45 protein-coding genes and 1 pseudogene (2 of these 46 running past the window's edge) are annotated in these 57,671 nt (G+C 72.0%); 19 read left to right on the top strand and 27 right to left on the bottom strand.

Annotated elements, in window-relative coordinates; genetic code table 11:
• Positions 1 to 470, bottom strand: the 5' end (the start) of a protein-coding gene (locus tag ACH4F6_RS25950; RefSeq protein WP_397962883.1) for a heme o synthase. Its footprint begins 484 nt before the window's first position; 470 of the gene's 954 nt are visible here — the first part of the coding sequence; the start codon lies at positions 468 to 470; its stop codon lies beyond the left edge, outside the window.
• Positions 471 to 881: 411 nt separating this feature from the next.
• On the opposite strand from ACH4F6_RS25950, the gene tkt reads away from it, so the two are divergent.
• From tkt to pgl, 5 genes are read left to right on the top strand one after another with little or no spacing between them, the layout of a single operon-like run.
• On the top strand, positions 882 to 2,969 hold the full coding sequence (tkt, locus tag ACH4F6_RS25945; RefSeq protein ID WP_397962731.1) for a transketolase: 2,088 nt from the start codon (positions 882 to 884) through the stop codon (positions 2,967 to 2,969).
• Positions 2,970 to 3,001: 32 nt separating this feature from the next.
• Positions 3,002 to 4,120 (top strand): transaldolase, encoded by a 1,119-nt coding sequence (tal, locus tag ACH4F6_RS25940; protein WP_397962730.1) that lies wholly within the window; start codon positions 3,002 to 3,004, stop codon positions 4,118 to 4,120.
• 4 nt (positions 4,121 to 4,124) lie between these two features.
• Positions 4,125 to 5,663 carry a glucose-6-phosphate dehydrogenase gene (gene zwf / locus ACH4F6_RS25935; RefSeq protein WP_397962729.1) on the top strand — a complete coding sequence of 513 codons (1,539 nt, stop codon included), beginning with the start codon at positions 4,125 to 4,127 and terminating at the stop codon, positions 5,661 to 5,663.
• On the top strand, positions 5,660 to 6,826 hold the full coding sequence (gene opcA / locus ACH4F6_RS25930) for a glucose-6-phosphate dehydrogenase assembly protein OpcA (RefSeq protein WP_397962728.1): 1,167 nt from the start codon (positions 5,660 to 5,662) through the stop codon (positions 6,824 to 6,826). Before zwf ends, opcA begins: the two co-directional genes overlap by 4 nt.
• The gene (pgl, locus tag ACH4F6_RS25925) at positions 6,823 to 7,629 is read left to right on the top strand and encodes a 6-phosphogluconolactonase (RefSeq protein ID WP_397962727.1); all 807 of its coding nucleotides are present in this window, start codon (positions 6,823 to 6,825) and stop codon (positions 7,627 to 7,629) included. Before opcA ends, pgl begins: the two co-directional genes overlap by 4 nt.
• A gap of 75 nt (positions 7,630 to 7,704) precedes the next feature.
• On the opposite strand, the gene ACH4F6_RS25920 is transcribed toward pgl, so the two are convergent.
• From ACH4F6_RS25920 to ACH4F6_RS25900, 5 genes are all read right to left on the bottom strand, one after another.
• Complete coding sequence (locus tag ACH4F6_RS25920) at positions 7,705 to 8,544, bottom strand: carbohydrate ABC transporter permease (RefSeq protein ID WP_397962726.1); 840 nt, start codon at positions 8,542 to 8,544, stop codon at positions 7,705 to 7,707.
• Positions 8,541 to 9,899: an ABC transporter permease subunit gene (locus tag ACH4F6_RS25915; protein WP_397962725.1), complete on the bottom strand. Its 1,359-nt coding sequence runs from the start codon at positions 9,897 to 9,899 to the stop codon at positions 8,541 to 8,543. Before ACH4F6_RS25915 ends, ACH4F6_RS25920 begins: the two co-directional genes overlap by 4 nt.
• A gap of 6 nt (positions 9,900 to 9,905) precedes the next feature.
• Positions 9,906 to 11,231, bottom strand: coding sequence for an ABC transporter substrate-binding protein (locus ACH4F6_RS25910; protein ID WP_397962724.1), 1,326 nt, complete (start codon positions 11,229 to 11,231; stop codon positions 9,906 to 9,908).
• 37 nt (positions 11,232 to 11,268) lie between these two features.
• Positions 11,269 to 12,930: a glycoside hydrolase family 13 protein gene (locus ACH4F6_RS25905; protein WP_397962723.1), complete on the bottom strand. Its 1,662-nt coding sequence runs from the start codon at positions 12,928 to 12,930 to the stop codon at positions 11,269 to 11,271.
• Between the two features lie 138 nt (positions 12,931 to 13,068).
• Positions 13,069 to 14,340, bottom strand: coding sequence for an ABC transporter substrate-binding protein (locus ACH4F6_RS25900; protein WP_397962722.1), 1,272 nt, complete (start codon positions 14,338 to 14,340; stop codon positions 13,069 to 13,071).
• A gap of 121 nt (positions 14,341 to 14,461) precedes the next feature.
• Between ACH4F6_RS25900 and ACH4F6_RS25895 the strand changes: the two genes are divergently transcribed.
• The 3 genes from ACH4F6_RS25895 (at position 14,462) to ACH4F6_RS25885 (ending at position 18,107) form a co-directional block, all read left to right on the top strand.
• Positions 14,462 to 14,977, top strand: a complete 516-nt coding sequence (locus ACH4F6_RS25895; protein ID WP_397962721.1) for a PadR family transcriptional regulator — start codon at positions 14,462 to 14,464, stop codon at positions 14,975 to 14,977.
• Positions 14,974 to 15,723: an ABC transporter ATP-binding protein gene (locus ACH4F6_RS25890; RefSeq protein WP_397962720.1), complete on the top strand. Its 750-nt coding sequence runs from the start codon at positions 14,974 to 14,976 to the stop codon at positions 15,721 to 15,723. Before ACH4F6_RS25895 ends, ACH4F6_RS25890 begins: the two co-directional genes overlap by 4 nt.
• Positions 15,724 to 15,800: 77 nt before the next feature.
• Positions 15,801 to 18,107 (top strand): ABC transporter permease, encoded by a 2,307-nt coding sequence (locus ACH4F6_RS25885; RefSeq protein WP_397962719.1) that lies wholly within the window; start codon positions 15,801 to 15,803, stop codon positions 18,105 to 18,107.
• Positions 18,108 to 18,186: 79 nt separating this feature from the next.
• On the opposite strand, the gene pgi is transcribed toward ACH4F6_RS25885, so the two are convergent.
• The 12 genes from pgi to uvrC form a co-directional block, all read right to left on the bottom strand.
• The gene (gene pgi / locus ACH4F6_RS25880) at positions 18,187 to 19,839 is read right to left on the bottom strand and encodes a glucose-6-phosphate isomerase (RefSeq protein WP_397962718.1); all 1,653 of its coding nucleotides are present in this window, start codon (positions 19,837 to 19,839) and stop codon (positions 18,187 to 18,189) included.
• Between the two features lie 73 nt (positions 19,840 to 19,912).
• The gene (locus ACH4F6_RS25875) at positions 19,913 to 21,181 is read right to left on the bottom strand and encodes an MFS transporter (protein ID WP_397962717.1); all 1,269 of its coding nucleotides are present in this window, start codon (positions 21,179 to 21,181) and stop codon (positions 19,913 to 19,915) included.
• A 193-nt stretch (positions 21,182 to 21,374) separates the two neighbouring features.
• A complete protein-coding gene (locus ACH4F6_RS25870) occupies positions 21,375 to 21,710 on the bottom strand; it encodes an RNA polymerase-binding protein RbpA (RefSeq protein WP_003976875.1) in 336 nt (111 codons plus the stop codon).
• Positions 21,711 to 21,927: 217 nt separating this feature from the next.
• Positions 21,928 to 22,164, bottom strand: a complete 237-nt coding sequence (gene secG / locus ACH4F6_RS25865) for a preprotein translocase subunit SecG (protein ID WP_384659224.1) — start codon at positions 22,162 to 22,164, stop codon at positions 21,928 to 21,930.
• Between the two features lie 107 nt (positions 22,165 to 22,271).
• Entirely contained in the window at positions 22,272 to 23,048 is a 777-nt protein-coding gene (gene tpiA / locus ACH4F6_RS25860) for a triose-phosphate isomerase (RefSeq protein ID WP_397962716.1), read from the bottom strand.
• 5 nt (positions 23,049 to 23,053) lie between these two features.
• Positions 23,054 to 24,265, bottom strand: a complete 1,212-nt coding sequence (locus ACH4F6_RS25855; RefSeq protein ID WP_397962715.1) for a phosphoglycerate kinase — start codon at positions 24,263 to 24,265, stop codon at positions 23,054 to 23,056.
• 135 nt (positions 24,266 to 24,400) lie between these two features.
• Positions 24,401 to 25,408, bottom strand: coding sequence for a type I glyceraldehyde-3-phosphate dehydrogenase (gene gap, locus ACH4F6_RS25850; protein ID WP_397962714.1), 1,008 nt, complete (start codon positions 25,406 to 25,408; stop codon positions 24,401 to 24,403).
• A gap of 227 nt (positions 25,409 to 25,635) precedes the next feature.
• The gene (locus ACH4F6_RS25845) at positions 25,636 to 28,593 is read right to left on the bottom strand and encodes a M14 family zinc carboxypeptidase (RefSeq protein ID WP_397962713.1); all 2,958 of its coding nucleotides are present in this window, start codon (positions 28,591 to 28,593) and stop codon (positions 25,636 to 25,638) included.
• Positions 28,594 to 28,778: 185 nt separating this feature from the next.
• Entirely contained in the window at positions 28,779 to 29,768 is a 990-nt protein-coding gene (gene whiA / locus ACH4F6_RS25840; RefSeq protein WP_030642347.1) for a DNA-binding protein WhiA, read from the bottom strand.
• Positions 29,759 to 30,826 (bottom strand): uridine diphosphate-N-acetylglucosamine-binding protein YvcK, encoded by a 1,068-nt coding sequence (yvcK, locus tag ACH4F6_RS25835; protein WP_397962712.1) that lies wholly within the window; start codon positions 30,824 to 30,826, stop codon positions 29,759 to 29,761. Before yvcK ends, whiA begins: the two co-directional genes overlap by 10 nt.
• Positions 30,823 to 31,905, bottom strand: a complete 1,083-nt coding sequence (gene rapZ, locus ACH4F6_RS25830; RefSeq protein ID WP_397962711.1) for an RNase adapter RapZ — start codon at positions 31,903 to 31,905, stop codon at positions 30,823 to 30,825. The genes yvcK and rapZ overlap by 4 nt, the downstream gene beginning before the upstream one ends.
• The gene (gene uvrC, locus ACH4F6_RS25825) at positions 31,902 to 34,043 is read right to left on the bottom strand and encodes an excinuclease ABC subunit UvrC (RefSeq protein WP_397962710.1); all 2,142 of its coding nucleotides are present in this window, start codon (positions 34,041 to 34,043) and stop codon (positions 31,902 to 31,904) included. Before uvrC ends, rapZ begins: the two co-directional genes overlap by 4 nt.
• Positions 34,044 to 34,530: 487 nt before the next feature.
• On the opposite strand from uvrC, the gene ACH4F6_RS25820 reads away from it, so the two are divergent.
• On the top strand, positions 34,531 to 35,490 hold the full coding sequence (locus ACH4F6_RS25820; protein WP_397962709.1) for a hypothetical protein: 960 nt from the start codon (positions 34,531 to 34,533) through the stop codon (positions 35,488 to 35,490).
• 58 nt (positions 35,491 to 35,548) lie between these two features.
• Here the strand turns inward: ACH4F6_RS25820 and ACH4F6_RS25815 are convergent, their stop codons facing one another.
• Positions 35,549 to 35,992, bottom strand: a complete 444-nt coding sequence (locus tag ACH4F6_RS25815) for a Rieske (2Fe-2S) protein (RefSeq protein ID WP_397962708.1) — start codon at positions 35,990 to 35,992, stop codon at positions 35,549 to 35,551.
• Positions 35,993 to 36,246: 254 nt separating this feature from the next.
• Here ACH4F6_RS25815 and ACH4F6_RS25810 point away from each other — a divergent pair, with 254 nt between their 5' ends.
• On the top strand, positions 36,247 to 37,440 hold the full coding sequence (locus tag ACH4F6_RS25810) for a LacI family DNA-binding transcriptional regulator (protein ID WP_397962707.1): 1,194 nt from the start codon (positions 36,247 to 36,249) through the stop codon (positions 37,438 to 37,440).
• Positions 37,437 to 38,348 carry a carbohydrate kinase gene (locus tag ACH4F6_RS25805; protein WP_397962706.1) on the top strand — a complete coding sequence of 304 codons (912 nt, stop codon included), beginning with the start codon at positions 37,437 to 37,439 and terminating at the stop codon, positions 38,346 to 38,348. The genes ACH4F6_RS25810 and ACH4F6_RS25805 overlap by 4 nt, the downstream gene beginning before the upstream one ends.
• Positions 38,349 to 38,473: 125 nt before the next feature.
• On the opposite strand, the gene uvrA is transcribed toward ACH4F6_RS25805, so the two are convergent.
• Positions 38,474 to 41,488, bottom strand: a complete 3,015-nt coding sequence (uvrA, locus tag ACH4F6_RS25800; RefSeq protein WP_397962705.1) for an excinuclease ABC subunit UvrA — start codon at positions 41,486 to 41,488, stop codon at positions 38,474 to 38,476.
• 223 nt (positions 41,489 to 41,711) lie between these two features.
• Between uvrA and ACH4F6_RS25795 the strand changes: the two genes are divergently transcribed.
• Positions 41,712 to 42,398 (top strand): maleylpyruvate isomerase family mycothiol-dependent enzyme, encoded by a 687-nt coding sequence (locus ACH4F6_RS25795; RefSeq protein ID WP_397962704.1) that lies wholly within the window; start codon positions 41,712 to 41,714, stop codon positions 42,396 to 42,398.
• Between the two features lie 10 nt (positions 42,399 to 42,408).
• Positions 42,409 to 43,065: an MBL fold metallo-hydrolase gene (locus ACH4F6_RS25790; RefSeq protein WP_397962703.1), complete on the top strand. Its 657-nt coding sequence runs from the start codon at positions 42,409 to 42,411 to the stop codon at positions 43,063 to 43,065.
• Between the two features lie 420 nt (positions 43,066 to 43,485).
• On the opposite strand, the gene aroQ is transcribed toward ACH4F6_RS25790, so the two are convergent.
• Positions 43,486 to 43,959, bottom strand: coding sequence for a type II 3-dehydroquinate dehydratase (aroQ, locus tag ACH4F6_RS25785; RefSeq protein WP_397962702.1), 474 nt, complete (start codon positions 43,957 to 43,959; stop codon positions 43,486 to 43,488).
• A gap of 101 nt (positions 43,960 to 44,060) precedes the next feature.
• Here aroQ and ACH4F6_RS25780 point away from each other — a divergent pair, with 101 nt between their 5' ends.
• Together ACH4F6_RS25780 and ACH4F6_RS25775 are read left to right on the top strand one after the other, a co-directional pair.
• Positions 44,061 to 45,107 (top strand): S66 peptidase family protein, encoded by a 1,047-nt coding sequence (locus tag ACH4F6_RS25780; protein WP_397962701.1) that lies wholly within the window; start codon positions 44,061 to 44,063, stop codon positions 45,105 to 45,107.
• 103 nt (positions 45,108 to 45,210) lie between these two features.
• Positions 45,211 to 45,428: pseudogene (locus ACH4F6_RS25775) on the top strand (MFS transporter); the annotation flags it as partial.
• Between the two features lie 108 nt (positions 45,429 to 45,536).
• Here ACH4F6_RS25775 and ACH4F6_RS25770 read toward each other — a convergent pair.
• From ACH4F6_RS25770 to ACH4F6_RS25745, 6 genes are all read right to left on the bottom strand, one after another.
• Positions 45,537 to 46,637 carry a calcium:proton antiporter gene (locus ACH4F6_RS25770; protein WP_397962700.1) on the bottom strand — a complete coding sequence of 367 codons (1,101 nt, stop codon included), beginning with the start codon at positions 46,635 to 46,637 and terminating at the stop codon, positions 45,537 to 45,539.
• Positions 46,638 to 46,815: 178 nt separating this feature from the next.
• Positions 46,816 to 47,817 carry a TerC/Alx family metal homeostasis membrane protein gene (locus ACH4F6_RS25765; RefSeq protein WP_397962699.1) on the bottom strand — a complete coding sequence of 334 codons (1,002 nt, stop codon included), beginning with the start codon at positions 47,815 to 47,817 and terminating at the stop codon, positions 46,816 to 46,818.
• Between the two features lie 288 nt (positions 47,818 to 48,105).
• Positions 48,106 to 50,154 (bottom strand): TerD family protein, encoded by a 2,049-nt coding sequence (locus tag ACH4F6_RS25760; protein WP_397962698.1) that lies wholly within the window; start codon positions 50,152 to 50,154, stop codon positions 48,106 to 48,108.
• Between the two features lie 55 nt (positions 50,155 to 50,209).
• Positions 50,210 to 50,788: a TerD family protein gene (locus ACH4F6_RS25755; RefSeq protein ID WP_397962697.1), complete on the bottom strand. Its 579-nt coding sequence runs from the start codon at positions 50,786 to 50,788 to the stop codon at positions 50,210 to 50,212.
• Positions 50,789 to 50,941: 153 nt separating this feature from the next.
• Positions 50,942 to 53,089, bottom strand: a complete 2,148-nt coding sequence (gene uvrB, locus ACH4F6_RS25750) for an excinuclease ABC subunit UvrB (RefSeq protein ID WP_397962696.1) — start codon at positions 53,087 to 53,089, stop codon at positions 50,942 to 50,944.
• A gap of 40 nt (positions 53,090 to 53,129) precedes the next feature.
• Entirely contained in the window at positions 53,130 to 53,996 is an 867-nt protein-coding gene (locus ACH4F6_RS25745; RefSeq protein WP_397962695.1) for an MHYT domain-containing protein, read from the bottom strand.
• Between the two features lie 275 nt (positions 53,997 to 54,271).
• On the opposite strand from ACH4F6_RS25745, the gene ACH4F6_RS25740 reads away from it, so the two are divergent.
• From ACH4F6_RS25740 to ACH4F6_RS25725, 4 genes are all read left to right on the top strand, one after another.
• Positions 54,272 to 55,141, top strand: coding sequence for a glycerophosphodiester phosphodiesterase (locus tag ACH4F6_RS25740; RefSeq protein ID WP_397962694.1), 870 nt, complete (start codon positions 54,272 to 54,274; stop codon positions 55,139 to 55,141).
• Positions 55,142 to 55,211: 70 nt separating this feature from the next.
• Positions 55,212 to 55,766 carry a methylated-DNA--[protein]-cysteine S-methyltransferase gene (locus ACH4F6_RS25735; protein WP_397962693.1) on the top strand — a complete coding sequence of 185 codons (555 nt, stop codon included), beginning with the start codon at positions 55,212 to 55,214 and terminating at the stop codon, positions 55,764 to 55,766.
• 265 nt (positions 55,767 to 56,031) lie between these two features.
• On the top strand, positions 56,032 to 56,940 hold the full coding sequence (locus ACH4F6_RS25730; protein ID WP_397962692.1) for a pseudouridine-5'-phosphate glycosidase: 909 nt from the start codon (positions 56,032 to 56,034) through the stop codon (positions 56,938 to 56,940).
• Between the two features lie 98 nt (positions 56,941 to 57,038).
• Positions 57,039 to 57,671 carry the 5' portion of a carbohydrate kinase family protein gene (locus tag ACH4F6_RS25725; protein ID WP_397962691.1) on the top strand. The gene runs 477 nt beyond the window's last position, so 633 of the gene's 1,110 nt are visible here — the first part of the coding sequence; its start codon is at positions 57,039 to 57,041; its stop codon lies off the right edge, out of view.

Genomic DNA, 57,671 nt, shown 5'->3' with positions numbered 1-57,671 from the left:
CGCCGCTTGAGGATCATCGTGTAGACGACGACGTAGAACAGGAGCGCGCCGAGGGCGAGCCAGGCGGACAGCCAGTTGACGGTCAGGCCGAACAGGAGCGTCGAGACGACCGCGAGGGTGATGCCGAAGGCGAGGCACTCGCGCGGGCTGACCATGCCGGTGACCAGGGGGCGCTGCGAGGTCCGGTCCATCAGGGCGTCGATGTCGCGGTCGATGTACATGTTCAGCGCGTTGGCGCCGCCCGCGGAGAGGTAACCGCCCAGGCAGGTGAGCAGCACCAGGCCGAGGTCCGGCACCCCTTGCTGCGCCAGGAACATCACCGGAACGGTGGTGATGAGCAGCAGCTCGATGATCCGTGGCTTGGTCAGCGCCACGAACGCCATGCCCCGGGCCCCGGCCGGCCGCCGACTCGGGCTCTGGCTCGTCCCGATAACCCCCGCTGGACGGGATTCAACGGCCGTCACGCACACCCCTGACAGAGACATCCCAGCGAGCCCCCCGGTGTGAGGTCCCGGTAAGGGCTCGCGCGTACCACGCCACTCTAGACGTTGCCCACACCTCGCTCTTCGCGGGGGTGGGGTCGTGTTGACGGAGGCCACCCGGGGGTGTGGGCGGGGTCTCCCACGGGTCCGCTCATCGGTCGTACGGAAGCTCGATTGAGCAGTCGGATGAGCGGCTCCGTATTCATCTGCCGACCGGGTCACGGGCCGGTCGGCAGGCGGATCCCGGGAAGGCCCGGCAGTCTGTAATGACTCGAAAAACGCACGTCCTGACGGGGGTAGGCTCGACAGCGGCCGGTGGGCACCCAGTGCACCGGCAGCCGGTGGGCGCGCGCCCGAAGCAGCCGGTATTCGACATGTGGAGAGGAGCCCTGACCCAGGGTGAGCACCAAGCCGACCACCACAGACCTCGAGTGGACCGAGTTGGACCAGCGGGCCGTGGACACGGCCCGTGTCCTGGCCGCCGACGCCGTACAGAAGGTCGGCAACGGCCATCCCGGTACGGCGATGAGCCTGGCGCCCGTCGCCTACACGCTCTTCCAGAAGGTGATGCGGCACGACCCGGCGGACCCCGCCTGGGTGGGCCGCGACCGTTTCGTGCTGTCCGCGGGACACTCGTCCCTGACCCTCTACACCCAGCTGTACCTGGCCGGCTTCGGCCTGGAGCTGGACGACCTGAAGGCCTTCCGGACGTGGGGTTCGAAGACCCCCGGTCACCCCGAGTACGGCCACACCGCGGGCGTGGAGACGACCACGGGCCCGCTGGGGCAGGGTGTCGCCAACGCCGTCGGCATGGCGATGGCCGCCCGCTACGAGCGCGGGCTGTTCGACCCCGAGGCCCCGGCCGGCGAGTCGCCCTTCGACCACTTCGTGTACTGCATCGCCGGTGACGGCTGCCTCCAGGAGGGCATCTCCGCCGAGGCGTCCTCGCTGGCCGGCCACCAGAAGCTCGGCAACCTCGTCCTGCTGTGGGACGACAACCACATCTCCATCGAGGGCGACACGGAGACGGCCGTCTCCGAGGACACCGTCAAGCGCTACGAGGCCTACGGCTGGCACGTGCAGCGCGTGGAGCCGCAGGAGAACGGCGACCTCGACCCGGTCGCGATCCACGCCGCGATCGAGGAAGCGAAGAAGGTGACGGACAGGCCGTCCTTCATCGCGATGCGCTCGATCATCGCCTGGCCGGCCCCGAACGCGCAGAACACCGAGGCCGCGCACGGCTCGGCGCTCGGCGACGACGAGGTCGCGGCCACCAAGCGCGTCCTCGGCTTCGACCCCGAGCAGACCTTCGAGGTCGCCGACGAGGTCATCGCCCACACCCGCAAGGCCCTGGAGCGCGGCGCCGAGGCGAAGGCCGGGTGGGAGAAGTCCTTCCAGCGGTGGCGGGACGACAACCCCGAGCGCGCCGCCGAGTTCGACCGCATCGCCGCGGGCGAGCTGCCGGCCGGCTGGGAGGAGAAGCTCCCGGTCTTCGAGCCCGGCAAGGGCGTCGCCACCCGCGCCGCGTCCGGCAAGGTGCTCCAGGCGCTCGGCGCGGTCATCCCCGAGCTGTGGGGCGGCTCCGCCGACCTGGCCGGCTCCAACAACACGACGATCGACAAGACCTCGTCGTTCCTGCCCGCCGGCAACCCGCTGCCGGAGGCGAACCCCTACGGCCGCACGGTCCACTTCGGCATCCGCGAGCACTCCATGGCCGCGGAGATGAACGGCATCGCGCTGCACGGCAACACCCGGATCTACGGCGGCACCTTCCTCGTCTTCTCCGACTACATGCGCAACGCGGTGCGCCTGTCGGCCCTGATGCACCTGCCGGTGACGTACGTGTGGACGCACGACTCCATCGGCCTCGGCGAGGACGGCCCCACCCACCAGCCGGTCGAGCACCTCGCGTCGCTGCGCGCGATCCCCGGCCTGAACGTGGTGCGGCCCGCCGACGCCAACGAGACGGCGATCGCCTGGCGCGAGATCCTCAAGCGCCACACCAAGGAGTTCGGCAAGGGGCAGCCGCACGGTCTGGCCCTCACCCGCCAGGGCGTGCCGACGTACGAGCCCGACGAGAACGCGGCGAAGGGCGGCTACGTCCTGTTCGAGGCCGACGGCGGCGAGGCGCAGGTCATCCTGATCGCCACCGGTTCCGAGGTGCACGTGGCCGTCGAGGCGCGCGAGCGGCTCCAGGCCGACGGCGTGCCGACGCGGGTCGTCTCCATGCCGTCCGTGGAGTGGTTCGAGGAGCAGGACCAGGGGTACCGGGACTCCGTGCTGCCGCCGTCGGTGAAGGCGCGGGTCGCGGTCGAGGCCGGGATCGGTCTCACCTGGCACAAGTACGTCGGGGACGCCGGCCGCATCGTCTCCCTGGAGCACTTCGGCGCTTCGGCCGACGGCAAGGTCCTCTTCCGCGAGTACGGCTTCACCGCCGAGAACGTGGCCGCCCAGGCCCGGGAATCCCTCGCGGCCGCCCAGCGCTGACGCCCATACACGACACGTAGGAGATGTATTCCATGACAGACGCACTCAAGCGCCTCTCCGAGGAAGGCGTCGCGATCTGGCTGGACGACCTGTCGCGCAAGCGGATCACGTCCGGCAACCTCGCCGAGCTGATCGACCAGCAGCACGTCGTGGGCGTCACCACCAACCCGTCGATCTTCCAGAAGGCGATCTCGCAGGGCGACGGCTACGACCAGCAGCTGTCGGACCTCGCCGCCCGCAAGGTCACCGTCGAAGAGGCCATCCGCATGATCACCACGGCGGACGTCCGGGACGCCGCCGACATCCTGCGCCCGGTCTTCGACGCCACCGGCGGTCAGGACGGCCGTGTGTCGATCGAGGTCGACCCGCGTCTGGCCCACCACACCAAGGCGACCGTCGCCGAGGCCAAGCAGCTGGCCTGGCTGGTCGACCGCCCCAACACGCTGATCAAGATCCCGGCGACGAGGGCGGGCCTGCCCGCGATCACCGAGGTCATCGGTCTCGGCATCAGCGTCAACGTCACCCTGATCTTCTCGCTGGAGCGCTACCGCGAGGTCATGGACGCCTACCTCGCGGGCCTGGAGAAGGCGAAGGAGAGGGGACTCGACCTCTCCCTGATCCACTCCGTGGCCTCCTTCTTCGTGTCCCGCGTGGACACCGAGATCGACAAGCGGCTCGACGCCCTCGGCACCGACGAGGCCAAGGCCGCCCGCGGCAAGGCCGGCGTGGCCAACGCGCGCCTGGCCTACCAGGCGTACGAGGAGGTCTTCTCCTCCGACCGCTGGAGCGCGCTGGAGAAGGCGGGCGCCAACAAGCAGCGTCCGCTGTGGGCCTCCACGGGCGTGAAGGACCCGGCGTACAAGGACACCCTGTACGTGGACGAGCTGGTGGCGCCGAACACGGTGAACACCATGCCGGAGGCGACCCTGTTCGCCACCGAGGCCCGCGGCGAGATCCGCGGCGACGCCGTCACCGGCACGTACGAGCAGGCCCGCGCCGACCTCGACGCGGTCGAGAAGCTGGGCATCGCGTACGACGACGTCGTGCAGCTGCTGGAGGACGAGGGCGTCGACAAGTTCGAGGCCTCCTGGAACGACCTGCTCAAGTCGACCGAGGCGGAGCTGGAGCGCCTCGCTCCTTCGGAGGGCTGAGACCTTGTCCCCCCTTTCCGGTTCCGGGGCGAACCCGCTCCGTGACCCCGCCGACCGACGGCTCCCGCGTATCGCGGGGCCGTCGGGCCTGGTCATCTTCGGCGTCACGGGCGACCTGTCGCGGAAGAAGCTGATGCCCGCGGTGTACGACCTCGCCAACCGGGGTCTGCTGCCGCCGGGCTTCTCGCTGGTCGGCTTCGCCCGCCGCGAGTGGGCCAACGAGGACTTCGCCCAGGAAGTCCACGACGCCGTGAAGGAGCACGCCCGCACCCCCTTCCGCGAGGAGGTCTGGCAGCAGCTCATCCAGGGCATGCGCTTCGTGCAGGGCACCTTCGACGACGACGACGCGTTCGAGCGGCTGCGCTCGACCATCGAGGAACTGGACAAGGCACAGGGCACGGGCGGCAACTTCGCCTTCTACCTCTCGGTGCCGCCGTCGGCGTTCCCGGTGGTCATCCAGCAGCTGAAGAAGCACGGCCTGGCCGACCAGACGGGCGGCTCCTGGCGGCGCGCGGTCATCGAGAAGCCGTTCGGCCACGACCTGAGGTCGGCCGAGGAGCTCAACGCGATCGTCCATGAGGTCTTCGCCCCGGACCAGGTCTTCCGCATCGACCACTACCTGGGCAAGGAGACCGTCCAGAACATCCTGGCGCTGCGCTTCGCCAACACGATGTTCGAGCCGATCTGGAACCGGTCGTTCGTGGACCACGTGCAGATCACGATGGCCGAGGACATCGGCATCGGCGGCCGGGCGGGCTACTACGACGGCATCGGCGCGGCCCGCGACGTCATCCAGAACCACCTGCTGCAGCTCCTCGCCCTGACCGCGATGGAGGAGCCGGCCTCCTTCGACGCCGACGCGCTCGCCGCGGAGAAGACCAAGGTCCTGGGCGCGGTCCGGCTGCCGAAGGACCTGGGCCGCGACACCGTGCGCGCCCAGTACGCGGCCGGCTGGCAGGGTGGTGCGAAGGTCATCGGCTACCTCGAGGAAGAGGGCATCGACGCCAAGTCGAAGACCGACACCTACGCCGCCATCAAGGTCGGCATCGACAACCGCCGCTGGGCGGGCGTCCCCTTCTACCTGCGCACCGGCAAGCGGCTCGGCCGCCGGGTCACGGAGATCGCGGTCGTCTTCCAGCGCGCCCCGCACTCCCCCTTCGACACGACCGCCACCGAGGAACTGGGCTCCAACGCGATCGTCATCCGGGTCCAGCCCGACGAGGGCGTCACCGTCCGCTTCGGCTCCAAGGTGCCGGGCACCTCGATGGAGATCCGGGACGTGTCGATGGACTTCGCCTACGGCGAGTCCTTCACCGAGTCCTCGCCGGAGGCGTACGAGCGGCTCATCCTGGACGTGCTGCTCGGCGACTCGAACCTCTTCCCGCGCACCGAGGAGGTCGAGCTGTCCTGGAAGATCCTCGACCCGATCGAGGAGTACTGGGACGCGCACGGCAAGCCCGCGCGGTACCCGGCCGGCACCTGGGGGCCCGTCGAGGCGGACGAGATGCTCGAACGAGACGGACGGAGCTGGCGCCGGCCATGAAGATAGACCTCACGGACACCACGGCCAGCAAGATCAACAAGGCACTGGTGCAGGGCCGGCGCGCGATCGGCACGCCGGCCGTGGGCATGGTGCTCACGCTGGTCATCGTCACGGACGAGGAGAACGCGTACGACGCGCTGAAGGCCGCCGACGACGCCTCGCACGAGCACCCCTCGCGCACGCTCGTGGTCGTCAAGCGCGTCTCCCGCTCCTCTCGCGACCGCACCCGGTCCCGCCTGGACGCCGAGGTGCGGGTGGGCGCGGACGCGGGCACCGGCGAGACGGTCGTGCTGCGGCTGTACGGCGAGGTGGCCGACCACGCGCAGTCGGTGGTGCTGCCGCTGCTGCTGCCGGACGCGCCGGTCGTCGTCTGGTGGCCGGTGAACGCGCCGCTCGACCCGGCCGCCGACCCGCTCGGCGCGCTGGCCCAGCGCCGTGTCACCGACACCTACGCCGCCGAGCAGCCGGTACGGGACCTGGCGGCCCGCTCCGAGACCTACACCCCCGGCGACACCGACCTGTCGTGGACCCGCATCACGCCCTGGCGCTCGATGCTGGCCGCGGCCCTGGACCAGGTCGCCTGCCGGGTGGAGTCGGTCGAGGTGGAGGGCGAGGAGTTCAACCCGAGCTGCGAGCTGCTGGCGATGTGGCTCGGCGAGCGGCTGGACGTGCCCGTCAAGCGCTCGCTGTCCGCCGGGCCGGGGCTCACGGCGGTGCGCCTGGCCACCGACTGCGGCCCGATCGCGCTGGACCGGGCCGACGGCTCGCTGGCCACGCTGTCCATCCAGGGCCAGCCCGACCGTGCGGTGGCGCTCAAGCGCCGGGACACGGCCGAGCTGATCGCGGAGGAGCTGCGCCGGCTGGACCCGGACGACACGTACGCCTCGGCCCTGCGGTTCGGGGTGGAGCGGCTGAACGCCTCGGCGGCGTCCGGGGCGGCCGCGTCCGACGAGGCGGCGGCGGCCGACGAGGCGGCGGCGGCCGACGAGGCGGCGGCGGCCGACGAGGCCGGGGAGTCCGGACGGCCGGCGGCTTCCGCCGAGGCGTCCGAGGCTCCCGCGGCGGTCGACACGCCCGTCGAGGAGGCCGCGAAGGCGCCCGCGAAGCAGGCGGCGAAGAAGACCGCCCGGAAGGTCCCCGCGAAGAAGGCCGCGGCGAAATGAGCGCGCCGCAGCTCGTCGTGCACCGCGACAAGGACCTGATGGCGCAGGCCGCCGCGGCCCGCCTGATCACGAAGATCGTGGACGCGCAGGCCTCCCGGGGCCACGCGTCCGTCGTCCTCACCGGTGGCCGCAACGGCAACGGGTTGCTGGCCGCGCTGGCGGCCGCGCCCGCGCGGGACGCCGTCGACTGGGGCCGGCTCGACCTGTGGTGGGGCGACGAACGCTTCCTGCCGGAGGGCGACCCGGAGCGGAACGTCACGCAGGCCCGCGAGGCCCTGCTGGACTCCGTCCCCGTGGACCCCGAGCGCGTGCACGCCATGCCCGCGTCGGACGGTCCGTACGGCTCCGACGTGGAGGCGGCCGCGGAGGCGTACGCCGAGGAACTGGCCCGGGCGGCCGGCCCCGAGACGATGAAATCGGCGGCCGGCGCCGCGGGCGACTCCGTGCCCGCGTTCGACGTCCTGATGCTGGGCGTCGGCCCGGACACCCACGTGGCCTCGCTGTTCCCGGAGCTGCCGGGCGTACGGGAGACCGAGCGCACGGTGGTCGGCGTCCGCGGCGCGCCCAAGCCCCCGCCGACCCGGATCACCCTCACGCTCCCGGCGATCCGGGCGGCCCGTGAGGTGTGGCTGCTCGCGGCCGGCGAGGACAAGGCGCAGGCGGCGGCCATCGCCCTGTCGGGCGCGGGCGAGATCCAGGCGCCGGCGGCCGGCGCCCGGGGCCGCTCCCGGACCCTGTGGCTCCTGGACGCGGCGGCGGCCTCCCGGCTGCCGAGGACGCTGTACCCGCCGGCGTCGCCCTGAGCGATGCGACGGGCGGCGCACGAGTGAGGGCGGCGGGCACGGGGCCCGCCGCCCTCTCTCGGTAGCTGGAGGCGGTCACTTCACCGAGCCCGCCATCACTCCCTGGACGAAGTGCCGCTGGAACGCGAAGAACACGGCCACCGGCACCACCAGGGACACGAACGCCCCCGGCGCCAGCACGTCGACGTTGCTCCCGAACTGCCGTATCTGGGACTGGAGCGCGACGGTCAGCGGCTGTGCGGAGCTGTCCGCGAACAGCAGCGCGACCAGCATGTCGTTCCACACCCACAGGAACTGGAAGACGGCGAGGCTGGCGAGGGCCGGCCGGCCCACCGGCAGGACCAGGCGGGTGAAGATCCGCCACTCGCTGCCGCCGTCCATCCGGGCCGCCTCCAGCATCTCCTTCGGGATCTCGACGAAGTAGTTGCGCAGCAGGAACACCGCGAACGGCAGTCCGTACGCGACGTGGAACAGCACGACGCCCGGAACGGTCCCGAACAGCCCGAGCGAACCGAAGAGTTTGGCCACCGGGAGCAGGCCGATCTGCACGGGCACCACCAGCAGCGCCACGACGACCAGGAACACCGCGTCCCGACCGGGGAAGTCCAGCCACGCGAAGGCGTATCCGGCGAGTGCCGCGAGCACGACGACCAGCACGGTCGTCGGCACCGAGATCAGGACGGTGTTCCAGAACGCCTGGGTGATCCCGGCGTTCCCCAGCAGCGCCGAGTAGTTGTCGAAGGACAGCTGCCCGGGGCTGGTGAACACCGTCCACCAGCCGCCCTTCGCGGTGTCCCCGGCGGACCGCAGCGAGGACAGGAACAGTCCGGCCAGGGGGGTCATCCACACCAGGCCGACCACCACGAGGAAGGCCTGGACGAGCCCGTTGCCCAGGTGGCGCCTGAGGGCGTTCATCGCTGACTCCTTCGGAAACGGCGGACGTTGAAGACCATGGCCGGGACGACCAGCAGCAGGAGCAGCACGCCCAGCGCGCTGCCGAGCCCCTGGTTGTTGCCGCCGCCGAACGACACCAGCCACATCTGCGTCGCGAGCACGGTCGCGTCCTCCTGCACGGGCCCGGGCGCGATGATGTAGACGAGGTCGAAGACCTTCATCACGTTGATCACCAGGGTCACGAAGACCACGGTCAGCACGGGCGCCAGCAGCGGGACCGTGATGCGCCGGAAGATCTGCCACTCGTTCGCCCCGTCCATCCGCGCCGCCTCCAGCGCGTCCCGGGGCAGCGTCGCGAGTCCGGCGCCGATCAGCACCATCGCGAAGCCGGTCCAGATCCACAGGTAGGCCCCGATGATCGCCGGAGTGACCAGCGCCGGCCCGAGCCAGGAGACGCCGTCGTACGGCGGTGCGAAGTTCGACGCCGGAAGCCGCAGCGTGTACGCACCCGCGTCCAGCCCGGAGAACCGGAAGGAGCCGTCCGACGCGGTGGTCGTGCTGGCGGCCGTCCGTCCGTCGCGGACCGCCTCCACGGTCGTCCCGGGCAGGCCGCTCTCCTGCCGGTCCACCCTGCCCTGTTCGCCTCCGCCGCCGGGGGTGAAGTCCAGGTAGACCACCCCGCGCAGCTCGTCCGGGGCCGCCGTGCGGCCGGCGGCCGCGTAGGCGGGTTCGGCGTCCGCGGGCAGGTCCTTGGGCGGGACGCCGACCAGCGGGAGGGACACCGAGTCGCCGGGGGACACGCTCGCACCGGTCCGGTACGAGCCGTCCGCCTGTTCGGTGAGCCCCTGGCCGTCGCGTGCGCGGGCCGTCGGGTACACGGACGTGCCCTCGAAGGCGTCGTGGACGGCGACCACGGCCGCGTTCAGCACGCCCTTGTCCGGGTCCTCGTCGTACGCGAGCCGGAAGATGATGCCGGCGGCGAGGAAGGACACCGCCATCGGCATGAACAGCAGCAGCTTAAACGCGGTCGCCCAGCGGACCTTCTCCACCAGCACGGCGAGGATCAGCCCGAGGCCGGTCAGCAGGGCGGGCGCCACGACGACCCAGATCGCCGTGTTCCGTACGGCCTTGAGGGTCGCCGGGTCGCGGAACATCTCCGCGTAGTTCTCGCCGCCGACGAAGCGGGTGCCGGACGCGTCGAAGAAGCTGCGGCCGACCGAGAACAGCACCGGGTAGACGACGAGGGCGCCCAGCAGGAGCAGCGCGGGAAGGGCGAACAGCAGGGCGACGGTCCGCCCCCGCCTCCGGGAGCGCCGCGCGGGACCGGTGCGGTCCACGGGCGGCGGGGCCGCCTCTTTCACCAGGGTCGCGGTCATGTCCGGTCAGCCCCGGTAGGCCTTGGCCGCGGCGGTCTCCAGCGCGGCCGCGGTCGCCTTCGGGTCGGAGGGGTCGCGCAGGAAGTCCTGGAGCAGCTTCCACTCCCCCGCGCCCTTGGTGCCGCCGAACGCGGCCGGCGCCTGGTCGGACATGTCGAACCGGACCGAGTCCCCGGCGCCGACGAGGGACTTGGCGGTGGCCCGGGTGACGTCGTCGCCGTACGAGGCGAGGTCGAGGTTCTTGTTCGGGGACAGGAAGCCACCCGCCTTCGCCCAGACGGCCGCGGCCTCGGGGGTCGCCAGGTACTCCAGGAGTGCCATGCCCGCCTTGGCGTTCTTGCCGTCCTTGAGGACGACGGCCGCGTCGCCGCCGCTGACCACCGGGGCCTGACCGCCGCCGACCGCCGGGAACGGGAAGAAGTTCGCGTCCTTGCCGATCGCCTTGCCGAACTGGTCCTTGGCGACGCCGGCGACGAAGTCGCCCTCGTAGACCATGCCCGCCTCGGGCTTCGGCCCGAACACCTTCTCCACGGAGCCCGGGAAGTCCGTGTTCAGGGCTTCCTTCTGACCGCCCGCGACCAGCTGCTTGTCCTTGAAGAGCTTGCCGAGGCTCGTCAGCGCCTCGACCACCGACGCGTCGGTCCACTTCAGCCGGTGGGTGGCGAGGGCGTCGTACTTCTCGGGTCCGGCCTGGGAGAGGTAGATGTTCTCGAACCAGTCGGTGAGGGTCCAGCCGTCCTGCCCCGCGACCGAGAAGGCGGACAGTCCGGAATCGGACAGGGTGTGCCCGGCGGTGAGCATCTCGTCGTACGTGGTGGGCGGCTCGACGCCGGCCTGGGTGAGGGCGTCGGGGCTGTACCAGACCGTCGACTTGTGGGCGGCCTTGAAGTACAGGCCGTAGAGGGTGCCGTCGACGCTGCCGTACTTCTTCCACACGGGCGCGAAGTTGGCGTCCACGGACGTGCGGGCGGTGTCGGAGAGGGGCTGGAGCCAGCCCTTCTCGGCGAACTGCTGGAGCACGCCGACCTGCGGGACCATCACCAGGTCGGGGGCGTTGCCGCCCTCGATCTTGCTGCCGACGACGGTGGAGACGTTGTCCCCGGTGGACACGAACTGGGTCTTCGCGCCGGTCTTCTCGCTGAACGCGTCCAGCACCTTCTGGAAGTTCTTCTGCTCGCTGCCGGACCACACGCCGGCCACGGTGACGGTCTGGCCGCTGAGTGCCTTGTCGCCGCCGCCCGCCGAGACCGGGCCGCCGCCGCAGGCGGTGGCGCCGAACGCCAGGGCGAGGGCGGTGCAACTGGTGACCAGGGTCGTACGTCGTCGCATCATCGTTGATGTCCCTTCGGGGAATGGGAGTGGACGGAGGTCAGAGGTCGGTCAGCCACCAGGCCGACGTCGAACCGGGCAGGACGCCGGCCGGGCAGGGGCCGCTGGACAGCAGCGGTGTGCCGGAGACCGGCGCGGGCGTGGGGGACGTGCCGAAGTTGACGGCACAGACGAGTCCGTCGCCGCGGACGAAGGCGAGCACCCCGGGCGGGGTGTCCAGCCAGCGCAGCGAGCCCTCGCCCAGTTGGGGAAGCGCGGCCCGCAGTTGCAGGCCGTCGCGGTACAGGTGCCAGAAGGAGCGGGTGTCGGCGAGGGCCCGGTCGGTGGCGTACTCGGCGAAGTAGTCCGGCTGCGGCAGCCAGGGCTTGGCGCCCTCGGCACCGGAGGTGAAGCCGAACGGCGAGGCCTGTCCCGACCACGGCAGGGGGACGCGGCAGCCGTCGCGGATGCGGGCGCGGCTGCCGGTGCGCCGGAAGATCGGGTCGGTGAGCACGTCGTCGGGCAGGTCGACGACCTCGGGCAGGCCCAGTTCCTCGCCCTGGTAGATGTAGGCGGCGCCGGGCAGCGCCAGCATCAGCAGGGCGGCGGCACGGGCGCGGGCGGTGCCGAGTCCGCTGCCCTCGGTGGCCGGTTCGCCGTAGCGGGTGACGGTGCGGACCTGGTCGTGGTTGTTGAGGACCCAGGTGACCGTGGAGCCCGTGCCGGCTATGTCCTCCATGGCCTCGGTGACGACCTTGCGGAAGGCGTCCGCGCTCCAGGGGGCGCTCAGCAGGTCGAAGAAGAAGGCCTGGTGGAGCTCGTCCGGGCGGACGTACTCGGCGTGTTCGCGCGCCGTCGGGACGGAGACCTCGCCGACCAGGAGCCGTTCGCGGCCGTCGCGTGCCGTGTACTCCTCGCAGACCGCCCGCCAGTGCCGCCACACGTCGTGCACCTCGGGCTGGTTCCAGGCGAGCGGGTTGACCGAGTCCCGGGTGCGGGCGTCGGCCTCGGGGTCCGGGGAGTCGGGCAGGCCGGGGTGCTTGAAGAGGCCGGCGGCGACGTCGATGCGGAAGCCGTCGACGCCCCGGTCGAGCCAGAAGCGCAGGATCCGGTCGAACTCGGCGGCCACCTCGGGGGTGCGCCAGTTCCAGTCCGGCTGTTCGGGGGTGAACATGTGCAGGTACCACTGGCCGGGGCGCCCGTCCGGCTCGGTCACCCGGCTCCAGGCCGGGCCGCCGAACATGGCGTGCCAGTTGTTGGGCGGCTCGGCGCCGTCCGGGCCGCGGCCGTCGGCGAAGTGGAAGCGGGCCCGGGCCTCGCTGCCGGGAGCGGAGGCGAGCGCCTCGCGGAACCACGGGTGCTCGCTGGAGCAGTGGTTGGGGACGATGTCCAGGAGCACCTTGACACCGAGCCGCCGGGCGGCCGCGACCAGCAGGTCGAACTCGGCGAGGTCCCCGAAGAGCGGGTCGACGTCGCAGTAGTCGACGACGTCGTAGCCGTGGTCGTGCTGCGGGGACGGGTAGAAGGGGCTCAGCCAGATCCCGTCCACGCCGAGCTTCCTCAGATACGGCAGTCCGGCCCGGACCCCGGCGAGGTCGCCGATGCCGTCACCGGTGCTGTCCAGAAAGCTGCGGACGTACACCTGGTAGATCACTGCGTCACGCCACCAGTGGTGCCTGTTCAACCCGTTGACCTGTCTCTGTGAAGGGCAGCAGTTATGCATGCATGTTAGGTAGACGTGTCGCGAGGGTGTCAATGAGAAGAACGAAGGCATCGAAGAGTTGGGTGAACGAATCCGGACTTATCAGTGCACCCTGAGCCAGGATGAGATGTCCGCGTTACCTAACAAGTAACTAGGGAGTTATCGCTGAGGGATCGCGGCGAGCTCCCGCGCCAGGCGCCGCACCGCCGCCGCGGGCGCCTCGTGCCCGGTCATGGCGTCGTGCACGACCGACTGCACCACCAGGCTGACCTGGTCGTAGCGCGGGCTCTTGGGGCGCGGCGCGGCCGCGAGGACGCTCTCGCGCAGCGTCGGCAGATAGGGGAACGCCCGGATCAACGCGGGGTCCTCGTACAGCGCGGCACGTACGGGCGGCAGGGCGCCGCGCGTGAGGACCTGGCGCTGCACCGGCTCACTGGTGAGGTAGGCGATCAGCCGCGCGGCCGAGTCGGGGTGCCGTGCGTGGCTGGTGACGGCCAGGTTCGAGCCGCCGAGCACGCTGGCGCCCGGACCGTCCGGTCCCGGCAGCGGCACGGCACCGATCCGCCCGGCGACCCGGGACCCCCGGGCCGAGGCGGCGACGTAGGCGTACGGCCAGTTGCGCAGGAAGAGCAGCCGACCGTCCTGGAAGGCCTGCTTGGACTCCTCCTCCTTGTACCTGAGCGCCTGCCGCGGTATCCAGCCCTCGCGCAGGCCCCGGGCGAGGAACCCGATGCCCTCACGGGCGGCGGCCGAGTCCACGGTGACGCGCGCGCCCTCGTCGCCGAGGATCGTCCCGCCCGCCGAGTAGACGACCTCGGCCGCGTTGACGGTGAGGCCCTCGTAGGGCAGGAACTGGCCGGCGTAGCCGTCGAGCCCGTGCTTCGGGGCGATGGTCCTCGCGTAGCGTTCCAGCTCCGCCCAGGTGCGCGGCGGCGGGACGCCCTCCGCGGCGAGGACGTCCTTGCGGTACAGCAGGAGGCCGGCGTTGGTGACGTACGGAACGGCGTACAGCCGTCCGTCGTAGGTCGCCGTGTCCACGACCGGCGCCAGGAAGGTCCCGAGCGGGAAGCGGTCGGGGGGCAGCGGGCGGATCCAGCCGGCGGCGGCGAACTCGGAGGTCCAGCTGACGTCGATGTTGAGGACGTCGAAGCGGCTGCGGCCGCCGTCGCGCAGGTCGGTGGCCATCTGCGCGTGGGTCTCGTCGGCCGAGTCCGGGAGCTCGACGAGCGTGACCCGCTCGCCGGGATGGGTGCGGTTCCAGCCCTCCAGCAGGGGGCCGAGATAGCCGGTGAGGTCTCCGGCCGTGGCGAGCGTCAGCGGCCCGCGGCCGCCCTGTGGCCCGTCGTCGGCGCGCGCGCCCGAGGCCACGTATCCGGTCAGGACCACGACGAGAACGAGGAGGCCCCTACCGGCGGCGCGTATCCACCGCATAGGTTCCTCCTTGCACACCGGCGCCGGGCACCGTCGCCCGGAGTCAGAGGCCATGTATACCTGTTAGGTATGGGCGATACTAGGGCCTGGAGCACATTGACCAGACAGGAGGACAGCACACGTGCGCCTGCCCCTCCTGGCTCTCCTCGCGCGCGGTCCGGCCCACGGCTACGAGCTCAAGCACGACCTTGAGCAACTGCTGGGCGCCGCGTACCCTCAGCCGAACGTCGGCCAGATCTACGTCACCCTCGGCCGCCTCGAGAAACAGGGGCTGATCGAGGGCGAGGACGTCGAGCAGTCGAGCCGGCCCAACAAGAAGGTCTACCACCTCACCGACACCGGGCGGGAGGCGCTGCGCGCCTGGTTCGAGGAGCCCGAGGACGAGCCGCGGGTCCGGGACGAGTTCTTCATGAAACTGGCCCTCGCCCCGCAGACCGGTCTGGCCGACCAGATCGCCCTCATCAACAGACAGCGGCGTCAGTACCTCAACACCATGCGCAGCCTGTCGAAACTGGCAGCCGCCGAAGACCGTGACAACCGCATCGCCCATCTGCTGATCGAGGGCGCGATGCTGCACCTGCAAGCCGACCTCGACTGGCTGGAGCGGTGCCAGGAAGAGCTGGAGGAGCTGGAGTGAACGACCGCCCCACTCCCGTGCTGCGTGCCGAGGGCCTGGTCAAGACCCATCACGGCGAGGGCGCCCCGGCACACGCCGTGCGCGGGGTCGACCTGTGCGTCCTCCCCGGGGAGTTCGTGGCGATCACGGGCCCCTCCGGCGCCGGGAAGTCGACGCTGCTGCACCTGCTCGGCGGACTGCAACGACCGGACGCCGGCAGCCTGTGGCTGGACGGCGAGTGCACCGACGCGTACGGCGAGGCCCGCTGGGCGGTGGAGCGCAGGAAGCGCATCGGGTTCGTCTTCCAGTTCTTCAACCTGGTGTCGAACCTGTCGGTCGCCGACAACGTCGAGCTGCCCGCGCTGCTCGCCGGGTCCTCCCCCCGGCAGGCGCGCGCCGAACGGAAGTCGCTGCTGGCGGAGCTGGGCCTCGAGGGCAAGGCGAGGAGCATGCCGGGCGAGCTGTCCGGCGGTGAGCAGCAGCGGGTCGCGCTGGCCCGCGCCCTGGTCAACCGTCCGCCGCTGCTGCTCGCCGACGAGCCCGCGGGCAGCCTGGACAGCCGGGGCACCCGCGAGGTGATGCGGTTGCTGTCCCGCTTCCACCAGCGCGGCCAGACGATCGTGCTGGTCACCCATGACGCACGGCTGGCGAGCGCCGCGGACCGGGTGATCAGCTTCTTCGACGGGCGCATAGCCGACGACGCGGCCCTGGACGGCACGCCGTCACGCGGCACCGGGACGTCCGGTGTGCTGGAGCTGAAGGACTGAGATGCGGCTCCCCGACCGTCCCCGCACCCTGTTCGCCGAGCGTCCCTGCACGCTGCCCGAGCGGAGAGGGTGAAGCCGTGCGAGCCACGTTGCGCTGGGCGCACTCCGATCTGCGCACGCACCGCGGCGAGGCACTGTTCCTCGTGCTCGCCACGGCCGGCATCGTCGCCTCGCTGCTGCTGGCCACGGCGCTGTTCGGTTACGCCACCAACCCCTGGCAGCGCGTGTTCACGCAGGCGCGCGGCGCCCACGTGTGGATCCACACCGGCGCCTCCGCACCCGCGGAAGGACTCGGCGCACGACTCGACGCGCTGGACGGCGTCGAGTCCGTCGCCGGCCCCTATCCCGTCGCCTCCGTCACCCTGACCTCCCGCGGTGCCCGCGCCTCCGTCGAACTGCGCGGCACCTCCGAGCTGCCCGCCGTGGGCCGGCCGCTGCTCACCTCCGGCCGGTGGCTGGACCCCTCGGCCACCGACGGCGTCGTCCTGGAGAGCCGTCTCGCCCGCACCCTGGTGGCCGAACCCGGCGACACCCTCACCCTGCCCGGCGCCACACGGAGACTGACCGTCCTCGGCATCGCCGAGAGCGCCGAACCGCGCTACCGGCCGGGTGGTCGGCCAGGGCTCGTCTGGGCCCTCCCGTCGGCCGTGCCGAAACCGGGCGGCCAGGTGAGCGGCCAGGTCATCGGACTGCGCCTGACCGACCCCGACGACACGGACTACGCCGTCCAGCGCGCGGTCACCGTGCTGGGCGCCGACGCGGTCGGCGAGGTCTCCACCTGGCGGCAGGCACGCGCCGAGGCCCAGGGCGACAACCGCCTGCTGGGACAGGTGCTGGGCCTGTTCGGTCTCGGCGCGCTGGTCGCCGCTGGCCTCGCCGTGCACGGGGCGATCGGTACCCGTATCCGCGGACATCTGCGGGACATCTCCGTGCTGAAGGCCATCGGCTTCACCCCCGGTCAGGTCGTCCGGATCTTCCTGCTCCAGCACATCGCCTACGCGCTGCTCGGCGCCGCGGCCGCGGCGGCGCTCGTCCAGGCGCTGGGCCACCGGGTCCCGGGGCGCCTCGGGGACGCGATCGGCGTGTGGCAGGGGCTGCCGGGACACACCGTGGCACTGTTCGCCGTGCCGGCGGGGGCGGTGCTGTTCATCGGCGCGACGACCGGACTCGCCGCCTGGCGGGCGGGACGCGTGCCTCCGGTACCGGTGCCGCGGCCCCGGGTCGCGGCCGGCGGACGGCTCCCGGCCGTGGCGCGCCGGGCGCTCGGGCTGCGGCTGCCGCCCGCGCTGGTCCTGGGCTGGCACAAGGCCTTCACCCGCCGGCTTCGGTCGCCCGCCACGGTGGCCCGGCTCGCGCTGCCGCTGCTGCTGATCGTGGTCGCCATGAGCGCCTGGACCACCATCGACCGCTTCCACAGCAGACCCGAGCGGACCGGCCTGCCGACCGCGCTCACCGTCCACGCGGACGCCGGTCTGACCGAGCGGGAGACACGCACCCTGCTGGAGCGCGACCCGCAGGTCGCCGTCGCCTACCCGGGCGTGGAGGTGGCGGCCCTGGTCCCGGGCCAGACGGCGACGATCGCCCTGCGGGGACTCGGAACCCGCCAGGACCCGTACCCGTACACCCTGGCGGAGGGCCGCCCCGCGCGCGGCCGCGACGAGGCGGTGGCCGGACAGGGTCTGCTCGACCTGCTGGACGTGCGCGTCGGCGACTGGGTGCGGATGACCGTGGGCGACCAGCCGCAGATCCTGCACATCGTGGGCCGCAGCATCGAGCCCGCGAACTCCGGGCGGGTCATCTCCACCTCGCTGGACACGCTCCGGGAGAACGACCCGGGGCTCGGTCCGACGCTGTACCAGCTGCGGCTGCGCCCCGGCGCCGACCCCCAGGCGGTCACCGGCCGGCTGACCACCGCCGGGCACGGTCACCTGGACGTGCACGCCGTGCCCAACCCGGCCGACGGCCTCTCGCCGCTGCGCGCGGTCGTCGTGGGCCTGATCGCCGTCCTGGCCCTCATCGGACTCATCGAACTGCTCACCACGATCGGCGGCACCGTGCGCGAGGGCGAACGGGATCTGCTGGCCCTCAAGGCCATCGGCCTGTCCCCGCGGCAGATCACCGCGATCACCGTCACGGCCACCGGCAGCACCGCGCTGGCCGCGGTCCTCGTCGGTACGGCCCTGGGCACGCCTCTCGCGCAGTGGCTGATCGACGCCCAAGGCAGGTCGAGCGGCATCGGCGCCGGCATCGCCGAGAGTCCGTCACCCGCCCTCCTGCTGCTGTTCGGCGCCGCCGCGGTGCTGGGGGCGTGCGCGCTCGCCGCCGTGCCGGCGTCCCGCGCCGCCCGTCGCCGTCTCGCGGACACACTGAACGCGGTGGCCTGACGGGTTCCGTGATCGCCTCGGCAGGCAGGGACTTCCGCGGGACGGGACGGCCGCGCGCCGTCCCGTCCCGCGGCGGTCGTCACCGCCGGCCGCGCAGCTCCCGGTACTTGGCGACCAGGGCCTTCGTGGAGGCGTCCAGGCCGGGCACGTCCGCGCCCTCGGTCAGCGCGGGCTCGACGCGCTTGGCGAGGACCTTGCCGAGCTCCACGCCCCACTGGTCGAAGGAGTCGATGTTCCACACCGCGCCCTGCACGAACACCTTGTGCTCGTACAGCGCGACGAGCTGGCCGAGCACCGAGGGGGTCAGCTCGCGGGCGAGAACGGTGGTCGTGGGGTGGTTGCCCTTGAAGGTCTTGTGGGCCACCAGTTCCTCGGGCACTCCCTCGGCCCGCACCTCGTCCGGGGTCTTGCCGAAGGCCAGCGCCTGGGTCTGGGCGAAGAAGTTGGCCATCAGCAGGTCGTGCTGGGCCTTGAGCTCGTCGCCCAGCTCGGCGACCGGGTCGGCGAAGCCGATGAAGTCGGCCGGGATCAGCTTCGTGCCCTGGTGGATCAACTGGTAGTAGGCGTGCTGGCCGTTGGTGCCCGGCGTGCCCCAGACGACGGGGCCGGTCTGCCAGTCGACCTCCTTGCCGTCCCGGCCGACGTACTTGCCGTTGGACTCCATGTCGAGCTGCTGGAGGTAGGCGGCGAACTTCGACAGGTAGTGGCTGTAGGGCAGCACCGCGTGGGACTGGGCGTCGTGGAAGTTGCCGTACCAGATGCCCAGCAGCCCCAGCAGCAACGGGGCGTTGGCCTCGGCGGGGGCGGTGCGGAAGTGCTCGTCGACGAGGTGGAAGCCGTCGAGCATCTCGCGGAAGCGGTCCGGGCCGATGGCGATCATCAGGGAGAGGCCGATCGCCGAGTCGTAGGAGTAGCGCCCGCCGACCCAGTCCCAGAACTCGAACATGTTGTCCGGGTCGATGCCGAACTCGGTGACCTTCGCGGCGTTGGTCGACAGGGCGACGAAGTGCCGGGCGACGGCGGCCTCGTCGCCGAGGGCGTCCAGCAGCCAGCTGCGGGCCGAGGTGGCGTTGGTGATCGTCTCGATGGTGGTGAAGGTCTTGGAGGCGATGATGAACAGCGTCTCCGCCGGATCCAGGTCCCGGGTCGCCTCGTGGAGGTCGGCGCCGTCCACGTTGGAGACGAAGCGGAAGGTCAGGGACCGGTCCGTGTACGCCCGCAGCGCCTCGTACGCCATCGCCGGGCCGAGGTCGGAGCCGCCGATGCCGATGTTGACCACGTTCCTGATCCGCCTGCCGGTGTGGCCGGTCCAGGCACCGGAGCGGACGCGGTCGGCGAAGCCTGCCATCTTGTCGAGGACGGCGTGCACCTCCGGGACGACGTTCTCCCCGTCGACCTCGATCACCGCGTCGCGCGGGGCGCGCAGGGCGGTGTGCAGCACGGCGCGGTGCTCGGTGGTGTTGATCTTCTCGCCGCGGAACATGGCGTCCCGCAGGCCGAAGACGTCGGTGGCGGCGGCCAGCTCGCGCAGCAGCCGCAGCGTCTCGTCGGTGACGAGGTGCTTGGAATAGTCGATGTGCAGGTCTCCCACCTGCAACGTGTACTCGCCGCCGCGCCCGGGGTCGGCGGCGAACAGCTCGCGCAGCTGCACCTCGCCGAGTTCCTCGCGGTGCTTGGCCAGAGCGGTCCACTCCGGCGTCTGGTTGAGCCTCGTACGGCCGTCTGCGTTCATGTCGGACCCAGCCCTCTTTCCTCACCTGTCCGTGCTGCACGTCGTGTCCCGCTGCGGTTCCCAACCTAGTTGATCAGCCCGTGACGTGAGCGGTGGTGGGGCCGTCCTGCGGTGCGCCCACAGATACGTCCGCCCGGGCCGCCGGTATCAACGCGATGACCGCCAGGGCGAACAGCAGGGCCGCGAGCAGCGCCGGAGCGTTCAGGCCGAAGGCCGCCGCCACGGCGCCGCCGAGCACGGCGCCGAGCGGCGCTCCGGAGGTGGAGGCCGTACGGAAGGCGGAGGAGATGCGGCCCGTCATGGGCTCGGGGCTGCGTTGCTGCATCAGCGTGACCTGGTGGACGTTCCACACCATGTTCATGATGCCGAGCAGCAGCAGGCCCACGAGGAGGGCGCCGAGATGACGGACGGCGCCCATCAGCAGCAGGGCCGCCGTCTGGACGGTCCCGGCCAGCAGCAGGGCCCGGGCGCGGCCGGTGCGGCGCGCGATGCGCTGGGCCAGGAAGCCGCCGGCGAGGCTGCCGGCGGCGTACACCGTCATGGCGGCGGCGAACTCGGTGTCGCCCGCGCGCAGCCAGCGCGTGACGTGCAGGACGAGGGTGGCGATCAGGGCGCCCATGCCGATGTTGCAGAGCAGGGTGGCCAGGCAGACGGGCCGCAGGACGCGGTCGCGCCACAGCGCGCGCAGCCCCGCGCCGATCTCCGCCCGCAGGGTGCTGCCCGCGGGGCGCGGCTCCCGCTCGGGCGGCCGTGTCCGCAGGGAGGCGATCAGGGCGGCGGCCAGCAGATAGGTGGCCGCGTCCGCCGCGAACGGCACGCAGGCGCCGGCGCCGAGCAGCAGCGGCACGACCGGTCCGGCCGGCAGGCCGCCGAGGACCTGCTGGCCGGTCATCAGCCGGGCGTTGGCCCCGCCGAGGGCCGCGCGGTCCACCAGGGACGGCAGCAGGGCCGTGGCGGCGTTGTCGAAGAGCGTCTGCAGTGCGGTCAGCAGGAAGGCGAGGGCGAGCAGCAACGGCACCGAGGCGTGTCCGAGGGCCACGGCGAGCGCGAAGGCGGCGACGAGGCATCCGCGCACGGCGTCCACGGCCCACATCGCGCGCCGCTGGTCCACCCGGTCGGCGACGGCCCCGCCGAGCAGTCCGAACAGCAGCCAGGGGACGTAGCCGCAGGCGGTCACGGCGGCGACGACCGGGGGGTCGTCCGTGAGGTCCACGGCGAGCAGGGGCAGCGCGGTCGTCCGTAACGCGTCCCCGAACCGTGAGATCACGGCGGCGCCCCACAGCCGCCCGAAGCCGCCGCGCCACGCGGGGGCGCGCCCGCCCGCCGTACCGACCGTCGTCACGACTCCCCCTCCTCGTCCGCCGGTTCGTCGGCGTCACGAGCGGCGCGGGGAGAACCCGCGGCGCGGACGGTCGCACGAACCACTGCGACAACCGTAGGGGGCACCACTGACAACCGGTCCGGCGGCGGCCGGCCGCCGGTGCGCGGGACAGGTCCGGCCGGGCGCCCCAGGGCACCCGGCCGGACCTCAACTCCTAGATCTCGCCCCGCAGTTTGGCGAGCGCCTCGGCGAGGATCGCCTCGCCGTCCGCGTCGCTGCGCCGCTCCCGCACATAGGCGAGGTGCGTCTTGTAGGGCTCGGTGCGCGGCGGGTCCGGGGGGTTGTCCCGGTCCTGGCCGGCCGGGAAGCCGCAGCGCGGGCAGTCCCAGGTTTCGGGCACCTGCGCGTCGCTGGCGAAGCTGGGCTGCGTCTCATGCCCGTTGGAGCACCAGAAGGAGATGCGCAGACGCGGCGCGGACTCGCCGCGCTCGGCCTCGCCCATCGGCCCCGCCCCGACCCGGCTTCCTCGGATCGCGTTGCCACTTGCCACGGTCGTAACTCCCTGCGTGATGGTGCCGCGAAGCGAGTCGGCGTTTCGCTTCGCTGCGAGCGCCTCAGTCTACGTAAGGCCCAACGCGCGTCCAGTGATTGGAGTTACAACCCCCACACACAGACGCAAGCCCCATGATAGGCCGCGCTCAGCTGCGCGTACCGAACATGGGGCCTTACGTACGGATTGTGCGTGTGTGCGCCGCCGATCAGGCTGATCAGCTGTTCGTCTTCATCAGGAGGCCGAGGACGACGATGCACGCGAACCAGAGCAGACCGATCACGACGGTGATGCGGTCGAGGTTGCGCTCGGCGACCGAGGAGCCGCCGACGGAGGACTGCATGCCGCCACCGAACATGTCGGAGAGACCGCCGCCCTTCCCCTTGTGCATCAGCACCAGCAGCATCAGCAGCAGGCTGAAGACGATCAGGGCGATCGAGAACCCCAAAACCACGGCTGGACCAACTTCCTCGGATTCGGATAACGACGGGGGCACAGCGACGGCGCTGTGCCCCCGCAAGGGTACGACGGATCGCGTCTACGGCCTACTCACAGCCCGCCTCACTGGTCGCGGAAGCGCACGATCCTGACGAACTCGTCGGCGTCCAGCGAGGCGCCGCCGACCAGGGCGCCGTCGATGTCGGCCTGCGCCATGATCTCGGCGACGTTGCCGGCCTTCACGGAGCCGCCGTACTGGATGCGGACCTTGTCGGCCACGTCCTGGGAGTACAGCTCGGCGATCTTGCCGCGGATGGCGGCGCAGACCTCCTGGGCGTCCTCGGCGCCGCAGACCTTGCCGGTGCCGATGGCCCAGACGGGCTCGTAGGCGATCACGACGGTCTCGGCCTGCTCGGCCGGGAGGTCCTTCAGACCGCCCTCGACCTGGGCGAGCGTGTGCGTGACGTGGTTGCCCGCCTCACGGACCTCCAGCTCCTCGCCGACGCACATGATCGGGGTCAGGCCGTGCTTGAAGGCGGCCTTCACCTTGGCGTTCACCACGTCGTCGGTCTCGTGGTGGTACTGGCGCCGCTCGGAGTGGCCGACCGCGACGTAGGTGCACCTCAGCTTGGCCAGCATCGGGCCGGAGATCTCACCGGTGTAGGCGCCGGAGTCCTGCGCGGAGATGTCCTGGGCGCCGTACTTGATCTTCAGCTTGTCGTGCTCGACCAGGGTCTGCACCGACCGCAGGTCGGTGAAGGGCGGCAGGACGGCGACCTCGACGGCCTCGTAGTCCTTGTCCGCCAGGGCGAAGGCGAGCTTCTGGGTGTGCGCGATGGCCTCCAGGTGGTTGAGGTTCATCTTCCAGTTGCCCGCCATCAGCGGCGTGCGCGTGCTCATCTGGGTCAGTCCTCCAGTGCGGCGAGGCCGGGGAGCGTCTTGCCCTCGAGGTACTCGAGGGAGGCGCCACCGCCGGTCGAGATGTGGCCGAATGCGTTCTCGTCGAAGCCCAGGAGGCGGACGGCCGCGGCGGAGTCGCCGCCGCCGACGACCGTGAAGGCCGGGGAGTCGACGAGGGCCTGGGCGACCGCCTTGGTGCCCTCGGCGTAGTCGGGGTGCTCGAAGACGCCCATCGGGCCGTTCCAGAAGACGGTGGCCGCGTCGGCGAGCTTCGAGGCGTACAGCTTGCGGGTCTCGGGACCGATGTCCAGACCCTCCTGGTCGGCGGGGATCGCGTCCGCGGCGACGGTGGTGGGGTTCGTCGGGGCCTTGGCCTTCAGGTCCGGGAACTCCGGGGAGACCAGGACGTCGACGGGCAGGACCAGCTCGACGCCGGTCTTCTCGGCGCGCTCGATGTACTCGGTGACGGCCGGGATCTGGTCCTCCTGGAGGAGGGAGATGCCGACCTCGTGGCCCTTGGCCTTGAGGAAGGTGTAGGCCATGCCGCCGCCGATCAGGATGCGGTCGGCCTTGCCGAGCAGCTCGTCGATGACGGCGAGCTTGTCGGAGACCTTGGCGCCGCCGAGCGCCACGACGTAGGGGCGGCCGACCTCCTCGGTGAGCTTCTTCAGGACGCCGACCTCGGTGGCGATGAGGAAGCCCGCCGCGTGCGGCAGCCGGGCCGGCAGGTCGTACACGGAGGCGTGCTTGCGGTGCACCGCGCCGAAGCCGTCTCCCACGTACAGGTCGGCGAGTTCGGCGAGCCGGTCGGCGAACGCGCCGCGCTCGGCGTCGTCCTTGCTCGTCTCGCCCGGGTTGAAGCGCAGGTTCTCGATGACGGCCACCCGGCCGTCGGCCAGGCCCGCGACGGCTGCGCGGGCGGAGTCGCCGACCGTGTCGGTCGCGAACGCCACGTCGGCGCCGAGGAGTTCGCCGAGGCGGGTGGCGGCGGGGGCCAGCGAGAAGGCCGGGTCCGGGGCGCCCTTGGGGCGGCCCAGGTGGGAGGCGACGACCACCTTGGCGCCCGCGTCCGCGAGGGCCTTGACGGTCGGCAGCACGGCGCGGATGCGGCCGTCGTCGGTGATGGTGCCGCCGTCGAGCGGCACGTTGAGGTCGGCGCGGACGAAGACCCGCTTGCCGCCGACACCTTCGGAGAGGAGTTCGTCGATCGTCTTCATGAAAGGGGCTCCCGGGAGGGCTGGTGGTACTCCGTGATCGTAGAGAGGGCTCATCCGTACGTGAGGCAGGGCCCGGGCGGCGCGTCCGTGCGCCGCCCGGGCCCTGCCTTCACATGGAGGTGCCTGCTCCGGTGGTCAGAGCTGGCCGCCGACGAAGACCGTCAGGTCGACGAGGCGGTTGGAGTAGCCCCACTCGTTGTCGTACCAGCCGATGACCTTCACGTTCTTGCCTTCCTGGACCATGGTCAGGGAGGAGTCGAAGGTGCAGGACGCCGGGGCGTTGACGATGTCGGAGGAGACGATCGGGTCCTCGGTGTACTCGATGATGCCCTTGAGCTCGCCCTCGGCGGCCTTCTGGAAGGCGGCGTTGACCTCTTCCTTGGTGACCTCGCGGCCGAGTTCCAGGACCAGGTCGGTGACCGAGCCGGTGGGGACCGGGACGCGCATCGCGATGCCGTCCAGCTTGCCCTTGAGCTGGGGCAGGACCAGGGCGGTGGCCTTGGCGGCGCCGGTGGTGGTGGGGATGATGTTCTCGGCGGCGGCGCGGGCGCGGCGCAGGTCCTTGTGCGGGAAGTCCAGGATGCGCTGGTCGTTGGTGTACGCGTGCACCGTGGTCATCAGGCCCTTGACGATGCCGAAGTTCTCGTCCAGGACCTTCGCCATCGGCGCCACGCAGTTGGTGGTGCAGGAGGCGTTGGAGATGACGTGGTGGTTCGCCGGGTCGTACTTGTCCTGGTTGACGCCCATCACGATGGTGACGTCCTCGTCCTTGGCGGGAGCCGAGATGAGGACCTTCTTGGCGCCGCCGGCGATGTGCTTCTCGGCGTCGGCCTTCTTGGTGAAGATGCCGGTCGACTCGATCACGATGTCGACGCCCAGCTCGCCCCACGGGATGTCGGCGGGGTTGCGCTCGGCCAGGACCTTGATGGTCTTGTCGCCGACGGTGATGGTGTTCTCGGTGTGCGAGACCTCCTGCTTCAGGCGGCCCAGGATGGTGTCGTACTTGAGCAGGTGAGCGGTGGTCGCGGTGTCACCCAGGTCGTTGACAGCCACGATCTCGATGTCAGCACCCTGCTCCAGCAGCGCGCGGAAGTAGTTACGACCGATGCGGCCAAAGCCGTTGATGCCTACGCGGATCGTCACGAACCGATCTCCTCGTTGGTACGCCGGCCATGCGGTGCCGGCGAGCTGTATTTGGGATGTCCCCGACCACCCCCGACCCTACCTCTCCGAGGCCCCGTCGGTGACATCGACTTCGCCCATACCCGGCAGGACGGTCCGTACCCATCAGTAGGGGTACGGACCGTCCTGGTCACGGGGCCCTGCGGCCCGATTTCGCTACGCGCCGTCACCGGAGGACGACCTCGCTGTCACCGATCAAGTGATGCGAGGGCCCTTCCGATGAGCGTCGCGCGGGCGGCCGCCGAGGTGACGTGCTCCAGGCCGAAGCCGAGCAGCACGGTGTCGTCGGTGGCGACCGCCGCGAACGTCTGGAACAGGGCGCCGGTGCGCGCCCAGTCCTCGACGACCGCCGGACTGCCCGCCGGCGGACCGGGCACGCTCCAGGCGCCCAGCGACGTCTCGAAGCCCTCGGTCTCGACGGCCGTGCCGCCGAGGACGACCGAGGCGTCGTCGACCAGGACGCCGCGGCCGCCGCTGCCGGGGTCGGTGATGTAGGAGAGCGCCACCTCGACGGTCTTCCCCGCGTACGCGGAGAGGTCGAAGGACACCTCCTGCCAGCCGGCCGAGGCACCGGTGAAGCTGTTCCAGGAGCCGCTGGTGCCGGTGGGCGCGCAGGCGCCGTCGGCGAGCGTCAGGTACCGCTTCAGGGCGGGGTGCGCCTGGATGAAGTAGCCGGCCTCGCACTCGACGGGCACGGCGCTGCTGGTGGCGCCGCCGGCCTCCGGCAGCGTGGTCCAGTCGTCGGCGCCCGCGGTGTGCGCCTCCAGGACGGCGTGGTCGTAGCCCTTCTCCGTGTTCCACAGCATCCGGGTGCGCAGGGCCGGCGCGTCGGCGGCGCTCACCCCGGTGAGGTCGACGGTGCGGGTGAGACGGTTCCAGGCGTAGTCGCTGTGCGTGACGGCGGCCATGGACGCGCCCGTGTAGGGCCCGTACGGGTTGGCGGTGCCGGGGTAGCGGCTCGCGCCCGCGCTCGCGAACTGCGGGAAGGCGTCCGCGGGCAGGGTCTCGGAGGTGACGCTGTAGGACCCGGCCCGGTCGAGCGGGTTGCCGGGCGCGGCGCCCAGGGAGCCGGTCGCTCCGGCGAGCGCGCCGGTGCCCTCGAAGGAGGTGGCGCCGGACAGGGAGGTGCGGGTGTAGGCGCCCAGGTAGTACTGGCTGAAGTCGTTGGACGGGGTGCCGTCGCCGAGGTCGACGTCGCCGCCGGCCTGCTCGCCCGCTTCGATCAGCTTGCCGCCCTCGTTGAGGAAGGCGCGCAGCTCCAGCTGCGTGGGGTTGCCGGGGGCGCCCGCGCCCGTGTAGTGGACGACCGTGCCGAAGTGGCTCAGCACGCCGAGCGCGTCGGGCACGCCCTGGGTGGCGACGTCCCAGACGACCGCCTTGCGGCCGTCGGCCCTCAGCGCGTCCACGTAGGTCTGCGCCTGCGTGGCGGCCGTGCCCTCCTCGGCGACGACCAGGGTGTCGGCCCGGGGCCGTTCGGCGACGGTGTAGGTGAAGTGCCCGCTGGAGACCTCCTTGCCGTTCTTCGCCTCGCCGGTGAACCACACCTCGACCTTGTCGCCCGGACGGGCGTCCTCGACCTCGGCCCGGTACTCGTCGAAGTGGAGGTTGTCGTCACCGCCGTAGGTCTCGCCGCCCCTCCAGGGCCTCAGCGTCTCGTCGTGCGTGCGGCCGCCGTTGACGCGGTACTTGAGCTCCTTGTCGCGGACCGCCTTGCGGACGACGACGGAGACCTCCTGGTCGGCGCCGCGCGCGTACGACGTGGTGAAGCCGGCCGGGGTGAAGTCGGCGGCGGCCAGGCCGACCGAGGACTTCGGCTGGTCGGGGCGGGCGGCGCTCTCGGCGACGGAGAGCGCGAACGGAACGTTCTTGGCGAACTCCTGCTGGATCAGCTTCTCGTCGTCCGGGAAGTTGAACACCGACTGGCAGTCGGCGGCGTTCCACCGGTCGTCCGGGTCGACGTCCGAGGCCGTCTGGCAGGTCGACATCTCGGGGGTGAACATGGGCGTGCCGTTGACGTTGGCCGCGTGGCCGTCCGCCTCGCCGTTGGTGGTGTACAGCTCCGAGGAGACCTGCGGGTGGTAGCCGGGTATCGCGGAGTTCTCCGGGGTGCCGGCCAGCGCCCGGTACATGACGTCGTCCGGGGTGTCCGTGGCCACCTGCCAGCCGACGCCGTAGAGGAGGAGTTCGGCGGCGGAGTGGTAGTTGATGCCGTACGCGAAGCCGATGCGCTTCTCGAAGGCGTCCAGCGCCTTGGTCTCCGGCTCGGAGTTCGGTCCGGCGCCGCGGTAGGTCTGGCTGGTGGGGTTGGGGGACGAACCCTCGTTGTCGTAGCCCCACTTGTAGGCGAAGTTCCGGTTGAGGTCGACGCCGTCGCCGGTGGAGATCACCCCGTCGGCGTTGACGTCCCGCAGGTTCTTGCGCCAGAGGCGGTTGGCGGTGTCCGCGAAGGTGTAGTCGTAGCCGTCGGGGTTGGCCGTCAGGACGAACCACAGCTCGGTGGTGTCCACGAGCTTCTTGACGCGCGCGTCCGTCTTGTAGTTGTCCAGGTAGTGGTGGAGCAGCCGGCGGGTCATCTCCGGGGTGATCCACTCGCGTGCGTGCTGGTTGGACATGTACAGCACGGAGGGCTTGGAGCCGTCCCGGGTCTTCTTCGCGTTCTTGGTGAGCTTGAGCGCGAGGATGTCCTGGCCGTTGACCGTCCTGCCGATGGAGACGACCTTGGTGAGGCCGGGGTTCTCCTGGCCCGTGCGGAGGATCTCCTCCTTCAGGCCGCCCTTGCCGCTGTACGGGCGGAACACACCGTCGGAGGCCGCCTCGACGCGGCTTTCCGCCTTGGCCGAGAGGGTGTGCTCGGTGAGGCGGACGCCCTGTTCCCCGAGCTTCTTCGCCTGCCCGTCGGTGAGGTAGACCTCGACGGTGGCGGTGCCCTTGTCGGGTGCCTGCTCACTGAGTTCGTGACCGTCCTGACCGGCCGCCAGCAGCAGGGGAATCTGCTTCTTGGTGACCTCGGCGCGGAAGACCTTGACCTCGTCCGCGTCGGATTCCCGGGGTGTTCCCCCGGACTGTGCCTGGGCGATGGGTGCGATGCTCGCTCCGCCGATCAGGAGCGCGCCGACAGCGAGGATCGATCTCGCTCTACGTCTCATGAACCCCCCTAGCGTGGGTCCGCCACAGCAGCGAACACAGCCAGGCTCATGACCGTCCATGATCGAGTCAAGGGTGCATCAAGAAGGCGTCGTGAGCGGCGAGTTGACGTCGCAGGCCGGAAAACGGCCGGCGCCGACGGCCCAGGAGGAGGCGTCGGCGCCGACGGGTCGGGTTCCGTTCCCGCTCAGCCCGCCAGGTTGTCGGCGAGTTCCTCGGAGAGGTTGGCCTCGGTGCCCGGGATGCCCAGGTCGGAGGCCCGCTTGTCGGCCATGGCGAGCAGGCGGCGGATGCGGCCGGCGACCGCGTCCTTGGTCAGCGGCGGGTCGGCGAGCGCGCCCAGCTCCTCCAGCGAGGCCTGCTTGTGCTCCATCCGCAGCCGGCCGGCCGCCGCGAGGTGCTCGGGGACCTCGTCGCCGAGGATCTCCAGCGCACGCTGGACGCGGGCGCCGGCGGCGACGGCCGCGCGGGCGGAGCGGCGCAGGTTGGCGTCGTCGAAGTTGGCGAGACGGTTCGCCGTGGCGCGCACCTCGCGGCGCATCCGGCGCTCCTCCCAGGCCAGCACCGACTCGTGGGCGCCGAGGCGGGTGAGCAGGGCTCCGATGGCGTCGCCGTCGCGGACGACGACCCGGTCGACCCCGCGCACCTCGCGGGCCTTCGCGGCGATGGACAGGCGCCGGGCGGCGCCGACGAGGGCGAGCGCGGCCTCGGGACCGGGGCAGGTGACCTCGAGCGAGGAGGAACGGCCGGGCTCGGTGAGCGAGCCGTGCGCCAGGAAGGCCCCGCGCCAGGCCGCCTCGGCGTCGCAGGTGGCCCCCGAGACCACCTGCGGGGGCAGGCCGCGGATCGGCCGGCCGCGGCCGTCCACCAGGCCGGTCTGGCGGGCCAGCTGGTCACCACCCGCGACGACGCGCACCACGTAGCGCGAGCCCCGGCGCAGCCCGCCGGGCGCCATCACGATCAGCTCGGAGCTGTGGCCGAAGATCTCCAGGATGTCCCGCTTGAGGCGGCGGGCCGCCATCGCGGTGTCCAGCTCCGCCTCGATCACGATGCGCCCGCTCACCAGGTGGAGGCCGCCGGCGAACCGCAGGATGGCCGAGACCTCCGCCTTTCTGCAGCAGGTCCGGGTGACGGGTAGCCGGGAGATCTCGTCCTTCACCGCTGCCGTCATCGCCATGGGCCGATCCTTCCATGCATCCGAAAAATACGGTCGTACGCGGCGGCCAGCAGCTCCGGATCATGCCGCGGAGTGCCGTCGGTCCGGGCCACCGGCGCCAGCTCGACCGCGGCCCCGAGCCGCTTGGCGGCGTCGGTCAGGGAGTCACGGTCGGGCACGGCGGCCTCGTCGGCCAGCACCACGTCCAGGGCGAGTTTAGGGGCGTGTCGTCCCAAAACCTCCACATGACGCTGCGGTGAGAAGCCGTCGGTTTCTCCCGGCTGCGGGGCGAGGTTCAGGGAGAGTACCCGGCGCGCCTTCGTCTCCGTCAGGGCGTCCAGCAGCTCGGGGACCAGCAGGTGCGGCATCACCGAGGAGAACCAGGAGCCGGGCCCCAGGACCACCCAGTCCGCGTCCAGGACGGCCGCCACCGCTTCCGGCACGGCCGGCGGGTCGTGCGGCACGAGGTGCACGGACTGCACCTCGCCAGGGGTCAGCGCGACGGTCGCCTGCCCGCGGACGGTGTCGACGTCCTCGGGCCGTGCCGGGTCGTGGCCCTTGACCAGTGCCTGGAGCTCCAGGGGGACCGCGGACATGGGCAGTACGCGGCCGTGCGCGCCGAGGAGCCGGCCGACCAGGTCCAGCGCCTGGACGTGGTCGCCGAGCTGCTCCCACAGGGCGACGATCAGCAGGTTGCCGACCGCGTGGCCGTTGATCTCGCCCTGTGACTGGAAGCGGTGCTGGATGACGCGGGCCCAGGTCTGGCCCCAGTCGTCGTCGCCGCACAGCGCCGCCAGCGCCTTGCGCAGGTCGCCGGGCGGCAGCACGCCCAGCTCGTCGCGCAGGCGCCCGCTGGAACCGCCGTCGTCGGCCACGGTGACGACGGCGGTGAGGTCGCCGGTGATCCGGCGCAGCGCGGCGAGCGAGGCCGACAGACCCATGCCGCCGCCGAGGGCGACGACCTTGGGCTGGGTGCCGCGGCGGCGGGGTTTGCCGCCGCGGGCCTCGACCGGCCGGCTCACGCGCCCGTCCGGCGCCATCCTGCGCAGCCGGCCCAGCCGCGGAGTACGTCCTGTCATTCCCGTCCCATGTCCCGGTGCACGACCACCGTCTCCACGCCCTCGGCGGCGAGCCGCGCGGCGAGCTTCTCCGACATCGCGACCGAGCGGTGCTTGCCGCCCGTACAGCCCACCGCGATGGTCACGTAGCGCTTGCCCTCCCTGCGGTAGCCCGCGGCGATCAGCTGGAGGAGCTCCGCGTACCGGTCGAGGAACTCCTTGGCCCCGGGCTGGTTGAGGACGTAGCCGGCCACCTCGTCGTTCAGGCCGGTGTAGGGGCGCAGCTCCGGGACCCAGTGCGGATTGGGCAGGAAGCGCATGTCCACGACGAGGTCGGCGTCGACGGGCAGGCCGTACTTGAAGCCGAAGGACATGACGGTGGCCCGCAGCTCGGGCTCCTCCTCGCCGGCGAACTGGGCGTCCATCTTGGCGCGCAGCTCGTGCACGTTGAGGCTGGAGGTGTCGATCACCAGGTCGGCGTCGCCGCGCAGCTCGCGCAGCAGCTCGCGCTCGGCGGCGATGCCGTCGACGATACGGCCGTCGCCCTGGAGGGGGTGCGGACGGCGCACGGACTCGAAGCGGCGCACCAGGGCGTCGTCGGAGGACTCGAGGAAGACGATCCGCCGGGTGACGTTCTTCGCCTCCAGGTCGGCGAGGGACTCGCGGAGGTTGTCGAAGAAGCGCCGGCCGCGGACGTCGACGACGACCGCGATCCGGGCCACGTTGCCCTGGGAGCGGGCGCCGAGCTCCACCATGGTGGGGATCAGGGCGGGCGGGAGGTTGTCGACGACGAACCAGCCGAGGTCCTCCAGACACTTGGCGGCCGTCGAACGGCCCGCCCCGGACATGCCGGAAATGATCACCAGCTCGGGGATGGCCGCCTCGGGAATGCCCGGCGGTGTGACGTCCGTACTCACCTGTGCTCCGTCTTCGTGGCCTGCGGTGTGCGCGGCGCTTCGGGGGCCCGCTTCGGCCCCGGCGGCGTCGTGGCGTGTGTCGCGCCGGGTGGGATCCTCGCAGGTCTCCCCGGGCGCCGGCTGGGGCGCTGCCATGGGCTCCCGCTCCCGGTCGGCTGTGGGATGCGCGTCGTGCTCGGTCATCTCTCCTGCCCCCGTCGTTCTTCCGGGGTGCCCGCGACGGCGGGCTCCCCGGGGGAGCCCGCCGTCGTGTCGGGCTCCTCCTCATCCATGATCTCTCCGGTCGCCGTGTTCACGGCGGGTGCGGGCGGGGCCGCCTGGGCGAGGGCCACGACGATCGTCTCGGCCGTTTTGCGGCCTATGCCGGGCACCTCGCAGATCTGGTCGAGCGTCGCGGAACGCAGCTTCTTCACCGAGCCGAAGTGCTTGATCAGCGCCTGCCTGCGGGTCTCGCCGAGGCCCGGGACGTCGTCCAGGGGTCCGGCGCGGAACCGCTTGGCGCGCTTGGTGCGCTGGTAGGCGATCGCGAAGCGGTGGGCCTCGTCACGGACGCGCTGGAGCAGGTAGAGGCCCTCGCTGGTGCGGGGCAGGACGACCGGGTCGTCCTCGTCCGGCAGCCAGACCTCCTCCAGGCGCTTGGCGAGACCGCAGACGGCGATGTCGTCGACACCGAGCTCGTCCAGAGCCCGCTTGGCGGCCATGACCTGCGGCTTGCCGCCGTCGACGACGACGAGCTGGGGCGGGTAGGCGAACCGCCTGGGGCGGCCGTCGTCGTCCTTGAGGGCGTCGGCGAGGGGGGCGGCGGGGCTGTCCGCGGAAGCGGCCGTGCCGTCCGCGGGTGTGAGCGGGGCGCCGTCGGCGGGCGTGGCCGGGGTGCCGTCGGCAAGGGCGGGCCCGTCCTCGGTCCACTCCCCCGTCCGCTCCTTCTCGGCGAGGTAGCGCCGGAAGCGGCGGGTGATCACCTCGTGCATGGAACGGACGTCGTCCTGGCCCTCGAAGCCCTTGATCTGGAAGCGGCGGTACTCGCTCTTGCGCTGGAGGCCGTCCTCGAAGACCACCATGGAGGCCACGACGTCGTCGCCCTGGAGGTGCGAGATGTCGTAGCACTCGATCCTCAGCGGGGCGCTGTCCAGGCCGAGGGCCTCGGCGATCTCCTCGAGCGCACGCGAGCGCGTGGTCAGGTCGGAGGCGCGCTTGGTCTTGTGCAGCACGAGCGCCTGCTGGGCGTTGCGCTCGACGGTCGCCATGAGGGCGCGCTTGTCGCCGCGCTGCGGGACGCGCAGCGAGACGCCCGAGCCGCGGCGGCCGGTGAGCCACTCCTGGACCGGCTCCACCGGATCGGGCAGGGCGGGGACCAGGACCTCCTTGGGGACGGCGTCGCCGGTCTCCTCGCCGTAGAGCTGCTGGAGGGCGTGTTCGACGAGGGCTCCGGTGGTGATCTCCTCGACCTTGTCGGTCACCCAGCCGCGCTGGCCGCGTACGCGTCCGCCGCGGACGTGGAAGATCTGGACGGCCGCCTCCAGCTCGTCCTCGGCGACCGCGATCAGGTCGGCGTCGGTCGCGTCCGCGAGCACGACGGCGTTCTTCTCCATGGCCTTCTTCAGGGCCTCGATGTCGTCGCGCAGGCGGGCGGCCCGCTCGTACTCCATCTCCTCGGCCGCCTGCGTCATCTGCTTCTCCAGACGACGCAGGTACGTGCCGGTGCGGCCGGTCATGAAGTCGCAGAACTCGTCGGCCAGGTCCCCGTGGTCGTCGGCGGAGATCCGCCCGACACAGGGCGCGGAGCACTTGCCGATGTAGCCGAGCAGACAGGGGCGGCCGGTGCGGGAGGCGTTCTTGAAGACGCCGGCGGAGCAGGTGCGCACCGGGAAGACGCGCAGCAGGAGGTCGACGGTGTCGCGGATCGCCCACGCGTGCGCGTACGGCCCGAAGTACCTGACGCCCTTCTTCTTGTGGCCGCGCATGACCTGTACGCGGGGGAACTCCTCGTTCATCGTCACCGCGAGGTAGGGGTAGCTCTTGTCGTCGCGGTACTTGACGTTGAACCGGGGGTCGTACTCCTTGATCCAGGAGTACTCCAGCTGGAGGGCCTCGACCTCCGTGGACACCACGGTCCACTCCACGGACGCGGCCGTGGTGACCATCGTGCGTGTGCGCGGGTGGAGGCCCGCCAGGTCCTGGAAGTAGTTCGCCAGGCGCTGGCGCAGGCTCTTCGCCTTTCCGACGTAGATCACCCGGCGGTGCTCGTCGCGGAACCTGTAGACCCCGGGCGAGTCCGGGATCTGTCCCGGCTTGGGGCGGTAGCTGGAGGGGTCGGCCATGTCTCACACCCTACTGGCGCGGAGTGACAGTCCGACGGGGCTGTGGACAACCACGGGGAGTGTCGGCCGGGGCGCACGTCACGGCCGGTGGCCGGCCGGAGCCGGGGGTCCGGTCGCACGGCTCACGGGGCACGCCGCCGGACCGCTTCCGCGCGCCGCGGGGCCGGGCGGACGCCTGCCCGGACACGCCGCACCGCGTCCGCCCGGTCACGCGGCGTGGCGTCCGCCGGCGCCCCCGACGCGGCCGTCGGCGTGGTCCCCGGCGCCGGGCCGTGGGGCGCGAGCGGCGGACCCGACTCGGCCACGGACAGGTCGCGTTCGGGCTTCGGGTGTTGTCGGGTCCAGGCCGACACGCTTCAATGCGGGGGAACTGGGGGCGGTGAAGCACGCCCTACGGATGTGAAGGCGCCCCCGCGTCACCGGAGGCCCGGCCACCGACACGAACGGTCTGACCAGCCGTCGTGAGGATTCACAGAGAGGCCCCTGCATGCCGCACGCCCCGCACCACGCGGACGTCGCCCCCGGCGGCGCCGCCACGGACCTGGACGCGGCCCTGCGAGGCGGCCCGTTCCACGTCGCCCTGCGCGCCGCGATCGCCGCCCGTGGGCTGCCCCTGCAACGCGTCCAGCACCACCTGTCACGGCACGGAGTGAAAGTCGGGGTCACCAGTCTCAGTTACTGGCAGCAGGGCGCCCGGCGCCCGCAGCGCCCCGAGTCGCTGAGGGCCGTCCGGGCCCTGGAGGAGATCCTGCGCCTGCCGGACGAGTCCCTGATCCGGCTGCTCACGGAGGCCGACGCGGACACGGCGGGCGGGCAGCCGGCGGGCCGCTCCTACCGGTCGTTCAGGGAGGCCACGGACGTCCTGGAGAAACTGCTCGTCGAACTGGAGTGCCCTGCGGACGACGGGCTGCACACCCTGGGCCACCACGAGCGGGTGGGCATCGGCTCCCGCCGGGAACTCCAGGGGCGCGAGTCCCAGCACATCGTCCGCGCCCACCGCGACGGCGTCGACCGCTTCGTGGCCGTCCACCACGGCGACCCCGGCTGCGCTCCGGAGCGGATGACGCTGCACGCCCTGGAGAACTGCCGTCCCGGCCGCGTCCGCCGGCACCACGACACCGGCATCCTCGTCGCGGAGCTCCTCTTCGACACCCGCCTGCGGGCCGGCGACACGTTCCTCTTCCGCCACGCCGTCGAGGACGGCACCGCCGGCGCCTCCCGCGAGTACGTCCGCGGCTTCGGCGCGCCGGGCGGGCAGTACGCCCTGCAGGTCCGGTTCCACGAGGCCGCGCTGCCCGCGCGCTGTCACCGCTTCACCCGGCACTCGGCGGCGGCCCCCCGCAGCGGCCGCCAGGAACTGGCGCTCAGCCGACGCCACCGCTCGGTCCACCTCGTCGAGCCGCGGGTGCGGTCGGGCATGGTGGGCATCGCGTGGGACTGGGACTGACCGGTCGGCGCGCCTCACCGGCCCGAAGGCGTCCCGCCGCGCCGCCGCGTCCCGCGGCTCAGGCTCCCGGCCCCGCGACGATCCTGCCGTTCTCGGACGTGACCGGCAGTTCGTTCAGCGCCACGGTCGCGGGTTCCCGCAGCACCTCGCCGGTCGTCGCGTCGAACTCGCTGCCGTGGCAGGGGCAGATCAGCGTGGTCCCGTCGAGCTTGTTGATGGCGCAGCCCGCGTGGGTGCAGACCGAGCTGTAGGCCTTCAGCTCACCGTCGGCGGACCGGCTGACCACGACGTTGTGGTCGCGGTAGAGCTTCGCGCTCCCCTTCGCGACCTCGCCGTCCGCGCCGAGCTCGACCGGGGCCGTGGGCGTGGCGGGCGCCGTGGTGCCGCCGGTCGGGGAACAGGCGGCGAGCCCGAGCGCCGTGGCGGGTGCCAGAGCCGCGGCCGGCGCGAGGGCCGCTCCTCGCAGGACGGTGCGGCGGCTCGTGGCGGGTCGGCCGGACATGCGGGCTCCACTGGTCGAGAGGCGGTACGGGACGGGGCGTGCCGTCGCGGCGACGGGCGCGTGCGCTGCGCGGCGGCCGTCGGCCGCCGCTGCCCCGCGCACGATACCGGTGGGGGTGCCGCGGGCCCGCGGCGGGTCGGGTCGGATTGCGCGGGCTTGCGCGGACGTAAACGCTTGCGCAAGCGTTTACGCGCTCCGTCGAATGGGATAGCGTCCCGGCCGGAACACACCGCCGCCGTCAGGGAGGGGACCCGATGCCGACCATGGCCGACGTCGCACGGCACGCCGGCGTCTCCGTGGCGACCGTCTCGCACGTGCTGAACGACACCCGTCCCGTGCTGCCCCGCACCCGTCAGGCCGTCCTCGACGCCATGGACGTGCTCGGCTACACGCCCAACACCCTCGCCCGCTCCCTGGTGACCTCCCGGACCCGTTCCATCGGGCTCGCGGTGTCGGCGATCAGCAATCCCTACTTCACCGAGATCCTCCAGGGAGTGGAGGCCGCCGCCCTGGAGGAGGGCTACAGCCTGCTGATCGCCGACCCGCACGACGACCCCGCGCACGAGCGCACGGTCGTCCAGCTCCTGCACGAGCGCCGCGTGGACGGCGTGATCATCGCTCCGTCCGCGGACCCGGGCGGGCTCCTCGCCTACCTGACCCGGCACCGGGTGCCTGCGGTCCTCCTCGACCGGATCGTCGACGCCCCGGCGGACGGCGCACCCCGCTTCGACCAGGTCTGCGCCGAGAACGCCGGCCCCATGGCCCGGCTGGTCACCCATCTCGCCGGGCTCGGTCACCGCCGCATCGCCCTCGTCGCCGGTCTGCCCGGCCTCAGCACCACCGCGGAACGGATCACCGGTTACCGGCACGGTCTCGCCTCCGCCGGTCTCCCCCACGACGAGCGCCTCTTGGTGCACGGCGACTCCGGGTCGGCCGGCGCCGAACGGGCCACCGCGGCCCTGCTGTCCCTGGGCGCCCCGCCGACCGCCCTGGTCACCGGCAACGACGCGATGACCCTCGGCGCGCTGCGGGCCCTGCGCGCACACGGGCTGACCGTGCCCGACGACATGGCGCTGTGCTGCTTCGACGACTTCGCCTGGGCGGACCTGTTCTCCCCCCGGCTGACCGCGATCGCCCAGCCCGGCCGGGACATCGGCGCCCAGGCCGTCCGCGTGCTCCTGGAACGCCTCGCCGCACCCGGCCGGCCGGCCCGGACCGTGCGGCTCCCCTGCACCTTCGTCCACCGCACCTCGTGCGGCTGCGCGGACCAGCCGGAACGGCCCCCGCGCTCCCGCGCCCCCCTGGTGCCCAGCGGCCCGGGCGTCGCGCGGCCCGGCCCGCCCGGGGCATCCGACCCGTCCGACCCGTCCGGTGCCCCGTCCACGCCGTCCATGCCGTCCGAACCGTCCGAACCGTCCGAACCGTCCGAGGAAGGAACCGCCCCGTGATCGTCGTGGCAGGTGAAGCCCTGATCGACCTGGTACCGCAGGGCACGGGTGCCCTCGCGGCTCTGCAGCCGGCCCGCGGCGGCGGCCCCTACAACACGGCCGTGGCCCTCGGCCGCCTGGGTTCCCCCACGGCCTTCTGCTCACGCACCTCGCTGGACGCGTTCGGAGAGGCCCTGCTGGACGGGCTGCGGGCGGCGGGCGTGGACGTGTCGGCGGTGCAGCGGGGGCCGGAACCGACCACTCTGGCGGTCGCCACGATCGACGGGAACGGCTCGGCCGCGTACTCCTTCCACGTCGAGGGCACCGCCGACCGGCTGTTCCGGGTCCCCGCCGACCTGCCCGCCGGGACGCGGGCGGTGTCCTTCGGCACCTGCTCCCTGGTCCTGGAGCCGGGGGCGAGCGCCTACGAGGAACTGATGCGCACCGCGGCCGCGCGGGGCCTGTTCACCGCGCTCGACCCGAACATCCGGCCCGGGCTGATCCCCGACGCCGACGCCTACCGGGCCCGCTTCGCGAGCTGGCTCCCCTCGGTGTCCCTGCTCAAGCTCTCCGAGGAGGACGCCCGCTGGCTGGGCGGCACCCCCCGCGAGTGGCTGTCCGCCGGCCCCGCAGCCGTGGTGATCACACACGGCGGCGACGGTCTGACCGCCTTCACCCGGGACGGCGCCGTCCATCCGGTGCCCGGGGAGCAGGTCGACGTCGTGGACACCATCGGCGCCGGCGACACCGTGAACGCGGCGCTGCTGCACGGTCTTTCGGTCCGGGGCGCCCTGTCTCCGGTCGCGCTCGCGGGGCTGGGCCGCGAGGACTGGCAGCGGTTGCTGCGGTTCGCGGCCCGCGCCGCGGCGATCACCTGCTCGCGGGCGGGCGCCGAGCCGCCGTACGCCTCGGAGGTCGGCGAGCCGTAGAGGAGACGGGGACGGCCCGCGTCATTCACCGGTGTGGCCCGGCCCCGGTGCCGGACCGCCGGGCCGGGGCGGTCGACGGGAACGGACGGCGCCCCGCGGGAGACCCGCGGGGCGCCGTGACCGGCTCAGGCCTTGCGGGCCCGCGCGGTCTTCTTCGCGGGCGTGGCCGCCTTCTTCGTCGCCGTGTCGTTGACGGACGCCGTGGCGGACGCCGTCCTCTTCGCCGTCGTCCCGGCCGCGACCGTCTTCTTCGCCGCCGTCCTGCGCGGGGCCTTCACCGTGGCCGCGTCGCTGATGCGGTCGGCGCCGAGGATCTCGCGCAGGAACTTGCCGGTGTGGCTGGCCGGCACCCCGGCGACCTCCTCGGGCGTGCCCTCGGCGACGACGAGCCCGCCGCCGGCTCCGCCCTCGGGGCCCATGTCGACGATCCAGTCGGCCGTCTTGATCACGTCGAGGTTGTGCTCGATGACGATGACCGTGTTGCCCTTGTCGACGAGGCCGGAGAGGACCTTCAGGAGCTTGCTGATGTCCTCGAAGTGCAGACCCGTGGTCGGCTCGTCCAGGACGTAGACCGTGCGGCCGGTGGAGCGGCGCTGCAGCTCGCTGGCGAGCTTGACGCGCTGGGCCTCACCGCCGGACAGGGTGGTCGCGGACTGGCCGAGCCGGACGTAGCCGAGGCCGACGTCCTTCAGCGTGTTGAGGTGGCGGGCGATCGCGGGGACGGCCTCGAAGAACCCGGTCGCCTCCTCGATCGGCATGTTCAGGACGTCGGCGATGGACTTGCCCTTGTAGTGGACCTCCAGGGTCTCCCGGTTGTAGCGGGCGCCGTGGCAGACCTCGCACGGGACGTAGACGTCCGGGAGGAAGTTCATCTCGATCTTGATCGTGCCGTCGCCCGAGCAGTTCTCGCAGCGGCCGCCCTTGACGTTGAAGGAGAACCGGCCGGGCATGTAGCCGCGCACCTTCGCCTCGGTCGTCTCGGCGAACAGCTTGCGGATGTGGTCGAAGACCCCGGTGTACGTGGCCGGGTTCGACCGGGGGGTGCGGCCGATGGGCGACTGGTCGACGTGGACGACCTTGTCGACGAGGTCGTCGCCGTCCACGCGCGTGTGACGCCCCGGAACGTTCCTCGCGCCGTTCAGCTCGCGGGCCAGGTGCGTGTACAGGATGTCGTTGACCAGGGTCGACTTGCCGGAGCCGGACACGCCCGTGACCGCGGTGAACACGCCGAGCGGGAACGAGACGTCGATGTCCTGGAGGTTGTTCTCCCGGGCGCCGTGGACCGTGAGCCGCCGGGACGGGTCGAGCGGGCGCCGGACGTCGGGCACCGGGATGGCCTTCTTCCCGGACAGGTACTGCCCGGTCTGCGACTCGGCGTTCGCGAGCAGTTCCTTCAGGGAGCCGCTGTGGACGACCTTGCCGCCGTGCTCGCCGGCGCCGGGGCCGATGTCGACGACCCAGTCGGCGACCTTGATGGTGTCCTCGTCGTGCTCGACGACGATGAGGGTGTTGCCCATGTCCCGCAGGCGGACGAGGGTCTCGATCAGCCGGTGGTTGTCCCGCTGGTGCAGGCCGATGGACGGCTCGTCGAGGACGTAGAGGACGCCGACGAGGCCGGAGCCGATCTGGGTGGCCAGGCGGATGCGCTGGGCCTCGCCGCCGGAGAGCGTGCCGGCCGCGCGGTTGAGGGAGAGGTAGTCGAGGCCGACGTCGACCAGGAACCGCAGCCGCTCGTTGACCTCCTTCAGCACGCGCTCGGCGATCTTCTTGTCGCGGGCGTTGAGCTTCAGCTCGCCCAGGAACTCCGCGCAGTCGCTGATGGACATCGCGGAGACCTCGGCGATGGACTTCTCCATGATCGTCACCGCGAGGACGATCGGCTTCAGGCGCGTGCCCTCGCAGGAGGGGCAGGGCACCTCGCGCATGTAGCCCTCGAAGCGCTCGCGGCTGGCGTCGCTCTCGGCGTCGCCGTGCCGGCGCTTGATGAAGGGGACGGCGCCCTCGAAGGGCGTCGTGTACACGCGCTCACGGCCGTACCGGTTGCGGTAGCGGACCTCGATCTGCGTCTTGTGGCCGTACAGGAGGGCCTTCTTGGCGCGCTGCGGCAGGCCCGCGAAGGGGATGTCCGTGCGGAATCCCAGCGCGTCCGCGAGGGCTCCGACCAGACGGCCGAAGTAGTCCTTGGTGTGGCCGTGCGACCAGGGGTGGATGGCGCCCTCGTCGAGGGACTTGTCCTCGTCGGGGACGATCAGCTCGGGGTCGACCTCCATGCGCGTGCCGATGCCGGTGCACTCGGGGCAGGCGCCGAAGGGCGAGTTGAAGGAGAAGGAGCGGGGCTCCAGCTCCTCGAAGGAGAGGTCGTCGTACGGGCAGTACAGGTGCTCCGAGTACATGCGCTCGCGCTCGGGGTCGTCCTCGGGGAGGTCGACGAAGTCGAGCACGACCATGCCGCCGGACAGGCCGAGGGCGGTCTCCACGGAGTCGGTGAGCCGGCGCTTGGCGGACTCCTTCACCGTGAGGCGGTCGACGACCACCTCGATGGTGTGCTTCTCCTGCTTCTTCAGCGTGGGCGGCTGGGAGAGCTGGACGGTCTCGCCGTCCACGCGCGCACGGGAGTAGCCCTTGGTCTGGAGCTCGGCGAAGAGGTCGAGGAACTCGCCCTTGCGCTCACGCACCAGCGGCGACAGCACCTGGAAGCGGCTCCCCTCCGGCAGCTCCAGGACCTTGTCGACGATGGCCTGCGGCGACTGGCGCGAGATCGGACGGCCGCACTCGGGACAGTGCGGCTTGCCGATGCGCGCGAAGAGCAGACGCAGGTAGTCGTAGACCTCGGTGATGGTGCCGACCGTGGAGCGCGGATTGCGCGAGGTCGACTTCTGGTCGATGGAGACCGCCGGGGAGAGGCCCTCGATGAAGTCGACGTCCGGCTTGTCCATCTGGCCGAGGAACTGGCGGGCGTACGAGGAGAGCGACTCCACGTAGCGCCGCTGGCCCTCGGCGAAGATCGTGTCGAAGGCGAGCGAGGACTTGCCCGACCCCGACAGACCCGTGAAGACGATGAGCGAGTCGCGCGGCAGGTCGAGCGAGACATTCTTGAGGTTGTGCTCGCGCGCGCCACGGACGATGAGACGGTCGGCCACGCCGGTCCGCACCTTTCTTGAGAGAAGTGACAGGGGCGGGGCCCCCGTCTTCCTCAGACTAGGGGGAGCCACTGACAACGCCGGTTCGGATTCACCGGTTGACAACAATTCCCGGCCATCCAGCATGCCCGACGCCGCCATCGACCATATAGCACATGGGTTCGATTCACGGGCATGGTCCGTCACCTTCACCCGAAGGGGTGGCGAAGCTAGGGTCGGCGCCATGACTGATCACGCCCATGACCTGGCGTCTGTACGCGACGCGACCGAGCGGCTGCTCACCGCGGTCACCGAGCTGGACGACGCGGCTGTGACAGAGCCGTCACGCCTGCCCGGCTGGAGCCGGGGGCATGTCCTGGCCCATCTGGCCCGCAACGCGGACGCCCTCGCGAACGTCCTCCGGGGCCTTCCGATGTACGTCTCCGGCGAGGCCCGGGACGCGGACATCGAGCGGGACGCCCCGCGCGCCCTGGACCTCCAGCTCGCGGACGTCCGGGACAGCGCCGCCGGTTTCCAGGAGGCGGCGGCCGCGCCCGCCGACTGGTCGCGCACGGTGGAGCTGCGCAACGGGGTCACCGACACCGCGGCCCGGGTGCCGTTCCGACGGTGGGCCGAGGTGGAGCTGCACCACGTGGACCTCGGCATCGGTTACGAGCTGGAGGACCTGCCGGCGGAGTTCACCGAACGGGAGATCGGCTTCCTCGCGGAGCGGTTCGCCGGCCGCCCCGAGGTGCCGCCGACCCGCCTGACGGACGGCACGCGCACGTGGCGCACCGGCCGAGAGACCGACGGCCCCGGCGTGACCGTCACGGGATCCCCGGCCGACCTCCTGGGCTGGCTCGCCGGACGTCGCGACGGATCGGGGCTGACCGTCGGTGGCGGACCGCTCCCGGCCCTCCCCCCGCTATAGGCTGGCCGTCATGACGTACAGCGGAGAGGTGACGGTCGGCGGCCCGGCGGACGTGCACGAGCTCAAGGACCTGATGATCACCAAGATCGCGGTCGGTCCGATGAACAACAACGCCTATCTGCTGCGGTGCCGGGCCACGGACGAGCAGCTGCTGATCGACGCGGCCGATGACGCGGACGCGTTGCTCGGCATGATCGGGGACGACGGCATCGCGTCCGTCGTCACCACCCACCGGCACGGCGACCACTGGCAGGCGCTCGCCGAGGTCGTGGCGGCCACGCACGCGCGTACGTACGCCGGCCGTGACGACGCCGAGGGCATCCCGGTGCCGACCGACGTCCCGGTCGACGACGGCGACGTCGTCCGGGTGGGGCAGGTGGAGCTCACCGCGCGCCATCTGGTCGGCCACACGCCGGGCTCGATCGCCCTCGTCTACGACGACCCGCACGGGCATCCCCACGTGTTCACGGGCGACTGCCTCTTCCCGGGCGGCGTCGGCAACACGCACAAGGACCCCCGGGCGTTCGCCCGTCTGATCCACGACGTCGAGACGAAGATCTTCGACGTGCTCCCGGACGAGACCTGGGTCTATCCGGGACACGGGAACGACACCACCCTGGGCGCCGAGCGCCCGCACCTGCCGGAGTGGCACGCGCGCGGGTGGTGACCGTCCCGCGCGTACGGGCGTGAGGCGGGCTACGCGGGACTCCCCGGTCCCCTTTGCCAGACCGTCCCGCGCGTACGGGCGTGAGGCGGGTCCGGAGCGGTGCGGGACGCGCGTCCGGCGGTGCGTGACGCGCATACGGGGCGCGCGTCATCGGACGCGCGCCCCGTGTGAACGGCGTGCACGCGCCGACGCCCCGTGCGCGCTCCCCGTACGCGTGGTGGCGCGGTCAACTGGTGGCAGCCCCGCGCGGGAGGACGACTCCCGTACGGAACGGGCCGCCGGTCCGCATTCCCCGCCCTCGGCCGGCGGCCCAGGCGCCTTCCTGCGGCTGCGGTCCGCGGCGGGAAGGCGCGCGGCGCCTCCCGCCGCGGATCGTGGAGGCGGGCCGACGGTGAGGGACGCGTTCCCGGGGACCGGTGCTCAGGCGTCGGCCCTGCCCGTCCCCGCCAGCGCGGCGACGCGTTCGACGGCGAACACGTACCCCTGCACACCGCACCCCGCGATGACTCCGTCGGCGCGCAGGGAGACGTACGAGTGGTGCCGGAACGACTCGCGCTTGTGGATGTTGGAGATGTGGACCTCCAGCACCGGCAGACCGTCGCAGGCGTTGAGCGCGTCCAGGATCGCGACCGAGGTGTGCGAGTAGGCGCCCGGGTTCATCACGATCCCGCAGTGGTCCAGGCGCGCCTCGTGGATCCAGTCGACCAGCTGACCCTCGTGGTTCGACTGCCGGAAGTCCACCGTGCCGCCGTGCGCGGCCGCCGCCTTGACGCACAGTTCCTCGACGTCGGCCAGGGTGTCGGAGCCGTAGATCTCCGGCTGGCGCTGTCCCAGGAGGTTCAGGTTGGGGCCGTTGAGGATCATGATCGGGGCGTCGGCGAGGGTGCGGGGCACGGTTCCTCCGGTCCGTTCGGGGTGGGGCGGCCCGTCGGACCGCTGCTGGGTCCCGGTTTATCACGGTGAAACGGCAGGACAGCAGGCCCTACCCTCGCGGCATGGTGATCCCCGCGTATGCGCCCAAGCCCTCACCCGGTGACCGCGTGGCCGTCGTCTCGCCGGCCTCGGGTCTGCCCGGGCTCTTCCCGCGCCCCTACGAGCTGGGCGTGCAACGGCTGCGCGAGGAGTTCGGTCTCGAACCGGTCGAGTACCCCACGACCCGCACGATGGGCGCCACACCGAGGGAGCGCGCCGACGACGTCCACGCGGCGTTCGCCGACCCGAGCGTGAAGGCGGTCTTCGCGTCGATCGGCGGCGACGACCAGATCACCGTCCTGCCGTTCCTGGACCGGGAGTTGATCCGCGCCAACCCGAAGCCCTTCTTCGGCGTGAGCGACAACACCAACCTGCTCGCCCACCTGTACAACACCGGCATCGTCGGCTACCACGGCGCGAGCGTGATGGTGGAACTCGGGCGGCCGGGGGCCATGAACCCGGTCACCGCCGACTCCCTGCGGGCGGCACTGTTCACCTCGGGCCCGTACGAACTGCGGCCCGCCGAGCGCTGGAACGACATCGACCGCGACTGGGCCGACCCGTCGACCTTCGAGGCGGAGCCGCAGACGCGGCCGGGCGGCGGATGGATCTGGCGCAACGCCGACCGCGTCGTGGAGGGCCGCGGCTGGGGCGGCAACCTGGAGATCCTCTCCTGGCTGCTGATGGCCGACCGGGAGATCTCGCACGACCTGTCCGTGTACGACGGCGGCGTGCTGTTCCTGGAGACCTCGGAGGAACTGCCGAGCGCCACGGAGGTCTTCCGCATCCTGCGCAACATGGGCGAGCGGGGCCTCCTGCGGCGTTTCCCGGCGCTGCTGATGGGCCGCGCCAAGACGTGGTCCTTCGAGCGCCCCAACAGCCCGGAGGAGGCCGCGCGGTACGCCACCGAGCAGCGCGAGGCGGTGCAGCGCGCGCTGGCGGCGTACGCCCCCGACACCCTGGCCGTCTTCGACGTGGACTTCGGCCACACCGATCCGCAGTTCGTCCTCCCCTACGGCGGGACGATCCGCGTCGACGGCCCCGCCCGGCGCATCACCGTCACCTACTGAGCCGACCGCCGGGGCGTTCCCTGGCCGCGCGCCCCCGCGCCCCGTCGTCACGGTGGGTGGCTGAGGTGTCCCGCGCGACGTGCGCACCGTGCGGGCACCGTCCGTGCCGCGGCTCGCGGCCGCCTCGCTCGCCCGGACGGCCGTCGAGTTCCACGGCTTCCTCGTCTGCGGGACCGCGGCCGCGCCGGTCCGGGCCCCTGTTCTTCCCGACGTTCTCACCGCTCGCGGGGACGCCGGCCGCCTTCGCGGCCTTCGGCGTGGACTTCGATGGCGCGGCCGCCGGGATCGGTGCTCTTCGGGCCCGTCGGGGACCGGCACGGCGGCGGCCGGTCCGCACCGTCCCCTGCCGCCGGAGGCGCGTCCGGCGACGGCGAGCGCCCGAGGCGCAGCCGGGGGCGGAAGTGAGGCCGGCCGCGGGGTGAGGGGCCGCTAGGGGTTGACCGCCAGCTCCAGGTACGCCGCGAACAGCACCAGGTGCACACCGCCCTGCAGCGGCGTGGCCCTCCCGGGCACCACGGTCAGCGAACTGACCACGACGGTCAGCGCGAGCAGCACCATGTAGGTGGGGCCGAGGCCCAGGACGAGCGGGCCGGAGAGCCAGACGGAGGCCAGGGCGACGGCGGGGATGGTCAGCCCGATGCTGGCCATCGCGGAGCCGAGCGCGAGGTTCAGGCTGGTCTGCACCCGGTCACGGCGGGCGGAGCGCAGGGCGGAGATCGTCTCGGGCAGCAGCACGAGCAGCGCGATGATCACACCCACGACGGCGTGGTGCAGCCCGGCGGCCTCCACACCGGACTCGATCGTGGGCGAGACGCCCTTGGCGAGGCCGACCACGCCGACCAGGGCCAGGCCGAGCAGGCCGAGGCTGATGAGGGCGGCCCGTGCCGACGGCGCGTCGGCGTGCTCCTCGGCGGTGATCACGTCGCCCTGCCGGGTGATCGGCAGGAAGTAGTCCCGGTGCCGGACGGTCTGGGTGGAGACGAACAGGCCGTAGAGGATCAGCGAGGACAGTGCGGCGAAGGTGAGCTGGACGGAGGAGAACTCCGGCCCCGGTTTGCTGGTGGTGAAGGTCGGCAGGACGAGGCTGAGCGTGGACAGCGTGGCGACGGTCGCCAGGGCGGCGCCGGTGCCCTCCGGGTTGAAGACGGCCGTGCCGTGCCGCAGGGAGGCCACCAGGAGGCACAGCCCGACGACGCCGTTGCACGTGATCATCACGGCGGCGAACACCGTGTCCCTGGCGAGCGTGGCGCTCTTGTCGCCACCGTCCACCATCAGGGTGACGATCAGGGCGACCTCGATGACCGTCACGGCCACCGCGAGCACCAGGGAGCCGAACGGTTCGCCGACCCGGTGGGCGATGACCTCCGCGTGGTGGACGGCTGCCAGGACGGAGCCGGCGAGGACCACGGTCACCAGCGCGACGATCACGCCGGGCAGGTCGCGGCCCCAGGTCAGGACCAACAGGACGACCGCGAACGCCGGCACGAGGGACGTCCACCGGTTCGCGATCGACCCGAGCCGAGCGGTCATGCAGCGATCGTCGCAGAGCGGCATGCGCTTCGCATGCCGGCCGGTACGGCCGGTGCGTCTGCCGCCCGGTGACGGCGTCCCCGGTGGGAAGGCCCGCATCCGGTGAAGTGCCGGAAGCGGAGCTCGGCACGGTGCCTAGCTCCGCTTCCGGGGACGGTCGTCGTCACGTCGCCCGTGGTCAGACGTCGATGCTGTCCTTCGCGGCGCCTTCCCTCCCGGTCCGCGCCTCCTCGGCCGCCGCCTGCTTGCGGGAGGCCCGCAGGCTGGTGATCGTGGTGACGGTCAGGACCGAGCAGATGACGCCGAGCGAGACCGGGATGCTGATCTCGGGGACGTGGACGCCGGACTCGTGCAGTGCGTGCAGGACCAGCTTCACGCCGATGAAGCCCAGGATGATCGACAGGCCGTAGCTCAGGTGGACCAGCTTCTTCAGCAGGCCGCCGATGAGGAAGTACAGCTGGCGCAGCCCCATCAGCGCGAACGCGTTGGCCGTGAAGACGATGTACGGGTCCTGCGTCAGGCCGAAGATCGCGGGGATGGAGTCGAGGGCGAAGAGCACGTCGGTGGTGCCGATCGCGAGCATCACGACCAGCATCGGGGTCATCACCCGCTTGCCGTTCTGCTGGATCCACAGCTTGGTGCCGTGGTAGCTGTCGGCGACACCGAACTTGCGCTCGGCGGCCTTGAGCAGCTTGTTCTCCTCGAACTCCTCGTCCTCCTCGTCGGCCCGGGCCTCCTGGACGAGTTTCCAGGCGGTCCAGATCAGGAAGGCGCCGAAGAGGTAGAACACCCAGGAGAAGCTGGCGATGATCGCCGCGCCCGCCGCGATGAAGACGGCGCGCAGGACCAGGGCTATGAGGACGCCGACGAGCAGGACCCGCTGCTGGTACTGCGACGGGACCGCGAACTTCGCCATGATCAGGACGAAGACGAAGAGGTTGTCGACGCTGAGCGACTTCTCGGTGATGAAGCCGGCGGCGAACTCGCCGGCGGGCTGGCTGCCGCCGAAGACCAGCAGACCGAGGCCGAAGAGTCCGGCGAGGGCGATCCAGACGACGGTCCAGATGCCGGCTTCCTTGATCGAGACGTCGTGCGGCTTGCGGCCGATGAAGAAGTCGACCGCGATGAGGGCGGCAAGGCCCACGATGGTCAGGACCCACAGGGTCGTGGAAACATCCACTGCGCCTCCGGCAGTACGTAACGGCAAGTGATCAGCGCCGTCGCGCTGCCGGAGGTCTCTTCCACCCCGGGTCCCGTCACGCGGTGCGCGCGGGACCACACGGGCCGACGCCCCGGGATCTGGCCTGATCCGTATTGACGGGTACGTCGCAGCAGGTAGGGAGTACTCCCCTCCGTACGGAAGACAGTACCCGAACTACCAAGGATTGGTAAAGAGCCAGGCAAAAGAAAGACCAAAAGCGCTGGTCAGTCGTCCTTTACGGATGCTTGGTGCGGCCGCCGGACCGGGTCAGCCGCGCCATGAACGGCGGGCCTCGGCGACCTGCGTGAGGACGTGGTGGAGCACCTGGCTGCCGTGCGGCACGAGGGGCGGTTCATAGGTCCAGGCGTGCCCGACCCAGGGGTCGGCAAGGTGGTCGTCGGGCACCGGCGTCAGACGCATCAGCCCGCGCCACAGCGGATCCAGCAACGGTCCGTAACCGTCGGCGTCCTCGCGGTCGGCGACCAGCATCAGGTGGACCCCGACGGAAGGTCCCTCGTCCGCGAGGTAGCGCAGCTGGTTCACCGCGCGGTCGTCGAAGCCGTGCGGGAAGTCGTTGACGACCAGGAGTTGCTGGGACGTGTCGAAGCCGGGCGGGAGCGAGTCGGCCGCGCCGCCCCGCACCGCCATCTGCACCAGGTCGACGCGCTGGGTGAGCCGGCCCAGGACGTCCGCCACGCCGGCCGCGCCGATCGCGGGCGGGGACGCGAGCACGCCGGTCTGCACCAGCGGGACCAGGGCCTGGGCACCCGAGCCGGCCGGGTCTATGACGTGCACGGTGAACTCGTCCGCCGGATGCACCGCCAGCAGGCGTGCCGTGTGCGCCACGGCCGACTCCATGGCGAGCCGCCGCATGTCGTGGGAGTCGGTGAAGGCGCCGTCGGACGAGCCGGTCCGACCGCTGTCGATCCACAGCCCGCGCTCCAGCGGGAGACGGATCAGCATCGGGATCCGCAGCCGCTCGCTCTCGGGCAGGTGGAGGTCGCCCAGCCGCAGGGCCATGGGCATCTCCATGGGGACGCGGTAGGCGTGCCAGGACGGGTTGTCCCAGCGGGCGTACGCCGGCGGCAGCGCGGGTTCGACGACGTCGGCCTCGGCGGCGAGCTGGGCGAGGTCCCGGTCCAGGGCCTGCCGGGCCTGGTCGACGAGCTGGGTGTGCTTGGCGCGGGCGCTCTCACGGGCCGCGTCGCCCTGGCCGCCGATGCGGCTGCGCGGGTCGGACAGGACCTCGTCGAGCTCCTTCTCCCTGCGCGTGTCGGCGAAGTCGACGGCGCTGCGGTAGGCGGCGGCGGTACGGGCCAGGTCCTCGAACATGCCCCAGACCTGGTTGTAGAGCCGCTCCTCCATGGACCAGCCGGTCGCGTCCCCGGCCACGGGCTGTGCGGGCTGCCCGGGCTGGGCCGGGGGCGCGGAGGGCGGGGGCGGCGGTGCGGTGTTCCGCCGGCGCGGATGGCTGTAGTCGACCGGGCCGCCGGCAGTGGGCGCCGTCGGCGGCGGGGCGGCCGGCTGCGGGGGGACCGACGGGTCCCCCGGCGCGGAACCCGTGGGGTAGCCCGTCCCCGGGGCCGGGGAGCCCGGCGTCTGCGCGGCGGAGCCCTGGGCTGCCGTGTACGGGCCGGCGGCGCCCTGGGTGCCCTGTCCGCCGTACGGGGAGCCGCTCGGGTCCTGGCCGAGGGCGGACGCGGCCGTCTGCCGGGAGCGGTCGCCGTCCGTCGTGCGCGGCTGGGGGGCCGGCACCGAGCGGGCCAGGCCCTGGGCCACGGCGTCGTTCACCCCGGCGGCGACCTGGTGGGCCTGCGGCAGGCCCTGGTCGGTGAGCAGCTCGGCGAGACCGCCGGCGTAGCCCTGGCCGACCGCGCGCACCTTCCAGGCGCCCTGGCGCCGGTACAGCTCCAGGGCGACGACGGCCGACTCGGCGTCGAGGCCGATGAGGGTGTAGCTGGCGACCTCGGTGCCGTCGAGGCCGGTGACCGCGACGAAGGGGGCCGCGAGGGAGCCGAAGCCGACCGGCCCCCCGACGCCCGCGGGCAGGGCGAGCAGGATGCTGACGCGGTGCACGGCCGCCGCCACGGCGTCCAGGTCCACCGCGAGGCGGTGGTCGGCCGCCGCCTGCCGCGAGACCTCGACGCCGGGCAGGACGGGTGCGCCCGGGTGGGCCACCCCTTCCACGCCGTGGATCCTGCCGTTCTCGTCGCTGAGCGTGGCACCGGCCACGATCGGCGTGCCGGCCGAGATCCTGATCTCGAGGCGGACCTCGGAGAGCGGGTGGTTCTGCCCCCGCACCAGCTCGGCCGTCATCGCCTGTCGTCCCCCTGTGTCGCGTGTGGTGTCGTGGTGTGGCGCTCGCCGGGCCCTACAGCACCGGCAGGATGGCGGGCATCAGGTCCTGGAAGGTGCGGCCGTTGGCCGGGCTGCCGAGGGCCGTCATGTTCCAGCCGCTGCCCGCGCGGTGCACCTTGGCCATGATCTGGGCCGTGTACGCGCCGCCGCCCGCGAGCGTGTAGCGGGCGAGCTCCTGGCCGTTGGTCTCGTCGACCAGACGGCAGAAGGCGTTCTGCACCTCCTGGAACGTCTGGCCCGTGAAGGAGTTCACGGTGAAGACGATCTGGTCGATGTGGACCGGGACGCGGGCCAGGTCGACGAGGATCGCCTCGTCGTCGCCGCCCTGGCCGACACCGCCGACGAGGTTGTCACCGGTGTGGCGGACGGAGCCGTCGTCGCTCACCAGGTGGCGGAAGAAGACGACGTCGACCGGCTGCTTGTCCGCGAACAGGACCGCGGAGGCGTCGAGGTCGATCTCCCGGGTGCGGGAGCCGAACAGGCCGCGCCGGGGGGCCGCCTGCCAGCCGAGACCCATGCGCACCGCGGTCAGGCTGCCTCCGTCGTTCTTCTGCAGACTGATGGCCTGACCCTTGGTCATGTTGACGGTCACGCGCTGTTTCCCCTCTCGAACTGTCCCCTGTTGCCGCGGACCCGCGGTTGACGAAAACCCTACGCAAGGGCACCGACAACGCCGTACCCGGGCCCGCACTTTGTGTCGTTCTTGCAACACAGTGCGTACGACCGCCCGGGGCCGCCTGGTCCCTCAGGCCAGGCCGGCCTCCTTCATCTGGCGCAGCTCCTTCTTCATCTCGGAGACCTCGTCGCGCAGCCGGGCGGCGATCTCGAACCGGAGGTCCGCCGCGGCGGCCCGCATGCGCTCCGTCATCTCCTCGATCTGCTCGGCGAGTTCGGCCGCGGGGCGGTCGGTCGGGACCGTCTCCTTGGCCTTGCCCCTGGCGGGCTTGGCCGCCTTCGCCCCCTGGGCCGCCTTGTCGCCGAGGGAGGGCACCGGCGCCTTGGTGCCCCGGCCGTCCTTCTTCGCGCGGTAGCCGGAGCCGAGCAGTTGCTCGGTGTCGACCTCCTCGCGGGCGATCTGGGCGACGATGTCGTTGATCTTCTTGCGCAGCGGCTGCGGGTCGATGCCGTTCGCCTTGTTGTAGGCGATCTGCTTCTCCCTGCGGCGGTTGGTCTCCTCGATGGCGCGCTCCATCGCGGGGGTGATCTTGTCCGCGTACATGTGGACCTGGCCCGAGACGTTGCGCGCGGCGCGGCCGATGGTCTGGATGAGGGAGGTGCCGGAGCGCAGGAAGCCCTCCTTGTCGGCGTCGAGGATCGCCACCAGGGACACCTCGGGCAGGTCGAGGCCCTCCCGCAGCAGGTTGATGCCGACCAGGACGTCGAACTCGCCGCTGCGCAGCTCGCGCAGCAGCTCCACGCGGCGCAGCGTGTCGACGTCGCTGTGCAGGTAGCGCACCTGGATGCCCAGTTCCAGGAAGTAGTCCGTGAGGTCCTCGGCCATCTTCTTGGTGAGGGTGGTGACCAGGACGCGCTCGTCCTTCTCGACCCGTGTGCGGATCTCGTGCACCAGGTCGTCGATCTGGCCCTCGGTGGGCTTGACCACGACCTCCGGGTCGATGAGGCCGGTCGGGCGGATGATCTGCTCGACGACCCCGTCCCCGCGCGAGAGCTCGTAGGCGCCGGGCGTCGCCGACAGGTACACGGTCTGTCCGATGCGCTCCTGGAACTCCTCCCACTTCAGGGGACGGTTGTCGAGGGCGGAGGGGAGGCGGAAGCCGTGGTCGACGAGGGTGCGCTTGCGGGAGGCGTCGCCCTCGTACATGGCGCCGATCTGCGGCACGGTGACGTGCGACTCGTCGATGACGAGCAGGAAGTCGTCGGGGAAGTAGTCGAGCAGGGTGTTCGGCGGGGAGCCCGGCAGACGGCCGTCGAAGTGCATCGAGTAGTTCTCCACGCCGGAGCAGGTGCCGATCTGGCGGAGCATCTCGATGTCGTACGTGGTCCGCATGCGCAGCCGCTGGGCCTCCAGGAGCTTGCCCTGCTTCTCCAGCTCGGCCAGGCGCTCCCCGAGCTCCTTCTCGATGTCGTTGACCGCCCGCTCCATGCGCTCGGGGCCGGCGACGTAGTGGGAGGCCGGGAAGACGTACAGCTGCTCGTCGTCGCTGATGATCTCGCCGGTGAGCGGGTGAAGGGTGGAGAGGGCCTCGATCTCGTCCCCGAACATCTCGATGCGCACGGCGAGCTCCTCGTAGACCGGGAAGATCTCGATGGTGTCGCCGCGCACGCGGAACGTGCCGCGGGTGAACGCCATGTCGTTGCGCGTGTACTGGATGTCCACGAAGCGTCGCAGCAGCTCGTCCCGGTCGATCTCCTCGCCGACCCTGAGGGGGACCATGCGGTCCACGTACTCCTGCGGAGTGCCGAGGCCGTAGATGCAGGAGACCGAGGCGACCACCACGACGTCCCGGCGGGTGAGCAGCGAGTTGGTCGCGGAGTGGCGCAGCCGCTCGACCTCCTCGTTGATCGAGGAGTCCTTCTCGATGTAGGTGTCCGACTGCGGGACGTACGCCTCGGGCTGGTAGTAGTCGTAGTACGAGACGAAGTACTCGACCGCGTTGTTCGGCAGCAGTTCCCGGAACTCGTTCGCCAGCTGGGCGGCCAGGGTCTTGTTCGGCGCCATCACGAGCGTGGGGCGCTGGAGCTTCTCGATCATCCACGCGGTGGTGGCGGACTTGCCGGTGCCGGTCGCGCCGAGGAGGACGACGTCCTTCTCGCCGGCCTCGATGCGCCGGGCGAGGTCGGCGATGGCCGTCGGCTGGTCGCCGCTGGGCTGGTAGGGGCTGACGACCTCGAAGGGCGCCACCGTGCGTTCGATCTGGGAAACGGGCCGCATGCCATCCACCGTACGACCCCCCACTGACAATGGGCTCCGATCAGCGGCTCTGCGGTGTCCGGGACGCGTGGTGGGCCACCTCGTGGCGGCTGCGCGGCGGGACCCGGCGGGCGGGGGGCGCGGCGGGGCGGCGGGCGGGGACCCCGGCCGGGTGCTCGACGGGGGTCCGGCCGGACTTGCCCATGATCATCAGCGGGTCGAACAGGACGACGACGCCGGCGAGGCAGAGGAAGGCGAGCGGGCCGATCAGCATCGGGGCGAGCAGCCCGGCGGGCGAGTCGCCCGGGGACGGCGTTCCGCCGGCGTGCAGGTCGACGCTGACGGCGGCCATGCCCGTGTAGTGCATGCCGGAGACGGCCAGGCCCATGATCAGGCCGGCGCCCACGCTCCACAGGAAGCCCCTCACCTGTCCCGCGGCCCACAGGGCGGCGGTGGCGGCGACCACGGCTATGAGGACGGAGACGGCGACGGTGAGCGTGTTGTACTGCATCCTGCCGTTGAAGCGCATGCCGGCCATGCCCAGGTAGTGCATCGAGGCGATGCCCAGGCCGGTGATGGTGCCGCCGGTGAACAGGGCCGTGCCGGTCGCTCCCTTGTAGCCGACCATGAAGATGCCTATGCCCACCATCACGACGGCGACGCCGAGGCTGGCGTAGGTGGTCGGTCTGTCGTAGTGGATCGGGGCCCCTGCGACCGTGAAGCCCGTCATCGCGATGAAGTGCATGGTCCAGATGCCGGAGCCGATCGCCGCGGAGCCGAGCGCGAGCCATCCGGGGCGCCAGGAGTGGGTCACGAGCAGGGCTCTGGTGGTGCACCGCAGACCGAGGGCGCCGCCGAGGCACGCCATGAGGTAGGCCACCAGCGGTGTGACGATTCCGTAGCTGAATCCGTCGACCGTGCCGTGCATGCGCGGTTGCCTTTCCGCCCTGTTGCTGGATGTCCCTGAGTCGCGCCCCCTCCCAGTTCGGCGCGAGCGGCCAGGGGTGACGCAGAGAGTATGACCCCGACCGGAATGGTCGAACGATTCTCCGGCAAAGAAACACGTCCTTCCCACATGTGCGGCCCCGGTGGCAGCCGCGACGCGCCTTCACGCGTGCCTGAGGCCGTCCCCGCCTCCCCTCCTCGTTGACGCTCCGCTGTCACACTGACGCTGTACGTGACCGTTCGACGCGAGGAGTACGCATGTACGCGCGCGCAGCCGCCGCCTCGGCCATCGCGCTCCTGGGCGCCGTCGCCCTGCTGCTCTTCGTCCCCCACGCGCGCGGGAGTGCCGCCCGGCCCGAGGTGATCGCCCACCGGGGTGCTTCCGCGCTGGCGCCGGAGAACACCCTGGCCGCGGTCGACGCGGCCGCGTGCCTGGGCGTCCGCTGGGTGGAGAACGACGTCCAGCGCACCAGGGACGGCGAACTCGTCGTGATCCACGACGCCAGCCTCAGCCGGACGACCGACGTCGAGGAGGTGTTCCCGGGGCGCGCTCCCTGGCAGGTGAGGGATTTCACCGCGGCGGAGATCGCACGGCTCGACGCGGGCAGGTGGTTCGGCTCCGCGTACGCGGGCGCGCGCGTGCCGACGCTGAGGGAGTACGTGCGCCGTGTCGAACGGAACCACCAGAAGCTGCTGCTGGAGATCAAGAACCCCGGGCTGTACCCGGGCATCGAGCGGGAGACCTTGAAGGTGCTGGGCGACGAGGGCTGGCTCGACCGCCGGCACCTCGCCGGCCGGCTGGTCGTGCAGAGCTTCGGCGCCGGCAGTCTGCGGACCCTCCACGATCTGGAACCGGCGGTGACGACCGGGCTGCTGGGCAGACCGCCCGTGGCCGACCTGCCCCGGTACGCGGTCTTCGCCGACCTGATCAACCCCTCCCACACGTCCGTGTCGCCGGACTACGTGGCCGCCGTGCACGCGGTCACCGGGCCGCACGGGACACCGCTGGAGGTCTTCGTCTGGACCGTCGACCAGGCCTCCGCCGCACGGACCATGGCCGGGTACGGCGTCGACGGCATCATCACCAACAGACCCGACCTGGTGCGGGAGTCCCTGCCCCGCTCGTGACGCCCGGCGTCCGCCGGCCGGTGCCGCCGCCCGCGGGACCGTTGTCGGTGGCGGGCCGTACGGTGGGCGCATGGACAGCCATGGGCAGTACGAGCAGCAGGTCGTGTGGGCCGTGGTCGGCACCGACATCGGTCCCCTGCTGCTGGCCGCGACCCGCGAGGGTCTGGTCAACGTCGTGTTCCACGCCACCGGCACCGTGCGCGACAAGGCGCTCGCCCGTCTCGCGGACCGCCTGGGCGCCGAGCCCGTCGAGGCGCCCGGCTCCCCGTTGCTGACCGAGGCGATACGTCAGGTCGAGGACTACTTCGCGGGTGCGCGGCGCGACTTCGCGCTGCCCCTGGACTGGTCGCTGATCTCCGGCTTCAACCGCCAGGTCCTGCGCGAGCTCGCCTCCGGTGTCGCGTACGGGGCGGTCGTCGGGTACGGCGACCTGGCGAAACGGGTGGGCCAGCCGGGGGCCGCGCAGGCCGTCGGGACGGCGATGGGCGCCAACCCGCTGCCCGTGGTCGTGCCCTGTCACCGGGTCGTGGAGCGCGACGGCGGGATCGGCGGCTTCGGCGGCGGCCTGGAGACCAAGCGCAAGCTGCTCGCCCTGGAAGGGGTGCTGCCCCAGCCGCTGTTCTGACCGGGGGCCGAGCGCGTCGAGGTCCGCCCGCGGCCGTGCGCGGCAGACAGGGTTCACGGGGGCGGCCCGCGCTCCGCGCGGCACCGTCAGGTGTTCCGCGGACCGCGGCGAGCGGGTCGTGCCCCCGCGGGACGACGTGGTCGAGACGTGCCGTGGGGTCCCTCACGCGTTCCCGGCCGGTGTCGTCCCCCACAGGCCGCAAGGGTTTGACCCGGGGCGCCGCCCGCCAGGGATGAGGGAGGACCGACGGACGGGAGGCGGGCACGTGGTGCTGGTGGTGTCGGAAGAGGTGCGGGAGGCGGTTGACGCGCGTCGCCCCGTGGTGGCCCTGGAGTCCACGATCATCGCCCATGGGCTGCCGCGGCCGCGCAACCTGCGGGTGGCGCTGGAGCTGGAGGCGGTCGTGCGCGCGGAGGGCGCCGTGCCGGCCACGATCGCCGTGCTGGACGGGCGGCCCTGTGTCGGCCTCGACGAAAAGCAGCTGGAGCGGGTCGCCGACGAGGACGGGATCCGCAAGCTGGGCCACCGTGACCTGCCGCTCGCCGTCGCCTCGGGGGCGAGCGGGGCGACCACGGTGTCGGCGACCGCGCTGCTGGCCGCGCGGGCCGGCGTCAGGGTGTTCGCCACGGGTGGGCTCGGTGGGGTGCACCGCGAGTGGACGGTGACCCAGGACGAGTCCGCCGACCTGGGTCTGCTGGCGCGCACGCGGATCACCGTGGTGTGCGCCGGGGTGAAGTCGATCCTGGACGTGCCGGCGACCCTGCAACGGCTGGAGACGCTGGGCGTCGCCGTGGCCGGGTACGGCACGGACCGCTTCCCCGGCTTCTACCTGTCGGACTCGGGGCATCCGGTGGACTGGAGGCTGGACAGCCCCCAGGAGGTGGCGGAGGTGATGCGGGCGCAGGACGCGCTCGGCGCGCCGGAGTCGGCGCTGATCGTGGCCCGTCCCGTTCCGGAGGAGGAGCAGCTGGATCCGGAGCTGCACGCGCGTGTGCTGGCCGAAGCGCTGCGCGCGTGCGAGCAGCAGGGGGTGACCGGTCAGGCCGTGACGCCGTTCCTGCTCGACCACCTGGTCCGGCACACCGGGGGCGCGTCCCTGAGCGCCAATCTGGCGGCGGTGCGGGGCAACGTACGGCTGGCGGCGCGGATCGCCGCGGCGTGGGCCGGGGCGTGACCGGCAGGCCGGGCGGGGCCGGCCGGCGGTCCGCTCCGGGGGCGGACTCGCCCGCGGAGGCCGGGCCGCGGCCGGTCACGGGCCGGGGGCCCGACGGGATGCGGGAAGCGCCGGGGGCGGATGCCGGGGAGCGCGCGGAGGGACCCGCGCGGAGGGGGGCGCTGCTGGTCGTCGGGGACGTCGTGACGGACGTCGTCGCGCGGCACCGGGGGCCGCTGGCCTCGGGGACGGACACGGCCGCCGTGATCCGGACGCTGCCGGGCGGAGCAGGGGCCAATGTGGCCTGCTGGGCGGCGCACTGGGGCTGTGCGGACGTCCGGCTGCTCGGCCGGGTGGGGGCGGACGGGGTGGCCTGGCACGAGCGGGAGCTGATCGGTTGCGGGGTGCGGCCCCGGCTGGTCGTCGATCCCGAGGCGTCGACCGGTACGGTGATCTGCCTGGTCGACACCGGTTCCGCGGCCGAGCGGACGTTCCTCACCGACAGCGGCGCGTCGCTGAGGCTCGGTCCCGGCGACTGGTCGGACTCCCTGCTCGACGGGGTGGGCCGGCTGCACCTGTCGGGTTACCTCTTGTTCTCCGCGTCCGGACGCGCGCTGGTGCGCACGGCGGTGACGTCGGCACGCGCGCGGGGTGTGCCGGTGAGCCTCGACCCGGCGTCGGCGGGATTCCTGCCGGAACTGGGTGCGGACCGGTTCCTGGCGCTCGTCCGGGGGGTGGACGTGCTGCTGCCC

The sequence above is a fragment of the Streptomyces sp. NPDC017936 genome, from assembly GCF_044328485.1.
Classification (GTDB): domain Bacteria; phylum Actinomycetota; class Actinomycetes; order Streptomycetales; family Streptomycetaceae; genus Streptomyces.
The sequence above is the reverse complement of the archived record's forward strand: the minus strand, read 5'-3'. Positions and strand labels throughout refer to the sequence as shown.

Excerpts from the sequence above, each read along its gene's own strand:
- tal (WP_397962730.1), top strand. The coding sequence starts at position 3,002 with ATGACAGACGCACTCAAGCGCCTCTCCGAGGAAGGCGTCGCGATCTGG.
- opcA (WP_397962728.1), top strand. The coding sequence starts at position 5,660 with ATGAAGATAGACCTCACGGACACCACGGCCAGCAAGATCAACAAGGCA.
- pgl (WP_397962727.1), top strand. The coding sequence starts at position 6,823 with ATGAGCGCGCCGCAGCTCGTCGTGCACCGCGACAAGGACCTGATGGCG.
- ACH4F6_RS25920 (WP_397962726.1), bottom strand. The coding sequence starts at position 8,544 with ATGAACGCCCTCAGGCGCCACCTGGGCAACGGGCTCGTCCAGGCCTTC.
- ACH4F6_RS25915 (WP_397962725.1), bottom strand. The coding sequence starts at position 9,899 with ATGACCGCGACCCTGGTGAAAGAGGCGGCCCCGCCGCCCGTGGACCGC.
- ACH4F6_RS25910 (WP_397962724.1), bottom strand. The coding sequence starts at position 11,231 with ATGATGCGACGACGTACGACCCTGGTCACCAGTTGCACCGCCCTCGCC.
- ACH4F6_RS25905 (WP_397962723.1), bottom strand. The coding sequence starts at position 12,930 with ATGCATAACTGCTGCCCTTCACAGAGACAGGTCAACGGGTTGAACAGG.
- ACH4F6_RS25900 (WP_397962722.1), bottom strand. The coding sequence starts at position 14,340 with ATGCGGTGGATACGCGCCGCCGGTAGGGGCCTCCTCGTTCTCGTCGTG.
- pgi (WP_397962718.1), bottom strand. The coding sequence starts at position 19,839 with ATGAACGCAGACGGCCGTACGAGGCTCAACCAGACGCCGGAGTGGACC.
- tpiA (WP_397962716.1), bottom strand. The coding sequence starts at position 23,048 with ATGAGCACGCGCACGCCGCTGATGGCGGGCAACTGGAAGATGAACCTC.
- ACH4F6_RS25855 (WP_397962715.1), bottom strand. The coding sequence starts at position 24,265 with ATGAAGACGATCGACGAACTCCTCTCCGAAGGTGTCGGCGGCAAGCGG.
- ACH4F6_RS25845 (WP_397962713.1), bottom strand. The coding sequence starts at position 28,593 with ATGAGACGTAGAGCGAGATCGATCCTCGCTGTCGGCGCGCTCCTGATC.
- whiA (WP_030642347.1), bottom strand. The coding sequence starts at position 29,768 with ATGGCGATGACGGCAGCGGTGAAGGACGAGATCTCCCGGCTACCCGTC.
- yvcK (WP_397962712.1), bottom strand. The coding sequence starts at position 30,826 with ATGACAGGACGTACTCCGCGGCTGGGCCGGCTGCGCAGGATGGCGCCG.
- rapZ (WP_397962711.1), bottom strand. The coding sequence starts at position 31,905 with ATGACCGAGCACGACGCGCATCCCACAGCCGACCGGGAGCGGGAGCCC.
- uvrC (WP_397962710.1), bottom strand. The coding sequence starts at position 34,043 with ATGGCCGACCCCTCCAGCTACCGCCCCAAGCCGGGACAGATCCCGGAC.
- ACH4F6_RS25820 (WP_397962709.1), top strand. The coding sequence starts at position 34,531 with ATGCCGCACGCCCCGCACCACGCGGACGTCGCCCCCGGCGGCGCCGCC.
- ACH4F6_RS25815 (WP_397962708.1), bottom strand. The coding sequence starts at position 35,992 with ATGTCCGGCCGACCCGCCACGAGCCGCCGCACCGTCCTGCGAGGAGCG.
- ACH4F6_RS25810 (WP_397962707.1), top strand. The coding sequence starts at position 36,247 with ATGCCGACCATGGCCGACGTCGCACGGCACGCCGGCGTCTCCGTGGCG.
- ACH4F6_RS25795 (WP_397962704.1), top strand. The coding sequence starts at position 41,712 with ATGACTGATCACGCCCATGACCTGGCGTCTGTACGCGACGCGACCGAG.
- ACH4F6_RS25790 (WP_397962703.1), top strand. The coding sequence starts at position 42,409 with ATGACGTACAGCGGAGAGGTGACGGTCGGCGGCCCGGCGGACGTGCAC.
- ACH4F6_RS25780 (WP_397962701.1), top strand. The coding sequence starts at position 44,061 with ATGGTGATCCCCGCGTATGCGCCCAAGCCCTCACCCGGTGACCGCGTG.
- ACH4F6_RS25770 (WP_397962700.1), bottom strand. The coding sequence starts at position 46,637 with ATGACCGCTCGGCTCGGGTCGATCGCGAACCGGTGGACGTCCCTCGTG.
- ACH4F6_RS25760 (WP_397962698.1), bottom strand. The coding sequence starts at position 50,154 with ATGACGGCCGAGCTGGTGCGGGGGCAGAACCACCCGCTCTCCGAGGTC.
- uvrB (WP_397962696.1), bottom strand. The coding sequence starts at position 53,089 with ATGCGGCCCGTTTCCCAGATCGAACGCACGGTGGCGCCCTTCGAGGTC.
- ACH4F6_RS25745 (WP_397962695.1), bottom strand. The coding sequence starts at position 53,996 with ATGCACGGCACGGTCGACGGATTCAGCTACGGAATCGTCACACCGCTG.
- ACH4F6_RS25740 (WP_397962694.1), top strand. The coding sequence starts at position 54,272 with ATGTACGCGCGCGCAGCCGCCGCCTCGGCCATCGCGCTCCTGGGCGCC.
- ACH4F6_RS25735 (WP_397962693.1), top strand. The coding sequence starts at position 55,212 with ATGGACAGCCATGGGCAGTACGAGCAGCAGGTCGTGTGGGCCGTGGTC.